The 57197-nt window shown below is 52.1% G+C and carries 55 protein-coding genes and 1 tRNA gene (1 of these 56 running past the window's edge); 36 read left to right on the plus strand and 20 right to left on the minus strand.

Translation table 11 applies throughout. The annotated features are described in order from the left end of the window. The 7 genes from ACR0J0_RS20970 to ACR0J0_RS21000 form a co-directional block, all read left to right on the plus strand. A partial coding sequence (locus ACR0J0_RS20970; RefSeq protein WP_480665950.1) for a hypothetical protein occupies nucleotides 1–472 on the plus strand: 472 nt, incomplete at its 5' end. Between the two features lie 55 nt (nucleotides 473–527). Continuing rightward, nucleotides 528–1142, plus strand: coding sequence for a hypothetical protein (locus ACR0J0_RS20975; RefSeq protein ID WP_170408626.1), 615 nt, complete (start codon nucleotides 528–530; stop codon nucleotides 1140–1142). Nucleotides 1143–1194: 52 nt separating this feature from the next. Beyond that, a complete protein-coding gene (locus ACR0J0_RS20980; RefSeq protein ID WP_170418736.1) occupies nucleotides 1195–1500 on the plus strand; it encodes a hypothetical protein in 306 nt (101 codons plus the stop codon). Between the two features lie 42 nt (nucleotides 1501–1542). Continuing rightward, nucleotides 1543–1716, plus strand: a complete 174-nt coding sequence (locus tag ACR0J0_RS20985) for a hypothetical protein (protein ID WP_157054209.1) — start codon at nucleotides 1543–1545, stop codon at nucleotides 1714–1716. A 120-nt stretch (nucleotides 1717–1836) separates the two neighbouring features. Next, on the plus strand, nucleotides 1837–2481 hold the full coding sequence (locus ACR0J0_RS20990; protein ID WP_170418739.1) for a protein-tyrosine phosphatase family protein: 645 nt from the start codon (nucleotides 1837–1839) through the stop codon (nucleotides 2479–2481). A 19-nt stretch (nucleotides 2482–2500) separates the two neighbouring features. After that, a complete protein-coding gene (locus tag ACR0J0_RS20995; RefSeq protein WP_480665951.1) occupies nucleotides 2501–3934 on the plus strand; it encodes a hypothetical protein in 1434 nt (477 codons plus the stop codon). Further along, nucleotides 3924–4865 carry a metallophosphoesterase family protein gene (locus tag ACR0J0_RS21000; protein ID WP_480665952.1) on the plus strand — a complete coding sequence of 314 codons (942 nt, stop codon included), beginning with the start codon at nucleotides 3924–3926 and terminating at the stop codon, nucleotides 4863–4865. Before ACR0J0_RS20995 ends, ACR0J0_RS21000 begins: the two co-directional genes overlap by 11 nt. On the opposite strand, the gene ACR0J0_RS21005 is transcribed toward ACR0J0_RS21000, so the two are convergent. Then, entirely contained in the window at nucleotides 4866–5624 is a 759-nt protein-coding gene (locus ACR0J0_RS21005) for a DUF4956 domain-containing protein (RefSeq protein ID WP_117870884.1), read from the minus strand. It abuts the gene before it with no gap. A 182-nt stretch (nucleotides 5625–5806) separates the two neighbouring features. Here ACR0J0_RS21005 and ACR0J0_RS21010 point away from each other — a divergent pair, with 182 nt between their 5' ends. After that, nucleotides 5807–6730 carry an SdiA-regulated domain-containing protein gene (locus ACR0J0_RS21010; protein WP_170617079.1) on the plus strand — a complete coding sequence of 308 codons (924 nt, stop codon included), beginning with the start codon at nucleotides 5807–5809 and terminating at the stop codon, nucleotides 6728–6730. Between the two features lie 94 nt (nucleotides 6731–6824). Here the strand turns inward: ACR0J0_RS21010 and ACR0J0_RS21015 are convergent, their stop codons facing one another. Both ACR0J0_RS21015 and ACR0J0_RS21020 read right to left on the minus strand, forming a co-directional pair. Continuing rightward, nucleotides 6825–8903, minus strand: a complete 2079-nt coding sequence (locus ACR0J0_RS21015) for an autotransporter family protein (protein ID WP_480665953.1) — start codon at nucleotides 8901–8903, stop codon at nucleotides 6825–6827. 1007 nt (nucleotides 8904–9910) lie between these two features. Further along, nucleotides 9911–10108, minus strand: a complete 198-nt coding sequence (locus ACR0J0_RS21020) for a DUF3955 domain-containing protein (protein ID WP_170617081.1) — start codon at nucleotides 10106–10108, stop codon at nucleotides 9911–9913. 123 nt (nucleotides 10109–10231) lie between these two features. Between ACR0J0_RS21020 and ACR0J0_RS21025 the strand changes: the two genes are divergently transcribed. The 3 genes from ACR0J0_RS21025 to ACR0J0_RS21035 all read left to right on the plus strand — a co-directional run bounded on the left by ACR0J0_RS21025 (nucleotide 10232) and on the right by ACR0J0_RS21035 (nucleotide 13937). Beyond that, on the plus strand, nucleotides 10232–11008 hold the full coding sequence (locus tag ACR0J0_RS21025; protein ID WP_480665954.1) for a 2-keto-4-pentenoate hydratase: 777 nt from the start codon (nucleotides 10232–10234) through the stop codon (nucleotides 11006–11008). A 129-nt stretch (nucleotides 11009–11137) separates the two neighbouring features. Continuing rightward, nucleotides 11138–12310 (plus strand): DUF2779 domain-containing protein, encoded by a 1173-nt coding sequence (locus ACR0J0_RS21030; RefSeq protein WP_480665955.1) that lies wholly within the window; start codon nucleotides 11138–11140, stop codon nucleotides 12308–12310. 275 nt (nucleotides 12311–12585) lie between these two features. Further along, nucleotides 12586–13937 (plus strand): IS3 family transposase gene (locus ACR0J0_RS21035; protein WP_480665956.1). Its coding sequence is split into 2 segments (ribosomal slippage): nucleotides 12586–12922 and nucleotides 12922–13937, totalling 1353 coding nucleotides; the frame shifts between segments, so codons are not numbered across the junction. Nucleotides 13938–14183: 246 nt separating this feature from the next. On the opposite strand, the gene ACR0J0_RS21040 is transcribed toward ACR0J0_RS21035, so the two are convergent. Continuing rightward, on the minus strand, nucleotides 14184–15491 hold the full coding sequence (locus ACR0J0_RS21040; RefSeq protein ID WP_170798960.1) for a tetratricopeptide repeat protein: 1308 nt from the start codon (nucleotides 15489–15491) through the stop codon (nucleotides 14184–14186). Between the two features lie 169 nt (nucleotides 15492–15660). On the opposite strand from ACR0J0_RS21040, the gene ACR0J0_RS21045 reads away from it, so the two are divergent. The 4 genes from ACR0J0_RS21045 to ACR0J0_RS21060 all read left to right on the plus strand — a co-directional run bounded on the left by ACR0J0_RS21045 (nucleotide 15661) and on the right by ACR0J0_RS21060 (nucleotide 19222). Beyond that, on the plus strand, nucleotides 15661–15903 hold the full coding sequence (locus tag ACR0J0_RS21045) for a hypothetical protein (protein ID WP_029622278.1): 243 nt from the start codon (nucleotides 15661–15663) through the stop codon (nucleotides 15901–15903). 33 nt (nucleotides 15904–15936) lie between these two features. Then, nucleotides 15937–17565 carry a sulfatase-like hydrolase/transferase gene (locus ACR0J0_RS21050; protein ID WP_480665957.1) on the plus strand — a complete coding sequence of 543 codons (1629 nt, stop codon included), beginning with the start codon at nucleotides 15937–15939 and terminating at the stop codon, nucleotides 17563–17565. Nucleotides 17566–17632: 67 nt separating this feature from the next. Next, nucleotides 17633–18379, plus strand: coding sequence for a hypothetical protein (locus tag ACR0J0_RS21055; RefSeq protein WP_170757215.1), 747 nt, complete (start codon nucleotides 17633–17635; stop codon nucleotides 18377–18379). Nucleotides 18380–18577: 198 nt separating this feature from the next. After that, nucleotides 18578–19222 (plus strand): hypothetical protein, encoded by a 645-nt coding sequence (locus ACR0J0_RS21060; protein ID WP_170798961.1) that lies wholly within the window; start codon nucleotides 18578–18580, stop codon nucleotides 19220–19222. Nucleotides 19223–19523: 301 nt separating this feature from the next. Here ACR0J0_RS21060 and ACR0J0_RS21065 read toward each other — a convergent pair whose 3' ends face one another. Continuing rightward, entirely contained in the window at nucleotides 19524–19940 is a 417-nt protein-coding gene (locus ACR0J0_RS21065) for a MerR family transcriptional regulator (RefSeq protein WP_170520077.1), read from the minus strand. 74 nt (nucleotides 19941–20014) lie between these two features. Here ACR0J0_RS21065 and ACR0J0_RS21070 point away from each other — a divergent pair, with 74 nt between their 5' ends. Next, nucleotides 20015–20659 (plus strand): cation diffusion facilitator family transporter, encoded by a 645-nt coding sequence (locus ACR0J0_RS21070; RefSeq protein ID WP_480665958.1) that lies wholly within the window; start codon nucleotides 20015–20017, stop codon nucleotides 20657–20659. 237 nt (nucleotides 20660–20896) lie between these two features. Here ACR0J0_RS21070 and ACR0J0_RS21075 read toward each other — a convergent pair whose 3' ends face one another. Next, nucleotides 20897–21742 (minus strand): 2-keto-4-pentenoate hydratase, encoded by an 846-nt coding sequence (locus ACR0J0_RS21075; RefSeq protein WP_480665959.1) that lies wholly within the window; start codon nucleotides 21740–21742, stop codon nucleotides 20897–20899. A 140-nt stretch (nucleotides 21743–21882) separates the two neighbouring features. Beyond that, nucleotides 21883–22503 carry a cysteine hydrolase family protein gene (locus ACR0J0_RS21080; RefSeq protein WP_480665960.1) on the minus strand — a complete coding sequence of 207 codons (621 nt, stop codon included), beginning with the start codon at nucleotides 22501–22503 and terminating at the stop codon, nucleotides 21883–21885. A 285-nt stretch (nucleotides 22504–22788) separates the two neighbouring features. On the opposite strand from ACR0J0_RS21080, the gene ACR0J0_RS21085 reads away from it, so the two are divergent. Next, nucleotides 22789–23274 (plus strand): GNAT family N-acetyltransferase, encoded by a 486-nt coding sequence (locus ACR0J0_RS21085; RefSeq protein ID WP_480665961.1) that lies wholly within the window; start codon nucleotides 22789–22791, stop codon nucleotides 23272–23274. Between the two features lie 600 nt (nucleotides 23275–23874). On the opposite strand, the gene ACR0J0_RS21090 is transcribed toward ACR0J0_RS21085, so the two are convergent. Further along, nucleotides 23875–25443 (minus strand): tannase/feruloyl esterase family alpha/beta hydrolase, encoded by a 1569-nt coding sequence (locus ACR0J0_RS21090; protein ID WP_480665962.1) that lies wholly within the window; start codon nucleotides 25441–25443, stop codon nucleotides 23875–23877. Between the two features lie 118 nt (nucleotides 25444–25561). Here ACR0J0_RS21090 and ACR0J0_RS21095 point away from each other — a divergent pair, with 118 nt between their 5' ends. From ACR0J0_RS21095 to ACR0J0_RS21110, 4 genes are all read left to right on the plus strand, one after another. After that, the gene (locus ACR0J0_RS21095; protein ID WP_480665963.1) at nucleotides 25562–25993 is read left to right on the plus strand and encodes an efflux RND transporter periplasmic adaptor subunit; all 432 of its coding nucleotides are present in this window, start codon (nucleotides 25562–25564) and stop codon (nucleotides 25991–25993) included. After that, nucleotides 25963–26394 (plus strand): efflux RND transporter periplasmic adaptor subunit, encoded by a 432-nt coding sequence (locus tag ACR0J0_RS21100; RefSeq protein WP_480665964.1) that lies wholly within the window; start codon nucleotides 25963–25965, stop codon nucleotides 26392–26394. Before ACR0J0_RS21095 ends, ACR0J0_RS21100 begins: the two co-directional genes overlap by 31 nt. 330 nt (nucleotides 26395–26724) lie before the next feature. After that, nucleotides 26725–28485 (plus strand): adenylate/guanylate cyclase domain-containing protein, encoded by a 1761-nt coding sequence (locus ACR0J0_RS21105; RefSeq protein WP_480665965.1) that lies wholly within the window; start codon nucleotides 26725–26727, stop codon nucleotides 28483–28485. A 476-nt stretch (nucleotides 28486–28961) separates the two neighbouring features. Further along, nucleotides 28962–29900, plus strand: coding sequence for a hypothetical protein (locus tag ACR0J0_RS21110; protein WP_480665966.1), 939 nt, complete (start codon nucleotides 28962–28964; stop codon nucleotides 29898–29900). Between the two features lie 112 nt (nucleotides 29901–30012). Here the strand turns inward: ACR0J0_RS21110 and ACR0J0_RS21115 are convergent, their stop codons facing one another. The 3 genes from ACR0J0_RS21115 to ACR0J0_RS21125 form a co-directional block, all read right to left on the minus strand. Beyond that, on the minus strand, nucleotides 30013–30387 hold the full coding sequence (locus ACR0J0_RS21115) for a hypothetical protein (RefSeq protein ID WP_480665967.1): 375 nt from the start codon (nucleotides 30385–30387) through the stop codon (nucleotides 30013–30015). Beyond that, a complete protein-coding gene (locus tag ACR0J0_RS21120) occupies nucleotides 30380–30541 on the minus strand; it encodes a hypothetical protein (protein ID WP_170517544.1) in 162 nt (53 codons plus the stop codon). The genes ACR0J0_RS21115 and ACR0J0_RS21120 overlap by 8 nt, the downstream gene beginning before the upstream one ends. A 19-nt stretch (nucleotides 30542–30560) precedes the next feature. Further along, nucleotides 30561–30654: transfer RNA gene (locus ACR0J0_RS21125), tRNA-OTHER, on the minus strand. A 465-nt stretch (nucleotides 30655–31119) separates the two neighbouring features. Here ACR0J0_RS21125 and ACR0J0_RS21130 point away from each other — a divergent pair. The 3 genes from ACR0J0_RS21130 (at nucleotide 31120) to ACR0J0_RS21140 (ending at nucleotide 34482) form a co-directional block, all read left to right on the plus strand. After that, nucleotides 31120–32094, plus strand: coding sequence for an adenylate/guanylate cyclase domain-containing protein (locus ACR0J0_RS21130; RefSeq protein ID WP_480665968.1), 975 nt, complete (start codon nucleotides 31120–31122; stop codon nucleotides 32092–32094). 265 nt (nucleotides 32095–32359) lie between these two features. Then, nucleotides 32360–33595, plus strand: a complete 1236-nt coding sequence (locus ACR0J0_RS21135) for an adenylate/guanylate cyclase domain-containing protein (RefSeq protein ID WP_480665969.1) — start codon at nucleotides 32360–32362, stop codon at nucleotides 33593–33595. A gap of 437 nt (nucleotides 33596–34032) precedes the next feature. Then, nucleotides 34033–34482, plus strand: a complete 450-nt coding sequence (locus ACR0J0_RS21140) for a DUF411 domain-containing protein (RefSeq protein ID WP_170660810.1) — start codon at nucleotides 34033–34035, stop codon at nucleotides 34480–34482. Nucleotides 34483–34554: 72 nt separating this feature from the next. Here ACR0J0_RS21140 and ACR0J0_RS21145 read toward each other — a convergent pair whose 3' ends face one another. The 3 genes from ACR0J0_RS21145 to ACR0J0_RS21155 all read right to left on the minus strand — a co-directional run bounded on the left by ACR0J0_RS21145 (nucleotide 34555) and on the right by ACR0J0_RS21155 (nucleotide 36860). Further along, on the minus strand, nucleotides 34555–35202 hold the full coding sequence (locus ACR0J0_RS21145; RefSeq protein ID WP_480665970.1) for a Spy/CpxP family protein refolding chaperone: 648 nt from the start codon (nucleotides 35200–35202) through the stop codon (nucleotides 34555–34557). A 75-nt stretch (nucleotides 35203–35277) separates the two neighbouring features. Beyond that, nucleotides 35278–35766, minus strand: a complete 489-nt coding sequence (locus ACR0J0_RS21150; RefSeq protein WP_170389686.1) for a RidA family protein — start codon at nucleotides 35764–35766, stop codon at nucleotides 35278–35280. 266 nt (nucleotides 35767–36032) lie between these two features. Further along, nucleotides 36033–36860, minus strand: a complete 828-nt coding sequence (locus tag ACR0J0_RS21155) for a sulfotransferase domain-containing protein (protein ID WP_480665971.1) — start codon at nucleotides 36858–36860, stop codon at nucleotides 36033–36035. A 458-nt stretch (nucleotides 36861–37318) separates the two neighbouring features. Between ACR0J0_RS21155 and ACR0J0_RS21160 the strand changes: the two genes are divergently transcribed. Beyond that, entirely contained in the window at nucleotides 37319–39043 is a 1725-nt protein-coding gene (locus tag ACR0J0_RS21160; protein WP_480665972.1) for an adenylate/guanylate cyclase domain-containing protein, read from the plus strand. 227 nt (nucleotides 39044–39270) lie between these two features. Here ACR0J0_RS21160 and ACR0J0_RS21165 read toward each other — a convergent pair whose 3' ends face one another. Further along, nucleotides 39271–40230: an alpha/beta fold hydrolase gene (locus ACR0J0_RS21165; RefSeq protein WP_480665973.1), complete on the minus strand. Its 960-nt coding sequence runs from the start codon at nucleotides 40228–40230 to the stop codon at nucleotides 39271–39273. 208 nt (nucleotides 40231–40438) lie between these two features. Between ACR0J0_RS21165 and ACR0J0_RS21170 the strand changes: the two genes are divergently transcribed. Then, a complete protein-coding gene (locus tag ACR0J0_RS21170) occupies nucleotides 40439–41302 on the plus strand; it encodes an alpha/beta fold hydrolase (protein WP_480665974.1) in 864 nt (287 codons plus the stop codon). A 172-nt stretch (nucleotides 41303–41474) separates the two neighbouring features. Here ACR0J0_RS21170 and ACR0J0_RS21175 read toward each other — a convergent pair whose 3' ends face one another. From ACR0J0_RS21175 to ACR0J0_RS21185, 3 genes are all read right to left on the minus strand, one after another. Next, nucleotides 41475–42524 (minus strand): GFA family protein, encoded by a 1050-nt coding sequence (locus ACR0J0_RS21175; RefSeq protein WP_170389671.1) that lies wholly within the window; start codon nucleotides 42522–42524, stop codon nucleotides 41475–41477. A gap of 182 nt (nucleotides 42525–42706) precedes the next feature. Continuing rightward, nucleotides 42707–43660 carry an ornithine cyclodeaminase family protein gene (locus ACR0J0_RS21180; RefSeq protein ID WP_480665975.1) on the minus strand — a complete coding sequence of 318 codons (954 nt, stop codon included), beginning with the start codon at nucleotides 43658–43660 and terminating at the stop codon, nucleotides 42707–42709. A gap of 143 nt (nucleotides 43661–43803) precedes the next feature. Then, on the minus strand, nucleotides 43804–44784 hold the full coding sequence (locus ACR0J0_RS21185; RefSeq protein WP_480665976.1) for a nuclear transport factor 2 family protein: 981 nt from the start codon (nucleotides 44782–44784) through the stop codon (nucleotides 43804–43806). Nucleotides 44785–45149: 365 nt separating this feature from the next. On the opposite strand from ACR0J0_RS21185, the gene ACR0J0_RS21190 reads away from it, so the two are divergent. Genes ACR0J0_RS21190 through ACR0J0_RS21200 form a run of 3 tightly spaced genes read left to right on the plus strand, consistent with a single transcriptional unit; the run spans nucleotide 45150 to nucleotide 49966 of the window. Continuing rightward, a complete protein-coding gene (locus tag ACR0J0_RS21190) occupies nucleotides 45150–46145 on the plus strand; it encodes an HlyD family secretion protein (RefSeq protein ID WP_170575335.1) in 996 nt (331 codons plus the stop codon). Beyond that, a complete protein-coding gene (gene rbbA, locus ACR0J0_RS21195) occupies nucleotides 46142–48841 on the plus strand; it encodes a ribosome-associated ATPase/putative transporter RbbA (RefSeq protein ID WP_480665977.1) in 2700 nt (899 codons plus the stop codon). The genes ACR0J0_RS21190 and rbbA overlap by 4 nt, the downstream gene beginning before the upstream one ends. After that, entirely contained in the window at nucleotides 48842–49966 is a 1125-nt protein-coding gene (locus ACR0J0_RS21200) for an ABC transporter permease (RefSeq protein WP_480665978.1), read from the plus strand. A gap of 826 nt (nucleotides 49967–50792) precedes the next feature. On the opposite strand, the gene ACR0J0_RS21205 is transcribed toward ACR0J0_RS21200, so the two are convergent. Beyond that, nucleotides 50793–52133, minus strand: coding sequence for a tetratricopeptide repeat protein (locus ACR0J0_RS21205; protein ID WP_480665979.1), 1341 nt, complete (start codon nucleotides 52131–52133; stop codon nucleotides 50793–50795). Nucleotides 52134–52226: 93 nt separating this feature from the next. Here ACR0J0_RS21205 and ACR0J0_RS21210 point away from each other — a divergent pair, with 93 nt between their 5' ends. From ACR0J0_RS21210 to ACR0J0_RS21225, 4 genes are all read left to right on the plus strand, one after another. Then, nucleotides 52227–52445: a hypothetical protein gene (locus ACR0J0_RS21210; RefSeq protein ID WP_480665980.1), complete on the plus strand. Its 219-nt coding sequence runs from the start codon at nucleotides 52227–52229 to the stop codon at nucleotides 52443–52445. A 25-nt stretch (nucleotides 52446–52470) separates the two neighbouring features. Beyond that, entirely contained in the window at nucleotides 52471–53937 is a 1467-nt protein-coding gene (gntH, locus tag ACR0J0_RS21215) for a guanitoxin biosynthesis MBL fold metallo-hydrolase GntH (protein ID WP_480665981.1), read from the plus strand. Between the two features lie 14 nt (nucleotides 53938–53951). Continuing rightward, complete coding sequence (locus ACR0J0_RS21220) at nucleotides 53952–54932, plus strand: CobW family GTP-binding protein (protein WP_480665982.1); 981 nt, start codon at nucleotides 53952–53954, stop codon at nucleotides 54930–54932. A gap of 165 nt (nucleotides 54933–55097) precedes the next feature. After that, a complete protein-coding gene (locus tag ACR0J0_RS21225; RefSeq protein WP_480665983.1) occupies nucleotides 55098–55895 on the plus strand; it encodes a transporter family protein in 798 nt (265 codons plus the stop codon). Nucleotides 55896–55993: 98 nt separating this feature from the next. On the opposite strand, the gene ACR0J0_RS21230 is transcribed toward ACR0J0_RS21225, so the two are convergent. Further along, on the minus strand, nucleotides 55994–56182 hold the full coding sequence (locus tag ACR0J0_RS21230; RefSeq protein WP_480665991.1) for a hypothetical protein: 189 nt from the start codon (nucleotides 56180–56182) through the stop codon (nucleotides 55994–55996). On the opposite strand from ACR0J0_RS21230, the gene ACR0J0_RS21235 reads away from it, so the two are divergent. From ACR0J0_RS21235 to ACR0J0_RS21245, 3 genes are all read left to right on the plus strand, one after another. After that, complete coding sequence (locus ACR0J0_RS21235) at nucleotides 56114–56344, plus strand: zinc-binding dehydrogenase (RefSeq protein ID WP_480665984.1); 231 nt, start codon at nucleotides 56114–56116, stop codon at nucleotides 56342–56344. The two genes, ACR0J0_RS21230 and ACR0J0_RS21235, sit on opposite strands and share 69 nt — an antisense overlap. Further along, nucleotides 56345–56725 carry a VOC family protein gene (locus tag ACR0J0_RS21240; RefSeq protein ID WP_480665985.1) on the plus strand — a complete coding sequence of 127 codons (381 nt, stop codon included), beginning with the start codon at nucleotides 56345–56347 and terminating at the stop codon, nucleotides 56723–56725. 144 nt (nucleotides 56726–56869) lie between these two features. Further along, nucleotides 56870–57197 carry the 5' portion of a nuclear transport factor 2 family protein gene (locus ACR0J0_RS21245; RefSeq protein WP_480665990.1) on the plus strand. 56 nt of this gene lie beyond the right edge of the window, so 328 of the gene's 384 nt are visible here — the first part of the coding sequence; it begins with the start codon at nucleotides 56870–56872; its stop codon lies beyond the right edge, outside the window.

Here is a 57197-nt window from a genome sequence, read left to right on the forward strand (position 1 = left end):
TGGGACTACCTTGGATACTTGTAACGGACTTGATCTCGGAGTCGGCCAAACCGTGGTTCGCGGCGATTGCACCGGTTCTCAACCTGTTAGCGCTGGTTTTGATTTGCAGATGGGCACGCAGATTGCGCCAGTAGTGGTGGCTGAACTCTTTCTCACCAAAAGGGAGGAAAACATGGGAAAAGTAATCTTGGGAATTGTGATCGGGCTCGTCCTCGGCGTGGTTGGGGCGATGACCTTGGGTGGCGGGGCCGCGGTGGGTGTCGGCGTTGCGACAGGCTTGTCCGCCGGTGTCTGCACCACATTGAAAGGAGCACAAGCTGAGAACCTTATCACCGCCGAGCAAGCGGATCAGATCCTCAACCGCGTAAATTCCGAAATGGCGTCACTGCAAGGAATTGAAACGACGGACGAGATCGTCGGCAGCGCGCAGGCATGCGATGAATTTCTGTCAAAGTTACGAGACGCGAAGTGAGGTTCCGCTTTGTACGGAACAAAACTCTAAGGATCAGCCAGCAAGGGACCATCTGATGAAATTCGCTGTACTCAAATTCCTCGCACCGATGTTCGCAATCGCAGGCACGGCTTCTTTTGCAATGTCTGAAGCAGACGACGCGTGTATCGATCATTTGCGACAGGTTGGAGGACCAGACGGTCAATCAGGTACGATTGAAAGCTCAGAGTTCTCAGAAGCGGGCACGCTCGTCATGCTACGAGACGCAGGCGGAACACTTTGGCGCTGCATCGCGTACAAGGATGGTAGCATCGGCGAGATGTCGGTTGTCGAAGCGATGGATGATGGCGGTGGAGCCATGGCAGGCGCCGCCGGGTCTACTGGTAGCCAACGTGTCAAATTCGATGCTGGTTCCACCGGCGCCGAACTCGTTGGTGAACTCGCGCCCGGAGCGTCACAGCAATATGTTCTCGGGGCAAAAAACGAACAGTTTCTTTACGTCCGCGTTGCTCCGCGAAATGGCTCCTTAGACTACGTTATTCGTAACCCCGATGGTTCTGAACTGTTGGGATTAATGTCGGCGGACAAGGAGTATCGAGGGCAGCTTTGGCAATCTGGTGATCATGTTGTGGAGGTTATCAATCGCAGCAACTCTTCCGTCGGCTACAACGTAATTTTCGGAATTGAATAGGTGATCGACCAGAAGCCCTTGAACACGTTCCCAAAACAGCCAGGAAAAACACATGAGAACCAATGTCCTAATGGTGATCGGCGCGGTATGTATTTCTGCACTTGCAGCATGCGAAGAGAGTGGCGGATCGGTGGATGCAAGTGCACCAACTGTGGGCAGCTCTAGCGATCTTTCGCCATTTGAAGGGGCAAGAGCGGGCCAAGCTGAAATGGGCATCCAAAGTCTCGGATTTGAACTCATCCGAAGCGAAGGGCTGACCTCGTACTGGTTTAACAAGGATACAGGTGCATGTGCTCAGATCACGACGTCTGAGGGAAGGTACTCAGATGTAGCTATGCTGCCATCAGGTGACTGCTGACAAATTTCCATCAATCCCAAATCCAAGAGAAGGAGCCCAAACTTGCAATTCGACCTGGCACACGCGGCGGTCATCGTTGTCGCCTTAATCATCACTAACCTGGCATTGAAATCGGCTGGCGTGATCAACGAAGAAAACAAGCACCAATGGAACTGGAAAGTTGTTCTAGCCTACTTCGTAGTCGTCGTTATCATCAATCTCGTGTGGCCCATCTAAAGTTTCACAGCGGAAAGCTATTTGCCCACTTGATATGGTTGTCATGAACTAGCCTTTCCGAGAGACTATCAGGTCGCAAGAGTTTGAGCATTAAAGGTTCAAGAATATAAAGGATTTGGCATGCGGTTTTTGGCGTCCCTCATATTCATTGGTGTTCTCGCAACCGCTGCGAATTCTGACGTGACCAGTCGAAATGGCGGTCCAAGCAACAGTCAAATGCTTTCAAAGGGTGGTGACGGAGGCATTGATGGTGTCGCTTTCTTTCGCCCAGTCTTAAGCGGAGTGTTGTATCGATCCGGTTTCAAGGGCGGCGACAAGGATCGAACTGGCCTAAGTGAAGGTCAACGCGAAACTCTGTGCGGCGAAGGGTTTTCAACCGGGTTTTATGCCGACTTCGGCAAAAACACTGAATACGGTCGCACCAGCTGCGGAAACGGATCCTTTGACTATCAGAGCGCCAGATCCTCTCGACCCGATGCTGTCATGGCGTCCATACACGAGGTGATTAAAAACCCTGGAAAGGGCCCTGTTCTGGTGCACTGCATGTGGGGCGTTCATTCCTCAGGTGCATTGTCGGCGATGGCGCTCGTTCAGTTTTGCGGTTGGACAGAAGAAAGGGCCAAGGAATATTGGAATGATGCCCGAAACGGAGCCCCTTGTTCAGGCGGGTGCGACCAGTGGATTGACTCAAAATTTTCCAACTTCAGTGTCGACCCAAAATTGAAGATCTCCAACGAGCAACAGGCAGCGATTTGCCCCAAATGATATTGGGAGGACTATCAAAATGAAGTTCAATCTTCTGGGGTCATTTGCTTTAATTGCACCCACTGTCTTGTGGGCGAACGACGATGTTCTCGGTGAAGCCACGACATTTGATAGTCCCAACGGCGTTACTGAACGCTGTATTCGGATCGAAAAAGTTCCAACGGGCGAGTATAAGAAAAGCGATCTTGAGGAAGAAACGGCCTATTGCGAGATTGATTTCTATGCCTCCGAAATTGCTATTTGCCCAAAAACCTGGAGCACCAGCCCGGGAATGGCAGTCTACGATATTTCGGAAGGACCTTACGTGGGGAACCGTTCTGAATTCGAGAGAAACGCTTGCAAAGAGGGGAAGGCGGCAAAAGATCTGGCTAAGGACAGGGTGGCTAAATTCAAGTCCACCATGAACCAAAAAGGCACCAGTGGAACCTTTTCCACGTCTTCACTGCTTTACTATCATTTCTCCAGATATTTCGACGCGACTGTAAAAGTTCCAGTCGCCGTTTGGCGTAGCATGGACGCCCAGGCGCATTTTTCCGAGGTCGCCGAGCCTGGCCTTGCGATTTCTGGTGGCTCTCATGGCGGGCGCATGAACCACGAAGGCTGGCGGGTCTTCGCAGCTGCGGATGCTGACCCGAACTCATACCAGCCAACCGACGATCTGTTCACCGCAGATCGAACGCAAATATTCGGTGTGCTGCTTGATAGCCCTGGGCATCGATACGGCTCGGAAATCAACGGCACCCGTAAATCTGGTTGGGGAAAAGGTCAGAACCGCGATTTTCAGGAAACTCCTGCTTTCTTGGCTTTGCGTTCTTCAAAACCCTTGCCAGAGGCCATTGTAGAGGGCGTCGGAGAAGGTCGAAGAGACCGGATGATCAACAAGGATCTCGGTCCCGATGTCAGCGACCAACAGATGGCATTTTGGATGCAAGAACTTACCGAGATTGTACTCCTCGATTTCATCTTTAGCCAGCAGGACCGCGTAGGAAACATAGACTTCACACCCTATTGGTATTGGGTCGAAGACGGAAAGCTGAAGCATAAGAAAGCCAAGCACCATGAGCCAAACGATGGAGACGTTCCCGCCGACGCGTTATTGATCCGTCGCAGCAATCTAAACGACAACGATGCTGGCGGGCGTGTCGAGTATGCCAACTTCGCGAAATCCACTCAAATGCTGGAGAAAATGCGGCACTTCTCTCCAAGCGTGTATCGGCGCTTGGTCGCTTTGAATAGTGATCTTCAATCTCAAGGTCCCGTCTACGGCTGGCTATCGCAAAGCCTTGGGTTGTCAGATAGGCAGATTGCACAAGTTGTAAAAAACACCGAGCTGGCAACGTCCATTCTCCAGGACAATTGTTCTAATGGTGATTTGATGTTCGACTTGGATCCTGTCGCATTCTTTTTGAGAAACAACACCGAGGTAGAGACAGTGGATTGTAATGACCCGTAGGCTTTCTACGCTTTTCGCGGCGTTCATTTGGACCACTCTGATCGCCTGCAAAGCGGCGGCATTGGATGTTATCGTCATATCGGATCTGAACGGCAGCTATGGTTCGGTGAAATACGATGCCCGCGTCGACAAGGCGATTAAGCGGATAGTCGAGATTGATCCCGATTTGGTGATTTCGACGGGCGATATGGTCGCGGGACAGCGCATTCCCAACTTGTCCGACAAACAGGTGAGGGAGATGTGGAAGGCGTTTCACGAGGCGGTATCAGATCCCTTAGAGGCTGCCGGCATTCCATTTGCGGCCACGCCTGGAAACCATGATGCCTCCGCCTACCGTGGGTTCGAGCGTGAAAGAAAAATATACGCAGAGGAATGGACTCCGAGAAAACCAGACGTTGATTTCCTGGTTTCAGATGACTACCCGTTCTTCTACGCATTTGAGATGCAGGGCATTACGTTTGCGTCTCTGGATGCAACGACCCTGGGCCCGCTATCCGGTGATCAGCAGGACCGGCTACAGGAACTGGGTGCAGACGGGGACCCGATTGTCACTTTCAGTCACCTCCCACTTTGGCCCTTCGCGATCCAGCGCGAGCGCGAAATCATCGGTGATCCGACACTTGAAAAAATCTATTTGGAAAGCGGTGTCGTTCTGCATCTGTCAGGCCACCATCATGCCTTCTATCCCGGTTGGAAAGACGGTGTAGCTTACGTCTCCCAAGCTTGTTTGGGAGGTGGTCCGCGGCGGCTTATTGGCGATAGCGCCAGATCACCTCACAGCTTCACTCATGTTACGTTCCAGCCGAACGGAGAGTTTGGGATAGCAGTATATCGAGGACCCGATTTCGAAAGGTCGGTAAACTTTAAGTCGCTTCCGAAAGAGATCAGATCCCCGAACGCGGTGTTGAAACGTTTGGACCTTGTTAAATGACTAAAGGTTGAGTTTCAGTTCGACTTTTTCTGGGACCAGATCGTTTACCATCTCTTCGATCCGGGCTTCTGAAAGCCCTCCCGAGGTGATGAAAAGCAATGAGACGCGAGACTTTCCGGGGACGTGGTGTTTTCTGACCAGCTTCCAGCCAGCGTCTGCGGCCATAGCTTCAATGGCGCCGCTGACGTTCAATGAGTGTTCTTCGTCTGAAGCTTTGAGCGAAATTTCTACACCCTTGTTTCGTCCACCGAGCCAAATGAAACACCAACATACAACCGCCACCAGTGTGGCCATCAGCGGCAAGCCCAAACCGACCGCAAGACCAAGAACGGTCACGATTATCATTTCGACAGTGTCCACCGGATCATCGAGATTGGAGCGGAACCTGAGCAACGCGCCGATGCCAAAGATAACGAAACCGATCATTGAACCGTGCTGAACTACCAGAAAACCAACCGCCATACCGATAAGCGCATACAGGAAGAAAAGCCTTGGCATAACTATGTCGCGGACGCTTCTACGGGCTTTACGTCTCACCGGATGATAGACGATCAAGCCAGCCAGAATGATCGTGACGATCACATCGAGCGTGAAGAAATACAGTTCCTGTTTGCCACGAAACTGCGTCCACCGGCGTTCGATAACGATTTCCGACCCCGAAGCCCCGGCCAGCATCGTCGCAGGATCGACTTGTGACACCGCAGCACCTGGCAACAGCAACATCAACAACACGGTCACAAATGTGAGGGTCGTATTCAACTTGTCTTCCTTCCTGCTCACGCCAAAGGCTTACGCTTAACCAAAGGCACATCATGCCCTATTCAATTCAATCGCAACAGGCGGGATCAGGTAAAGAGATTACAGTGCATTCTTCGGACATCGTATCCGGACTGTGATACGAACGCTGATACAGGGATGTGGTCCAAACGCGAGAGAATCCAATGACAGAACACAAGCTGCTTCGGTCGAAACTTGGGTTTTCACGGTGCTTCCCCAAGCTTGGAACACTAGCTTCTTATGCAAGCACGACTGTTACATTTCTGGCATGGATCGAGCTCGCCCACGCCGAGAGTCCCGGTTTGACTCTCATCGACTCCTTCAAGGTGGCGGATAAATCGGAAGGCTTCTCGGAGCCTTCCGGATTGTCTCTGTCCAACGCGGAAGGCTTCTTATGGTCAGTAAGCGACGCTGAACCTAAACTGCACCTACTTGGAATCGACGGGGCATTAGGAAACTCATTCAAGCTGCCTTCATTGGCGGGATCAGATCTGGAGGGCGTCGCATCACGAAAAGATGGGTCTGTTTTAGTACTTCAGGAAACTGATCGATCAATTCTAGTCGTTCACCCGACTGACCCCATTCAACTAACTACAATCCCTCTCACATCTCTCAAAGGCTACTCGGACGCCGCTGAATTGCTCGTCGGTAACCCTTTGAACAAGGGACCTGAGGGCATCGCCGTCGACCCGGAATCCGGGCGGGTCTTCATTGGCATTGAGGGACAACCAAGGTTGTTAATGGTCGTATCACCAGAGCTAGATGAAATTGTTGAGATGATTCCTTTAGCCCGCGATGCAGGTTTTATCTCCGAGCGTGTAGATGATGATGAACTGGATTTGAGCGGCCTAGCATGGTCCCCGTCCTCACGTTCTCTTTGGATTGTAAGTGACAAAGGCCGTCAAATCTTCGTCTACAATCCAGAGTCCAAGTCCATAAAGTCTATCAGTTTGACGTTCACAGAAGATGGCAAACAAAAGGAAGTTAAACATCCCGAAGGGATCGCTCTCGATGAGACCAGAGGGCTTCTCTATATTCTGACAGACGATGCCAAGAAATCGCGGCTTTATGTTTTTAATATTCCCTAATTTTGATCGCTAGAGAATGACGCTCACACCGCCATGTTAGCTTCCGCAAGTTGTTGCAGCTAGCTTACCATTCCTCTTCTTTGGTCCGACCTAATCAGAACCGAACGCTTAAGTTTGCACCGAGACCATGCTCTTGGCCGTTGGAACGAACTGAGTAACCATACCCTGCCGTCAGTCTGGCCAGATCAGAAATCTGATACCCTAGCCCCAGACCAAGAACGAAACCATTTGCTCCTCGGTTTTGTCCGACTTGTGTGAACGTGCCAAATATCGGGCTCGTTACAGTGATTTCGTGCTCACTATCCTTGTTGGCAAAGAAGTCATACTCATAACGAGCAAAGGCAACTGGGGTTAGCACACCATTCTCTGTCAAGAAGTCCCGTTGGTAGTCAACTCCAATGGAAGCGACCAGAGACTCTGCATCCGCTTTTTCAATTGAGTAGTTGAAGTCACCACCGCCGGTCTCTGTGCCTGAACCTTGTTGAATACGCCCGTAGTTCAATCCAAAAACCGTAGAAACCCTTGCACCGCTGTCCAGGTTAAACAACTTCCGTGCCTGGATACCGGCGTGGATCCCCTCTTGGTCCAAATCCGATTTAGCCTCGCCTCCCGTAAAGCCATCAACAGAAGGGTTATTTCGCTTGGCATCAGTTTCACCGAACATGTAACCGATCAGTCCGGAGAACTCCCAAGTTCCGGTTGTTGTACGCCCATAGACGCCCACATGATAGCTGTCGGTCGAAAAGTCCTGATCGACTTGATCGTGTTCATCCATGGAGGATGTCCCAAAACCTGCGTACACGCCGACCACACCTCTATCGGTGCTTGCGACATCCGCTCCGACCAAAATGGTGCCCAGCGAATAGTCGAATGTCCCAAGGCCATTGCTTCCATCAACGTCCCCGCTCACATAGGCCGTGTCGATCCACCAGCGCCGATCAGAGCAGTCTATTGCGCCGCTCGGGCTCTGGGCCGAGTCGATGTCGCCTGCTGCAACGGGCTGATCCGCATTGCTGAAGCCAACTGCTTGATACTTGCGGCAGTCAGCGTGGCTCAGCACGGTGTTGGTTATCAGGTCAAGTTGCTCAAGCCCAACGGTCAAATTGGAGGAATAGGGTTCTGCGTGCACACGATTAAACCCAGCCAAACCTGAATTGGTAAGCGTGTTAACGGTATTGCCCAAGGTTGAGCCATTGGTCAGATTAGTTCCAGGTGACGTGTTTGTGGTGTTGGCCACCGCACCAGCAAGGTTGCTTGCATTGGGAGATCCAACAACTGATGGATGTTGTGGTAAACTCGAGACGGGGAGGGTCGAAAACGCAATATCAATTCTACCGTCCGCGGTTGGCGTGTTTGAGATACTCGGACTGGATAGGGCGGGCAGAGATCCTCCGGCAACAAGAGTTGGGGAGTTTCCATCGAAACTCGAGGCTTGAAAAACCGTGTAGTCGTTGCCAGCAGCATAGTCCTGCGCAGTCAGGCCGGGACGAGCGGCTTCGACTTGTATGGTGGCGCGGTTAATCCCTGTCACGGGCCCGCTGGATGACACCAAGTCGGCTTTCTGACCGGCCGTCGGATCGACTTCGCTTAAAAGTCTTGACCCAGCTTCAAAGGCGATTCCGCCACTATTGTTAAGCGTACCAATTGAAAAGCCCGGCGAAAGCACCCCTCCGTTCTTAACTGTGAAGTTGAATGCGTTCACGGTTCCCGTTCCGGCCAGCGTGCCAAAATTCTCAAAATTTACGGTGTTCAAACTGCTTGTGGTATCGAGGCGAACAGTCGTGCCTGCGGCTATCGCCATATCACTGGTTGAGGAAATCGAACTATTCGTCAGTGTGAAATCGGAAGCCTCAGCAATCCGGGTCTGGATATAGTACGCCCCGAAAACCACTTCGGTGGCTCCCATAACGGTAAGGTTGTCATAGGTTAGCGGGCGGTCGGACTGGAAGTAGACTTCAGTGGGGTCGATATTCGCGCCGTTGAAGGGAGCGAACGTCATTGATCTGCCGGAACCAATCGAAGTTCCAATGAGGTTCACTCTGAGCTTCCCGTTGATGTTTGTTGCCAACGCTTCCCGGGAGACAAAGTCTCCGCTACCCGCCGCGACATCGACATTCAAAAGTGTTAAAACTGAAGCATTGCTTGGAACGGTATTTTGGCCCGGAACATACAACTCAATTTCACCTGAGGACGTAATTGAGGAGTTTCCAATTGTAAGTCCTGTAATGGGTCCGTTTGGGATCGGGAGACACGTGCGTTCCGTCGTTGAGATTGTTTGATTAACGCGAGTGCTTTCAGATCCAGAAGCATACTCTATTCGAGGAGACCCCAATTCTACGCAGGCCTGTGAGCTTTGGGCTTGTACTTTGGTTGGCGACATCAAATAAGCTAAAATTACGAATGCGATATTCGCCAGAGTGATGAGCTGAGCAATTCGACTTAGTGGGAACGGCCTATTGTTTGTCACCAACTTTCTCCTCTCGCAGCACAAGCGAAGCTACCTTAACTTAGGACTTGATAAACAAAGTTTATCCTTTTGGATTTTTTGTTGTGGCATATGAGCAAACTCACAACACGGGAAGGTCTGCCCAATGCAGACCTGCTCGTGCAATTACTGCGAGGCAAGACAAGCCGGGTTTTGCATTCCGACCATACGCACCTTTGCGTAGAAGCCGTGGCAAAAGGTCAAGCCTTGAAACGATTTTCCCGAGCTTGACGGGCGCTGAACAGCGCCATTGAGTATAGGCATGGATCATTGGATTTCGGAGTCGATAGCTAAGATCAATGCAGATGCTCACCGCTCTGCCGATACGCACCTTTTCAAGCTAGTAGGCCAAAACTTCTGGACCGAGATTGATCTTATCGAGGGCGCGTCCCTTATTCAGAAACTCGACGAAACCAATTTGAATTTTGAGTTTCAGAGTTTGCCAATTTTCGACAAGATCTGAAAGCTGGTTGACTGAAACCAAGAGAATGAAACAATAAACTGAGCAATGACACGGAGTACGAAGATACTGTTGGCGCTCACCGTATTGACGGTCGGGTTATGCATGTTCCTAGCGGGACGTGCGGTCGAACGTTACCAATATGAGGAGGCCTGCCTAGACTTGGGCGGAGGTCGCCATCCTGGAGATTACCCGATTTGCGTTTTGGAACAGCGTTCTAACTGACGGACGCGTCTCAGTCACGCGGTGATTGGAACAACGAAACTACGAGCACAACGACGCCAATTGCTGCGAGAATGAAAGTCAGCGGCAAAAAGAAGCTTTCTTGCAGAACGCCGTCTGGGTCGACACCGCCATAAAACAGGTGCTCTGAAAGCCCACTTAGTGCTGCAAGGAAAAGGATGACGATACCAAAAAGGCGAAGTTTGGTCATGTCAGGTCTCCAAGGGAATGGGCCAATAGTTAGCATCGTTTTTCATACCTGTGAATTGAGGAGCCTAGTTCTTCAATACCTTGATTGCATCGCAATCCAGCCGTAGGCGCGTATAATGCGAATATGACAAGAGATATTGAAGCTAACGCTAAGACAATCGCTGATGCCCTGACCTCTGCCCAGCAGATACCTAAACTGTCTTCAGAGGCAGGACAGCTATCGCTGGATGACGCATATTCGATTGCTAGTCGTGTCCGCGAGATTTTGGGCAAAGAAAGAGTTGGCAGAAAAGTCGGCTTCACGAACCGCACGATTTGGCCTGTTTATGGTGTGGATCAACCCATTTGGGGAGAGGTTCACGCAGATGGGCTGTTTTCCACTGATCAGTCGGTAAACTTGGCAAGGTATTCAGAACCGAGAATCGAGCCAGAAATCGTACTGGGCCTTAAACATGCACCAACAGCTGAAATGAACAATGAACAGCTGGCAGGTTGCGTGGAGTGGGTTGCCCCGGGATTTGAAATTGTTCAATCGATTTATCCCAACTGGAAATTCTCGGTCGAAGACTCAATCGCAGCACAAGGATTGCACGGCTGCCTTGTTCTTGGCGACAAAATCGAGGCGACACATGATGTCTTGACCGGCTTGGCCGAAGTGCCACTAGCATTGTTCAAGGGCACCGAGGCTATCGAGTCCGGCAAGGGTGAAAACGCGCTCGGTGGCCCAATTGAAGTCCTGGCTCATCTTGTTTCTCTGCTCTCAGACGCCGACCAGCTTCAAGGAGGCGAGCTAGTCACAACTGGTACTTTGACAGACGCATGGCCAGTGTTTCCGGGCGAACAATGGTCAGCGGGCTTTGGTGGTGTCATGGACACCGAGCTGTCGGTGCGATTTACATGAGGCTGTAATAGAGTTGTGACGCCTACTTCACCAAAGAAAAGTTACTCTCAATAGCTGGGCGCGATAGTCTTCCACTGATTTCATCAATTCTGGAATACAAATTATACGATGCTATCCAAATCAGATTACATGATGTTTCTCAGGCACCCCGCCTGGCTATGGATCAAGAAACACGCCAGGCATCTGCTGCCGCCGATTGACCCTTCATTGCAAGCGCGTTTTGACGAGGGGCACGCGTTTGAGCCATATGCTGAGGAGCTATTTGGTGATCTCATTCGCCTCGGTTTTTCAGATTTCTCAGAATACCAGGCTCTGCCCGCGCGTACTTTGGAGGCTTGGAGAAACGGTGCAAACGCAGTGGCGCAGGGACGCTATGAAGATGGAACCATAACTTGCATCTCCGACATCGTGAGCCGCAGTGGCGATGGGTACGTTCTGACAGAGATCAAGAGCGGGACATCTGCAAAGCCCGAACACACTTTTGATCTCGCATTCCAGCGTGTCGTGCTTGAGGCAGCGGGGTTCCCCATTGCGCGCTGCGAAGTGGCACATGTGAACCGTGATTACGTCAGAAACGGCGAAATCAATCCGCAAGAGCTTGTCAGCATCACTGACATCACGGATGCGGTGACTGAGCAGCTCGAAAAAACACGCACGCGTATTGATCAGGCATTGAGCGTCGTTGCCAGCGATACGATGCCTGATCCGTCCCCCGAACGTGCGCGCCTTAAATCCTATGGTGAATGGCTGGAGATCCGCGAAAAACTCGACCCACCTCTCGCGCATGACAGTATCCACCGCCTTCCGTTCATGAATGCGGAAAAAGCCTCGGAACTCATCGCAAATGGGATCACAAAGATTGACGAGATCAGTGATCCATCTGTGTTAGGCAAGTCGACGCAACGCTACTTGAGAGCTACGGCGAATGGTGGGCGCACAATCGATCATCAGGAGTTGAGCAGGTTTTTGAGCGAGATTGTCTATCCGGTTTATTATTTTGACTACGAGACATCTCAGAGTTTGCTGCCACCCTGGGACGGAACGCGTCCCTATCAGCAAGTCGCTTTCCAGTATTCCTTGCATATCCAGCATGAGCCTGGCGGAGAAATTGAGCACAGGGAGTATCTCCACCGAGACGCCAGTAACCCAATGCCAGCCTTGCTGAAAAGGCTTCGTGAGGACATAGGAAACGTTGGCTCTGTAGTGGTTTGGTATGCTCCGTTCGAGAAATCGCGCAATACGGAAATGGCGGAAACTTATCCAGAGCATGCAGAGTTCCTGGAAGGCCTAAACCTAATGTAGGGACGCGCATAACACTGCATTCCTTCCCTTGATTTCATTCAGGAAATTCGTGTGTGCTCACCTATAATTTTGCGCGGTATTTGCGCATAAGATTGCACGAATTGCCCATAACTTTGCACTGTTGAAAGAGCTCGTTCAATTTTTGGTAGTTGTCGTGCAAACCAGTCAACTAAAAGGGATATTTCTCAATTGTCTGACGTCAGCACCAATGGGACAGTTTAGGTCGATTTGATAAGAGAGGGTTTCTGGCTCATCGTAACCGCCAAGGAGTGGAGATGAGAAAGAACCCCGGAACCAAGCGGAGCCACGGTGAGAAGGTCGTAAAGGACATCCGTCGTGCAACACGCAAACAGTACTCATCCGAAGAGAAGATCCGGATCGTGCTGGATGGCCTCAAGGGCGAGGACAGCATTGCAGAGCTGTGTCGCCGCGAGGGCATAGCGCAGAGCTTGTATTACAGCTGGTCGAAGGAGTTTCTGGAAGCTGGGAAGAAACGCCTTGCTGGCGACACGGCTCGTGCGGCGACCTCGACGGAGGTCAAGGATCTGCGCCGTGAGGCTCGCGACCTGAAGGAGGTGGTTGCCGAACAGGCTCTTGAACTGCGGCTGCTCAAAAAAAGCATGATCGGGGATGGGGGCGACGACGAATGAGGTATCCCGCATCTGAGAAGCTGGAGTTCATCCGCCTCGTCGAAGGATCGCATCTTCCGACCAGGCGTACGCTGGACAAACTCGGCATCCCCAGAACCACTTTCTATCGCTGGTATGACCGATATCTGGCTGGCGGACCCGAGGCGCTTGAGGATCGCAGCCCCAAGCCATCACGGGTCTGGAACCGCATTCCGCAGCCGATGCGTGAGAAGATCAAGGACCTGGCTCTGAAGGAAAGCGATCTGTCGCCGCGTGAGTTGGCCGTGCAGTTCACCGACACAGAAAAGTACTTTGTCTCAGAGGCTTCGGTCTATCGCATCCTCAAATCCTACGACCTCATCACCAGCCCGGCCTATGTGGTTCTATCGGCGGCCGACGAGTTCCACGACAAAACCTCTCGGCCAAACCAGCTTTGGCAGACCGACTTTACCTATCTGAAGGTGATTGGCTGGGGCTGGTTCTACCTGTCGACCATCCTCGATGATTACAGCCGCTATATCATCGCTTGGAAGCTTTGCACGACGATGAAGTCGGGCGATGTGACCGACACGCTAAACCTGGCGCTGCAAGCCTCAGGTTGTGATCGGGCGACGGTTCTGCACAAACCACGGCTGCTCAGCGACAACGGGTCCAGTTACATCTCCAGCGAGTTGGCCGATTGGCTAGAGGATCGGCAGATGGATCATGTCCGGGGTGCCCCATATCACCCGCAAACTCAGGGGAAGATCGAGCGATGGCACCAGACCTTGAAGAACCGCATCTTGCTGGAAAACTACTACCTGCCCGGTAATCTCAGACAACAGATCGATGCCTTTGTCGATCATTACAACCACCGGCGCTATCACGAGAGCCTGCAAAACCTAACTCCGGCCGATGTCTACTTCGGGCGCGGCCAGGCCATTCTGAAACAACGAGAGAGGATCAAACGAAAGACCTTCGAAACCCGGCGCTTGCTTCACCGCAAATCCGCCGCATAATCACAACAACCAGATGAGCCAGACCCTCTCTTAGCTCACGCCGCCATCTGTCCCAAAATCCCTGACGACGGACAGTCCGAACTGCCGGATTTGTGACGCTCGAATTTCAATGTCCGTTTTGGGCTGTCTGCGGCCCTTTGGAGCAATAATGCCAATGGCGGCAAAGTCCGCAAATTAGACGTTCAAGCAAGTTGTAGCGAACGACCGCATTGCGAGAAATAGCGGCCGCAATTCGAATTCAAACTCCTAACTTGGTGGCTTCCAATTGGCCTGTCTCATTGCGTTACCAAGGTCTTCCCCGTATTGCGGATTTGCAAAAAGCTTCTCAAACAGCGCACCCACGCGACTGTCAGGCCACTCGCGTGACAGTTGTTCAGATAGAGTCTGAGCTTCAGCCTTATTCCCCAACATCTGATGTGACGCCATTAGGTAAGCAACGGTTACAGGTCCGACAGGGCCGCCTTTTTCCGTTACTCGTTCAAAGGCTGACACAGCGCCTTCATAGTCCTTCATATGGAACTTTGCTGACCCCATCGCGTTCTGAAACACATAACCCCGCTCTAGTTTGATTTTTGAAAGTGCGTCCTCGCTAATTTCTACGACTTGTTCAAATGAACCGGAATAGAGAAGAACCAGCGAGACGAACTCCAAAACATGTACGTCGTGCGGTGCCAAACGCCGTGCTCTTTGCGCAAATTCTATGGCCTCAGGCCAGTTTCCCTTGGCAAACTTGACCCAGGCCATTGCGGACTGACTCCACCCCGTTTCCGGGGCCAACTCGATGGCCCTGTTTGCCTGAGCGTCGGCGTAGTTCAACATTTCCTTAGCTAGGTCGGCATCTGATGTAAGCACAGCAATTGTCGCAGCGACCTGCGCAGCGCCTGCATGACCGCCGAAGTAGCTTTCGTCGTTTTCAATTGCCCCCTTGAATATGGTTAAGGCCGCGTCAAGACGCGCAGGTTCCAAGGCCGGAAAGATTAGATCACGACCAGTATTGGCCAGATTTACAGCCTGAAGGCGCATAGGGGATGCATCAAATATGGCGCTGCGCTCGTCACGACTCAGTCCGTCGGCTGGCGAACCGACTGGATCCGCCAGTTTTTTCGATAGCACCACAACAGCAACGACAAAACAGGCTAGAACGAAGAGGCCGGCAACTCCAACGAACGGGCGACGCCAAGTGTTTGCTCTGATTTCCGACCCAGCCGGAGGAGGCTGAAACGTCTCGGGCGACCTGACCAGAATCTCAGGTGCATAGCCGCCCTTTGGCAGGTCGAATATCGTGCCTTCTTCGAGACCGTCTTTGGCATAGTATTCGGCAAGCTTGCGACGCAGTCGACCAGCATCGACCCGAACCACGTTTTCACGGCGCGACATCTCTGACGGGGTCCCACCATAAACATCCATGGCGATGGTCTTGGCACGAATATCATCGGCCCGACCGTTGAGCGATTCTTCGACCACATACACCAAAAAGTCCTGCAATCGCTGCGAACCCGCGAAGGTCGAAGATTTGACAAGCCGCTGAAGTGCCGCCCGAACATCTTTGGGCACAGGTGACCCGCCCTCATTCAGTGCAGTAGATGTGTCTTTGGTTAAATCCATATTTTCAGTAAGTTACGCATTAGATTACACCGTATTATGCCCCGATAAACCTTTTGTGAGAAGTGAATTCGGCGAAAACTCAGGGCAGTCTGCTGATCCATCGAATGAGTCATCGCAATTGGAACGTTACGCCTTTGATACCCTGTTTCCCGATCACCAAACCGCAATTGCGGATTTACGGCGCGCGGATACGGAATTCGATGAGATCTGCCGCGACTATCAGCTTCTATGTGACGAGTTTCTGTCAATGAACTCGGAGCCGGGAAGCCACTCGTACCAATTCGCCTGCGATATCCGCGATACCCTGGATGGTCTTCGGGATGAAATCCTCCAATCGCTGCGGCGCGCAGGAAAGATGTAATCCATAGGGGAAGGGATACCGATGAGATCATTATTGAAACATGCCTCAGCCATGGTGCTGATGGCTGGCGCGGGTTTTGCCCAGGATGCGCCCATCATCCATGATGGAGAGTTTGAGTTCTTGCGCGCACAGTTTGGAGAGCAATGGGATGCGCAGGACACCGAGATTGAGGCGAAACTTGCCGAGATCCGCGACGCCAATGGCGGCCAGCCGCCCAATATCCTGTATATCCTGATCGACGATGTCAGCTTCGGTCAAATGGGTAACCGGACGATGAACTACGTCACCGGTTTCGATACGCCCAACATCAACGACTTTGCCACCGAAGGTATGTCCTTGATGAGGATGTATACTGAGCCATCCTGCACACCGACACGAACGGCCATGTTGACCGGTCGTCATCCGGTGCGCGCCGGCGTTGAAGAGGTCAAAGTTGCGCTGGTTGGCGAAGGTCTTGCAGCTGAAGAAGTCACGATTGCCGAGATCCTGAAGGAAGAAGGATACAACACTGCGCATGTTGGGAAATGGCACCAGGGCGATATTGAGCAGGCCTATCCGCACAACCAAGGGTTTGATTGGGCCGCATTCCCCTTGCATCAGCAGGTTCAACTCAGCCTGATGACCCGGGATGCTATGGTTGCCAACAACATGCTTGGCTTCCATCCATCCGGTCAGTCCAACCAATTCCAGCTGGATGAGCGATTCAAGCCCTACGGTCTGGTAACCGGCGTTGAAGGGGAAGTAGGCGGCTTGGCTCGCGAAGTCGACATGGCGCCGGGCGAAGAATGGACACAGGCCAAATACGAAGAAATGAACCTGCGCTATCAGCGACAGGCACTGGAACAGCTAGACCGCCTCGCCTCGCAGGACGACCCATTCTTTATGCAATACTGGCCACTCTATCCGCTGAATTTTGCTTATCCGGATCAAGCCGTTTCCCGCAATGGTGGCTTTCATGCCGACAAGTTGCAGGTTCTGGACGGCTGGATCGGTGAGGTTCTGGCTAAGCTGGATGAAACTGGCAAGGCGAACAACACCGTCGTCATGATCATGGCTGACAATGGCTTGATGTATCACTACGAAGGAACGTCCGGTCTGAACCAGTTGATTTATCGCGGCGGCAAGACGCAGCACCTTGAAGGCGGTGTGCGAACTGACGCGTTCATCCGCTGGCCCGGCGCTATTGAGCCAGGTAGTGCAGCAGGTGACATCGTGCATGTATCTGACCTGTTCACCACCTTCGCGCGGATCGCAGGCGCAACTGACCGCATCCCGCGCGACCGCGTGATCGACGGCATTGACCAGACTGCGCTGCTACTTGAAGGTGAAGGCAACTCGCGTCGCGACTACGTCTATGTGTACGAAGGGCCCGTGTTGCGTTCAGTCGTGAAGCAAGAGTTCAAAATGCATTTGCCGGCCCCCGGTCAGCCCGGAGCTGCGGCCCCCGTGTTCAATGTCTATCGCGACCCACGTGAAGAACATCCGCTTGTCGGGTATTCATTATGGTCCGGTGCATCATTCCAAGACATGGTGAAGCGGCATGAGAAAACCATTGCAAAACACCCGCATCTGCCGCTGGGCAAGGGTGTGCCGTATGAAGGTATTGAGAACCTTCGTCCCGAAAGCGAGTTGACCCGAGAAGTCTTCTCCAGCTGGCAATGATGAAGGTAGACGGCGGCGAGAACCTGTCGCCGTCTAACCTGACCATCCAACTTCTCCCAGGTGTATGATGTTACGCAACTTCCATTGTCTTGTTCCTCTGATCTATGCACTGGTCGTGGTAGGCTCTGCTTCCGAAGCTGAGGAAAACGCGTCAAATCCATTGGCTGCGGTTAACAACACCGACATTCGATATCAGTACTTCGATTTGGCACGAGGTGCAGACCGTCAGGATGCCTTTGTCGATGGTGCATACATGTTACGCCCCGATCTAAAACTAAAATACGAGCTCCACTACAATTCAACGAATGCTACTGGCGAAAGGTTCAACGGGTTCGAAAAGACAAGCTTCAAGCTGATCTACTTTCCCTCACAGAAACCCTTGAATGACACCTGGAGCGTGAAGTCCGCACTTGGTTTGGAGTGGATCCTCGATTTTGGTGACCCTGACGAAGGCATCGGCACCGGGTCGGATCAGATAGCCCCATTTGGTGGGTTCGCATTTGCAAACACTAATACTGGGCTGACTCTGATCCCTCTGGTCCAGCACTTTGCTTCATATAACGGTTCGACCGACGTCAGCCAGACTGCGATGCGCCTTATTGCGCTTCAGCCATTTGGTGACGGGTATTGGGTCAAAGCAGATATCAAAGCTCCATACGATTGGGAAAATGATGCGTGGCCCGCGACCGCAGAATTCCAGATCGGTAAGAACCTCAGCCCTGGAATTGCCCTCTACGCAGATGTGTTGGTCGGTATTGGTGCTGACAGACCCTACGACCAAGGTGCCGGGATAGGTCTCAGATTCAACTACTAACCGCCGCCAATATGCAAGGAAACTCCGATGCTCCATCTCAGATTAATTAGCGCACTCGTATTTCTGTCCGTCGTATTATCTATGCCCGGGCATTCCCGCGCTCAGTCTCTACCTGCGCCAGGTCAAAACGAAACAGGCTGGCGGCATGAAGCCTCATTCTATCTGTTCACACCCCTAAGAACCACAGGTACGTCAACCGTGGCTGGACAATCCGCGGAATTGGATCTGGACCTTGGTGACGTCCTGGATGTGCTCGATTTCGCGGCAGCCGGCCGGTACGAGGCTTGGAACGGGGATCTTGGGATCATCGTTGATGCGAATTATGTGGGGATCGAACAGGATACCACATTGCCTGGCCCTCTCGGTGCCGGGATTAACGTCGACGTTCGTCAAAAATGGTTTGGTGTGCTGGGGGCTTACCGTGTTGCAAATGGCGTGTACGGTAGCAGGAGCCAGCGATATGCAATCGATCTCCAAGGCGGTCTGAGGTACAACTCCATTCGTCAGGAAATTGACCTAACTACCCCGGGACCGAGAAATCCACCTACATTGGGCGGAGATCAGGGCTGGATCGAACCAGTAGTCGGAATACGCGGAATGTGGCGGGTAAACCAGAAATGGACTGGGATTGCGTCTTTGGAACTTGGCGGGTTCGGTGCCGGTGGAAATGATCTCCAGGTTGGCGCAAACGTTGGTTTCGACTATCAGCCGTGGGAGAAAGCTGCGCTCACATTCGGATATCGTTACTTTAGCGTAGACTATAGTGACACTTTGAGTTCCGGTGAATTCGCCTATGATGTCGACCAGCATGGTCCATACATTGGAATCAAGTACTTTTTCTAACGAATGGGCGTGAAACAAGTTCCATAAGAAACGAACAGGGCCGGAAACTCGCGCTGCGTCAACTCTGTCGCTAGTCTGACCACGGCTCGGGGACATTTGCTTGATCGCACTAAGGTCGATCTACGCCGGCATCAAGTGCAACTGCAAAGCGCGGTTACCTCCAGCATTTGGTTAGCGAAAAAACTCGGTTTTGATTGTCTCCTCTGGGCTGCAAATAGTCCTTGATTGTTCAGCCTTCGATGGCGACTTTGTCCGCCAAGCGGCCGTTCAAAATCAGTGAAAAGATGTCTGCTTTTGTGGGTCAGTGATCTCGACCACAAAGGTCATGGTCTGCAAGCGAAGCCAGGACGTAACAGTCTTCTGCCACACCCCGTCCGTCACATCCCTGTGCGATACGCTTCAATTCATATTCGAGAGCTTTGAGGCGTTTGATCTTTGCGCGTACTTCGGACAACTGACCTTCTGCGATTTCGGTGGCCGCTTCGCACGACCGATCCGGATGGTTCTGTAACTCAATCAAAGAAGAAATTGCTTCGATGGAGAAGCCGAGATCACGCGCGTGCCGTATAAAGCTCAGGCGCTCCAAACCCTCATTTGTGTAGCGCCGCTGGTTGCCTGCCGTCCGTTCCGGTGCGGCCAGTAGACCCATTTCTTCGTAATAGCGGATGGTGGGCACTTTGACCTTCGTCCGCTTCGAAAGCTCGCCAATCGAGAACATGTGAAAAACCTCTTGAACCTCTAGTCACTAGAGACACTACATTGGATCTGACGCGATTCTGAAGAGGTTTTGAGATGGCAGGGTGCTGCGGCAACGAGGTGAAATTCGACGGAATGTCCAACGAATACAAACGTCGGCTTTGGATCGTCATCGCGTTGAATGCGACGATGTTCGTGGTCGAGATGACCGCGGGACACTACGCGAAGTCTCAGGCACTTCAGGCCGACGCGCTCGACTTCCTTGGTGACGCACTGACCTACGGCATTTCCCTCGCTGTGATCGGCGCGTCTATCCGCGCTCGAACGAATGCCGCCTTGGCAAAGGGGATCAGCCTCTTTTTTATGGGTGCGTGGGTGTTTGGGTCTACCGTCTACCGTGTTTTTCACGCGGGCGTTCCAGAGGCCGAAATTATGGGCATCATCGGCGCGTTGGCTCTCGCAACAAACCTTGCGAGCGTATTCTTGCTTGTTAGCTACAAGGACGGAGACGCCAACGTGCGATCAGTCTGGCTATGCTCGCGGAACGACGCCATCGGTAACGTAGCTGTGATGATTGCCGCGTTGGGCGTCTGGGGCACGGCAACAGGTTGGCCTGACCTAATAGTTGCTGCGATCATGGCAAGCCTGTTCTTGTCATCTTCGTACCAGATCATTCGTCAGGCTCTTGAGGAACGGCACGAGGAAGCAGCACACGAGCATAGAACAGCTCGGACAAGCTGACATTCGCTGCGGAGGGCAAACTACACAGGTATGGGCTCCACGCGGTCATTCGCTCAGTCGCGATGCATGTCCGCTTTCCGGACATTCGCCGCGACTGAGCGAACGACGACACCGAGCCTAAACCGGACCTGGTTAAATTGCGTCCCAGATTTGATGAAACCAGTGGAAGACCATCATGGTCAGCTATTGAGAGTAACTTTTCTTTGGTGCAGTCGGCGTCACCACTCTACCAAGGCCTCATGTAAATCGTACTGATAGCTCGGTGTCCATCACGCCACCAAAACCAGCTGACCATTCTTCACCCGGAGACACTGGCCATGCGTCTGTCAAAGTACCGGTTGTAACCAGCTCGCCTGCCTGAAGCTGGTCGGCTTGTGAGAGTAGAGACACAAGATGAGCCAGGACTTCAATTGGGCCTCCAAGCGCGTTTTCACCTTTGCCGGACTCGATGGCCTCGGCGCCCTTGAACAATGCTAGTGGCACTTCGGCTAAGCCGGTCAAGACATCATGCGTAGCCGCGATTTTGTCGCCAAGAACAAGGCAGCCGTGCAATCCTTGTGCTGCGATTGAGTCTTCGACCGAGAATTTCCAGTTGGGATAAATCGATTGAACAATTTCAAATCCCGGGGCCACCCATTCCACGCAACCTGCCAACTGCTCATTGTTCATTTCAGCTGTTGGTGCATGTTTAAGGCCCAGTACGATTTCTGGCTCGATTCTCGGTTCTGAATAACTTGCCAAGTTTACCGGCTGATCAGTCGAAAACAGCCCATCTGCGTGGACCTCTCCCCAAATGGGTTGATCCACACCGTAAACAGGCCAAATCGTGCGGTTCGTGAAGCCGACTTTTCGGCCGACTCTTTCTTTGCCCAGAATCTCGCGGACACGACTAGCAATCGAATATGCGTCATCCAGCGATAGCTGTTCTGCCTCTGAAGACAGTTTAGGTATCTGCCGGGCAGAGGTCAGGGCATCAGCAATTATCTGAGCGTTAGATTCAATATCTCTTGTCATATTCGCATTATACGCGCCGACGGCTGGATTGCGATGCAAGCGAGGTTTTGAAGGGCCATCGTCGCGCACTCAAAGGCTTGCACTGAAAGTGTCGGTATCTTCTGCTTCAAGTGGGCAAGTCCAAGGCGATCAAGCAACAAAAATCTCCACCCGTTTGTGCACCCTAAATAATTGTGCGCCCCAACTGCTACTAACAGTTCGATTGCAATTTAGAGCGAGGTGATCGCGTTGATCACTGCTTCTCGGCTCTGAACAGCGCCGGTTTGTAGATACTCCATAGCTTTGAGAGCAGCTTCATGGGCTTGGACAGATGACCCTCCAACGCAGTCCTCTACAACGCGGCAGAAGTAGTCTGATTGGTGGCCATCGACGAATGTGTAGTGCACACAAACATCCGTCAAACCGCCGCACAATAAAAGTGTGTCTACTTTTAAACCGCGCAGCAGGATTTCGAAATCGGTTCCAAAAAATGCAGAATACCGTCGCTTCGGTACGATGTAGTCACCTTTGCGATATCCCATCTCATCTTTTGCAACTTCCGTCCGTGGATCACCTTCGAGACAGTGTATGTCTTCGTCACCATCCAGTTCCCTGCCGAAGTCGATCTGATCGGGACGATGGACTTCCTGAACGAAGATGACGGGCACATTGTTGTCATGCGCAGCGTCAACCAAATCGCGCGCAGCAATCATGCGCTCTTTGTAGCCCGGCATGTTGTCGATGGAGCGTACTTCGCTGTCATCAATAAACGTGCTCTTTTGAATGTCGATTACGATTAGGGCAGGTCTACCCTCGATCAGTTTCCTGGCTTGTTTGGTTTTAGTTGCCATGTTCGACCTCTAATTTGCCAGGTCGTCCTGAAAAAAACGCCCTTGCTTGGCCGGGTCGTCCCAGCGGGCAGATCAAACTTGACTAAATGTGCAAGTGATTACGGTCAAGGGTGTGCTGCGTTGTTGTGGAATGAAAAGCATGTGTGCGCCTGGGGCAACATTGCCCGCAAAGCTGCCGCTAGATGTGAGCGCAGAGAGAGTCTGCGCCGCGCGCAGATTGAGCAATGGTGCGAGCAAGACCGACGGCGGCTATACAACTTGACCCATCGTTCATAGTGTAAATGCATGAACAGATTTCGAAATGCCCAAACCTATGATGCAATTCGATGCTTTGAGATCGAGACTGATGCCTATGAAGGCGACGAAGCGGCTACCCTCGAAAAGATAGCAAAGAGAATCGAGGTCTATCCCGATGGTTTCCTCATTCTTGAAATCGAAGGCGAGATTGTTGGCTTTGTGAATTGCGGATGTGCGTACAACGTTGAAATGTCTGACGAGGAATTCAAAGAACTTGTAGGGCATGACCCCGGCGCGCCAAATTTCGTTATTATGTCTGTCGTCGTGGATCCGGCGCATCAAGGAAAAGGCCTATCGCGGGCATTGATGACTGAATTCGTCGGCCGCATGAGAAAAATGGGCAAATCCGCGATCTACCTTATGTGCAAAGAGCATCACGTCCCGCTTTATCAGAGATTTGGGTACAACTATCTTCGTCCATCAACCTCTGATCATGGAGGAATGACTTGGCACGAAATGTCTATGGAAATATGAACCGTTGGTTGAGCCACGGTGAGTGGACATTCAAGGCCGACCAAGCCGCGCTACATTGAAAGGGATTTGCCGCGACCTCGCGATTGAGTTGTGTTGTTCGGTTTGGGTTGAATTATACCAGTCAGAATGCACTTTTGATTGAGTTTTGATGCGTTAAAGTTGATCGTATTACGCTACGACAATCGAATTTTGAACGTGTATAGTGAACCGTGCAAACTTATGGGCAAATCGTGCAAACTTATGCGCAAATGCTGCGCAAAATTATGGGCGAAGCCCCCCAGATTTTCTGAATAAAATCAGTGTTAGGAATGCAGCGTTATGCGCGCACCTACAGCTCTTTTGTAGGTGCGCCCTTAGCTTTGCATTTCGCCCAAAGATTTGCATTTTTGGCCCAAAACTCTGGGCGCATTAATCTTCAACTTTCTTAGTTCGAGGTTCTATATCTTCGGGTCTCATTCTTTGCTTGTTTAGCGCCATCGCCGTATTGCCGGGGAAGGTTTTCGGATGGCCGCGTCCAGCCCAAACCGGACATTCAAAACAAGACTGTGCAACTGCCGAGATACGGGACTAAGCCGACTTTCGGTGTTTACCTGTATCAACTCAGTTGCCTGCGTCACAGTTGAAACTCGCAGGGTCCCGGGGGTCGCCACGACCGTCATATTGGGCAACACTTGGATAGGCGCAAACGGGTCGGCCACCGGCTGGCTGAGCGCTGTCATCCAGCCAAAGGGCCGTAATGTGATCAGGCGCTTCTCCGGTTTCCGCCCACTTGTCGATCTCAACCAGAAAATTGACCCAGGAGGGCCCGGGACCGCCAAAGCAGTGCTCTACGCCGGGCATCATGAACAGGCGAATATCGTCGGCTGCACTTGGATCATGAGCCAGAACGTCTTCGTAATACCCGACCATTGCAAGGCCCGATTGCGCGTTGTCTGACCAACCGGAATACAGAAGCATCTTGCCACCACGAGCGCGGTAGGCGGACAAATCCGGGTTTGTCGCATTCAGAGTCTCCGCAGCCGCGGCAGAATCCTGTGCATAGGTGCCGAAATCGAAGTTCACATAGGTCCAATTGGGATCGTGATAGACGAAATTCTGCATAATGCCGTTGCCAAAGCTGAAAAAAGCGCTCGGCGATACAGGTTCTTCAAATCCACCTGATCCGACGCCCTCCTGGAAGCTCCCATCGTCGTCCTGATACTTCATGCCACCTGTCAACCAGCGGCTCCAACCTCCCTCGGCTGTTTCGCCGCCAAATGGGAAACCGTAATACATGCTGTCGCCATCGGAGTTCTTGGGGCCGTCATAGACCGCCTTGAACGCAGCAACTTCTCTGGCGCTCAGACAGTCTTCGGAATTGTCGCCTTCGCATTGCAGGCTGGCCACGTCAAACCCGCACTTCCGGGGGTCATTGAGGATGCCATCCTCGAGCCCATCCAGCCCATCGCAGACCGCCAGATATGAACTCTCGACCAGCGCCTGAGCTTCTGGCCCAATGACAGCCTCTTCGATATTGTTTGGGTCTGGGTACATCGCCTGGTTGATCTGAGTTGCCTGCACGGCAATTCCCGTCCAGTCAACCGCATAGGCGCCAGCCGCAACCGCGTCAAAATCTTCTGGGTAACGCATAGCGGACATTATTGCCTGTCCACCGCCCCGGGAGCACCCGGTAAAGTAGCTGCGAGCAATTGGTTTTTCATAAAAAGCCTTGGTCAGGGCCTTGGCTGTGACTGCTGTTCGATGAACTGCCAGATGTCCGAAATTGACCAGCGCCTCGAGGTCGTTGAGGGCCCAACTGGCGTCGGCTGGATGCCCCTGATGTCCTGTGTCAGTGCCGACAGTGGCGTAACCCAATTGAAGTGAGCCATCGATAAGGGAGGTATTCATCACGGAACCGACGAATCCGCCTCCACCGCCCATGACAAATTTGCCGTTCCAATTTTCCGGTAGCAGGAGTTCGAAATTGATCTTGCCACCAATCACACCGGAAACTTTGCAATGTGGCGCAGGAGCGGACACTTCTGTGACCGAAGCAATTGAAACATCGGGGAGCTCAGGCAGGGTCTGGTTCGCACATATTGGCCGGGCATGGGACGGGCATCCAATTGCCGACGCGCCCAATACAGCGCAAGCCACAAGTTGGTATGCTTTAGTAACCTTTGTGTTCATTACGCTTCCCCCTCAACGGAATAACGAGTTTTGCCCCAAAGCTTTTGGCTAACTTCCGATTTATGGTAGGTCATAGACTGGTTACCGGATACCCACCTTTGTCAGGAGACTTAGAATTTTGAACGCCCGTATTTTGCTCGCCTTATTTGTGATTTTCCCCGCGTCGGTTCTCGCTCAAAGCGTGGACAAACTTGGTGACAAGTTGGCCGACCTGCGATTTGAGGGGCGTATTGAAGCCAGCATGCGATCTCAGGTTGCCAATTCTGTGAATGGCTTTCTGACCGATATCCATTTCACAAAGGGAGACCGCGTCGAGGCTGGCCAATTGCTCTTCTCGTTGAGCAGTGTGGTATATGAACATCAGGTGAATGCCGCCCAGGCTCTCTTGGACAGGCGGCAGATTGAATTGGTCCAAGCCGAGGCAAATATCGAGCGTGTCAGTAGGCTCGAAGACAGGGGAACCGCGACGCAAGTGCAGCTGGAGGATGCGTCGGCGGGCTCGCGCTGGCAAAAGTCGCTTTGGACGAGGCGCGGATTGGGCTGGATCTGAGAAACCTCGAGTTGGCCAGCACAACGATTACCGCACCTATTGCGGGGTTCATCGACTCGCCGCGACTGAGCCGTGGTGCGTATCTCAAGACCGAGACTGGAAAGCCGCTGGCAGAAATTGTTCAGGTTGACCCGGCTCTGGTTTCGTTTGCGCAACCATATGACTCTTTGCTGGAGTTGCACCATGTCGCCCCGGAGCGCATCGAAGAGTATCTGGATCGTTTCGCTGTTCACGTGACGTTGCCGACAGGAGAACGCTATGAGCAGGTCGGAAGAATAGCCTTCACTGGAACAGAGTTGAATTCCGATGGCGGGTTGCAGGTCTGGGCGGAATTCCCGAATCCTGAGGTCATACTTATCCCGGGATTGCAGGTAAGTGTCAGCGTCGAGCTAAAAAAATAGATCGTGTATCGTTTCCCACTGTGGTTTTACCGACCAATTTTAATTCGAAACATCAGGAGATGCCGACCCTGCGTGGCTGAAACTGCGGCCCGTGCAAATGTCGAAGATGGGCTTTCAACAGTCAATCGCTGCTTCCCGCGCCTATGACTGTTCGCAGCCCAAACCGGACATTCACGACCAGACTTTGCAATACCAGCTTCGTGGACTTTGCCGCCATTGGCCCGCTTTCACCGAAGGACCGTAGATAGCCCAAACCGGACATTTTCGAAAGTTGGCACACTACTACCGAACTTGATAGATTCGAAAAAAGGTTGCTATTGGGGAATGCGCATGAGACGCCGACTTGCCGCCATACTTGCCGCCGATATGGTCGGCTACTCACGGCTTATGGCGGCTAACGAGGCGGGAACACTTGCTCGTCTCAAAGACCTACGCCGGGACATCATCAATCCAGGTATCGAAAGTGCTGGAGGTGAGATTATCAAGCTTACCGGTGATGGCCTGTTTGCACTTTTTAGCTCGGTCGTTTCTGCCGTTGAGGCCGCAGCGACGCTCCAGAGGACGCTGCACGCCGCCGAAGCCGAGAGCCCCACCGAAAGCCGGATCAGCTTCCGAATAGGCTTGCACATTGGAGACGTAATCTTGGACGAGGGCGACATTTATGGCGAGGGTGTTAATCTTGCCGCCAGACTCGAAGGCGTCGCTGACCCAGGCGGTGTCATTCTGTCTGACGACGCATGCCGGCAGGTTCGAGGCAAAATTGAACACGACATCATAGACCTTGGCGAAGTAGCGCTCAAAAACATCTCCAAGCCAGTTCGCGCCTACAAATTGGCGATGGAGGGCGAATCTGATTCCACGCAATACCAATCGCAACCCACTGACAAACCCTCCGTCGCTGTCTTGCCTTTCCAAAACATGTCCAATGATCCAGAACAGGAATACTTCTGTGATGGCGTTTCCGAAGACATCATCACAGAGCTCTCGCGCTTTCCCGAGCTTTTCGTCATCGCTCGCAATTCCTCGTTTTCGTTCAGAGGTCGCCCCGTCACCCATATAGATGTCGCTCGTGAACTCGGTGTTCGCTACATGCTAGAGGGTAGCCTCCGTCGAGCCCAAAACCGCGTACGCATTACTGCCCAACTCATCGACTGCACAAATGGAGCCCATGTTTGGGCTGAGCGCTACGACCGCACGCTAGACGACATCTTCGCGTTACAGGATGAGATTACACGCAGCGTGGTCGGCGCCATCGCCCCCCAGATATCCATTGCCGAAATAGATCGCGCGTCTGTGGCTCGAGATATCGACTTCAACTCCTACGACCTCTCGCTACGTGCAATGGCGATCTTCTACGCAGGAGGCTTCTACTCTCAGGATAAGTTCGATGAGGTCATAACAGCCTCTGATCGCGCCATTGATCTCGACCCGCGCAATGTCCAGGCGCATTGGATCAAAGCGTTTGCCTACCTGATGCGTTATCTATACCAGTTCGATGAGGACCCCACCGAAAACCTGGGCCTAGCTGAGAAAAGCGTTGAACCTCTGTTTCTTGGTGGTCAACTCGACCCTCGCGCCTTATGCGTTCGCGGTGTGGTTCGTCATTTCCGCGGAGATTTTGACGGGGCCAACGCCGACTTCAGTTTGGGCTTCACACTGAACCCGAACTTTGCCCGGAACATCTTCTTCATGGCCTGGCATGAGTCTTTGGTCGGGCGAACCACAGAGGCGCGCGAACATGCCCACCTTGCCCTCCAGCTTTCCCCACGCGACACTGATCTCTGGGTAGGAGACGCCTATCTGGCGCTCGCCCAAGCTGCCTTCGCCGACGCTGATTTTGAAGACGCAATGCGTTGGGGTGAGCGCGCGATTCAGATGACGCCGCGTGCGCCGATCCGCCGGGCTCTTATGATCGCCAGTGCCGCCCACCTCGGGCGTGCCGAAGCAGGCCTGCCACATGAGCAGGCGCTGGCGGATTTTGCCCCAGCGTTCCTAGACAGCATTGTCTCCGGCGCTTTGGTCCTCTTCCGTCTACCCGAACACAATGCGCTTTTGGTCGAAGGCCTGAAGAAAGCTGGTGTTAAGCCGTAGAGTTGGTCCAAATGCCAAAGCTCGCAAACTACCGCAGACAAAAAGTGCCAAAGGTAGATCCAATTTTGGCGCACTGTTCTCGAAAGGTTCTAAGCAATCGCTCATTGCTTCAATCGACAACGACTGTTTCAGCCCAAAGCGGCCACTCACAGCTACTCTACTCTATAGTTTGCCCAGTCATTCGCTGCGCGAGCGATTTGCGTGATTGCTGTTTCCTTAGGGGAGCACTGCGCTGTGTCGCGATTGCAGACTGCGATAGTCAACACGCGCTTGTCAGGCAATCAAACTCAAATTGCATCATTGACTGAAGCATGCCCATTCTCCGTATTCTGACGCAATAATGTGTCCGGCGGAGAAACATCGTTCAACCAGCCAGCGCTAGTTCGCGTCGGTTAATAAACTGCGCAATTCCGAAAGAGTCTGCTTCGAACGCGCTAAATTGAACTCACGACAAAGAGCCGTTAGGTGGAGGAACAATGTTGCCAGCTAAGTTCGATGGAGGATTGCTCGCTTGGAGTACAGCTTTGGCAATATGTACAACAGCCGTGCTCGTCGTACTTCTTGGAGATCAGGTCGATGCGTTTGGTGGTATTGCGGCAGTCGCGGGTTTTTCAGCCGGTTTTTTAGGGTCTGTCTTTTCTAGTCTTGTTTCTAACGCCAGAACGTTTGCGATGGTGCTGGTGAGCATACTGGTATGCACACTCTTCCCGCTTCAGTGGATCGCCTTTCTGTGTGGTTTTGTCTTGATTAGTTGGGCTGCATTTGAAGGGTACAAAAACGGTGGTTTTGCGACAGTTCCTGCATTGAACGGATTGCTCTTGTACTTACTGATCCCACCCGACGAGCGTATTGCCGTTCATGTTTTGATTTTTCTGGCCGCGGCAACAGTCGGTAGTTTGCTCAGCGTTCGGCTTAACTTGGCGGGCTCAGCAATACGACCTCCCATGTCTTTCAAGGAAGCAATTTCTGTCTGGCTATTCTTAATTGTCGGCATGAGTTTGACGTCGTTTCTCGCTCACATAATCGGAAACCAAAAGTCCTACTGGCTTTCGTTGTTGTTCGTATTCCGCGTCTTGGCTCCAATTCAAAAAGTTCCTGATGCTGCATTGCGGTTTGGTGTTGGCGTGGCGCTCGGGTCTTTGGCAGCCCTATGTTCCGAGTTCAGCGGATTGTCTCACCAAGTCTTATTGATCCTCGGGTTTGCTTCCGCGGTCATAGGCGTGCACAGAATAGGTGGTAACACGCTATGGACAGCGATGTTCTTTACGATTGCCACTCTTTTGGTGACAGCCCCAACGATTGAGTTTGCGGTCTTCCGAATAGAAGCGGCGGCGATGATAGTCTTCTTAGTCGGAGGGCTATCTTTCCTGATCAGTTGGTGCTGGGAACAGATAGAAAGCCGTTCCGGAAACTGAATCTGCATGGCGGCAGAGAGAAAAGCTTCAGTCCAAATCTTCCTGGAGACCGCGCTCGGCAGCAGTTGTGTCGCGCCTCTGGACGCATTTGATTTTGCAGCCCAAAATACGGTCAATCAGAAGACCCCCACCCGGCACGATGCTCACCAAGCTGCTTGAAGACGCTTCCATGAATATCGTTCCAGTCGACAACACTGCTCATCACTGACCTCCGGGCCCGCGCCTCTTTGAGATCGTGTGAAACCTCCGCCATAGCAATCATCATACGGTCGACCACTTCGAGGTCATTACACTCGACATGCAAACCCTCGGTCGACCATGTGACGTCAGAGACGTGCGGAGCTGGGTAGTTGTGCGCCATCACCAAACGCATCTCTTCGGCGTACCAGGCGTCAAATGAGCGGAGATCATCTGGCGCTCCATGGTCCTCGATCACTCCTCGGACCTTTCCCCGGAATTCCTTCCAGCTCTTTTCGACATCATCCATCAGTCACATTCTCCAGAACTTGGTCTTGTTGAGATGGAAGACCCCTCTCGAGATCTGGCAAGCCGGACCAGCCTTCGGGTGTGCGTCCGAGGCTCTCCTCGACCGATTGCTTGATGTCTTTGAAATCAATTGCGTTCGTGACGTCGCCCGCCATGTCGGACACCTCCTGAGGATGGTAGGAGGCGTCGGAATCGAACCGACTCGTGCACTCTAATCTGGAGCAATTACAAGGATATAAGCCTCGCCCGCATACCAATGCTGCCTCCCACGGATTTCGCGTGGGTTATCGACCTCAGGCCGATATTCGATGGCAGTGGATGCGTGTGTACGTCATGACCGCAAGCTGAACCAGTTCGCATAGCCATGTCAAGACGGCGCTTGCTGCACTTCGAGTTTCACCGCGTAGTTCTGGGAACCTTCTAGCTTAGCGTGTGCCCGATACACTCATGCATCTTATTTTGCGGGTCAGTACAGCGTCGAGTAGCTCTCCGACAGCGAAACGATTCGATACCCTGTGATCCGGACTCGAACTCAGAAACTCCGTCGATAGTTCGCTCTGAACCGACGTGCGTCTTTTGATCTGCGTCTTATGCGCTCCGTTCTGGAGAAATACAAAAGTCTTGATCTGACCAAACCTCAGCGGCAGCATTGACCTGCATCTTTCGAAAAATGGAGATCCCGGTTGCAAGACCTTGTAAGCCTCATTCCATTTAGCGTCTCGAGTCATTTGTGATGATACGTTCCTCACCTGAGCTGCTGGCGGTTTCGAGGCGTTGGTATGAAATACTCAGAACCAAGAAGAATACTGACGAGTTGCAGGATTTTCTGTCGAAGGCAGATGAACTACGGTTCGTTGGGACAGGAGAAGGTGAGTTTTGGAGCGGGCAAGCAGTTCGCGATGGGGTTAGCGGCTTTTTCGCGGAGATCCCGGCACCAGTCGTTTTCGAAGAAGTTGAAGCTGAGGCCTTCGAAAACGGAGAGACGGGATGGTCATCCTTCGTCCACAAGATTCAGTTTGTCGGCTTTGATGAAGCCGTCTTTTACCGCACCGTTCTGATTTTTGTCCTGGAGGGAGCAGCCTGGAAGATCATCAATCGCCACGCTTCAGTGCCAACTCCAAATATTGAACTCGTGGGTAAAGAGCAGCTGGCCATCCAAAAACTGGTTGATGCTGCGCGCGAAGATGGACCCGAGCTGATCCAAACCGAAGGTTTGGCTTCAGTACTTTTCACTGATGTGGAGGGCAGCACAACGTTGGCGGAGGCGTTGGGCGATCAGCGTTGGTCGGTGCTGATCGAAAACCACTTCCAAGTCTTGGCGGCGATCATTGAAAAGCATCATGGCCAGTTCGTGAAATCTCTAGGAGACGGAACGTTGTCCGTCTTTCCGTCCGCGAAAGAAGCACTGACGGCCGCTGTCAAGATTCAGAAGGCCATTGTATCGGTATCCGCGGAGCCATCTTTCGGTGTTCGGATTGGAATTCACACAGGTGATGTCGTGCAATCTCGTGGAGATTTTTTCGGTACTGTGGTCAACAAAGCGTCACGCATAACGACCGTTGGTGCGGCAGGCGAGATACTCGTTTCAGATGCGACTCGCGCCATGGTCGGAGGACGAACCGATTTCTCATTTTCTGAAATTGAACCCAGACTTCTGAAAGGTTTACGCGGTCACCACGTCTTGTTTCGGTTGGAGTGGCAAGATTAAGTCTTGGGGGCGCCGTAACTCCGGCAAATCGCCTAGTCTCGTAGGGGAGCAGCACCGCCAGTTGTTTTGAGGTTCGCGGCACAGCTCACATCGCCAACAATTCCCGATGAATTGCGACCATCGCCCGGGTGTCGTGCGTGCGATACGCCACAAGATCAGCATATACCTTAGGGCTGCAAGCGCAGAGGGAGAATTGAATTTGATGTGTCCTTGAAGTGAATTAGACTAAGAGCCAACTGTTCAGATAGCTCATTAAGAGGACATCATGGCAGCTCCTTTAGTCCAAAACTGGGAACTGACTGCCGCCATCCAGGACATAGCAGATTGGCTGGTTCAACAGGGCTTGGAGAATGCGCCTGTGGAGCTCTGGCTTGAAGCATTCTGCAACCGTCTTGTTTCGGCAGGAATTCCGCTTCAAAGAGCAAACATCACTGTTCGCGCTCATCATCCCGAGATTGGGACTGTCGCTTTTCGCTGGCACAGGGATGGCGGTCATGAGCGAGAGAACTTTGTCCGAAGATCGGATGCACCTGAGGAATACGTTCTAAGCCCAATTTATTATCTTTTGGCAAACAACGTTGAAGAGATCAGACAAGATCTGACAGTCGAAGAACCCGCGCTCAACTTTCCGATCTTCGACGAACTTCGCGCGCGCGGTGCAACTGACTACTTCGCTGTTAAACGGTTTTTCCTTATTCAGGACAATACTACGCCAGTCGATCCAATGCAGGCCTATGAAGGTGCCATAATCTCATTGACAACCGACGCGAACGGGGGCTTCACAAGCGAGCAACTTGATGGTTTGCGTCAACTGATATCTCCACTTTGCCTGACGCTGAAATGTGGGGCGAACCGATTGATGGCTGAAGACATTACAGCCGCGTATCTGGGCAAAGATGCCAGTAGGCGCGTTCTTTCCGGGGACATCACCCGAGGTTCATCGGAAACTATTTCAGCGGTGATTTGGTATTTTGACCTGCAAGGATTTACCAAATTGTCAGAGGCGCTTCCGGGGGACTCAATCATAGAATTGCTAAACGACTACCTCGCGGAAGCTGTTGACGTAGTCGAACGCAAAGGCGGTAACGTTCTGAAATTCATGGGAGATGGAATGCTTGCCATCTTCGATATCAATCAAGTTCCGGACGCTCGCCGCGTCGCAATTCACGCGGCCGCGGAGTTGCGAAATACCTTTGAGGAACTCAACCAACGACGGCAAGCTGATGGTTTGCCAACGACCGGCTTCACTCTCTCGTTGCACGCAGGCGATGTTCTTTACGGCAATATTGGCGGTAGGTCTCGCTTGGATTTCACAGTGGTCGGCCCAGCGGTAAATACAACTTCGCGCATTTTAGGCATGTGCAGCGCGCTTGATCAGAACATTGTGGTTTCCGATAAGGTGGCGGGCGACTTAGTGGGCTCCATTCCAAGTCTTGTTTCCCTGGGGCAATACAGATTGCGCGGTGTTGCTGAAAGACAGGAGCTGTTCACGATAGACTAACTGCCGCTATTTGGAAGCTGCCGCAATGGGGTGTTGACCTGCGTCAAAGCAAAGGTAGCCGGATTGCTACTAGGTTGGTTTGCACATGTAACAGAACTGTTGGATCAAGCACCCGCGAAGAGCGGCATTCTTGGCCATAGTGATTGCATTGTCAGGGTGCACGGGCAGGCACCACCAAGGCAATTGGCATGGCCACGGCTTAGAAGGTTGCTATGGACCTCACCACGACGTTGATCGCCAGGTCCATTGCAGAACGCTCGAGTGAACGTGCGCCATACGCGATGCAACTCGCAAAACATTTGGCGACCAATGTTATTTGGATTGAGATTCAGATCTTGTATCGAAACTGCCCGTTTGATGCTTAGTCCGGTAACATTGAAAAGTTTGGCCTTGGCACAATATCTTTGTAGTCCCATGAGGAAACGGAGAAGAGACCAATGAAACGACGCGAATTTTTACTAGCGGGTACAGCAGCTGTGTTGGCTACTCCTTCCGTCGGACAAGAAGCCCCACTCATCAAGGTCTACAAGACGCCAACCTGCGGCTGTTGTGCCGCTTGGGTAGATCACCTGATTTCCGCAGGATTTCGCGCCGATACGCTAGACGTTGAACAGGAGCAGCTGTGGTCGCTTAAAGAACAAATGAAAATCTCAGATGAGCTTTCCAGTTGCCACACTGCAATTATTGGGGACTATTTTGTCGAAGGTCATGTCCCGGCAGAAGACATCTATCGACTTTTGTCCGAACATCCTGAAGGCCTCGGCCTAACAGTTCCAGGCATGCCGATGGGTTCACCCGGCATGGATTTTTCAGACGAACGAGAACCTTATGAAACCTTGCTCGTTGGTCTGGATGGGACGACGAGTGTGTTTGCTCGACACAGCTGAGAGATTGGATGAAGGGCAATCAGATTTCCCAGCTCCATGTCCAACATTAGTTTGCTCTGATTTCAAAATGATTCAGCTGCAACCGTTGTGTTTTTTCCACATGGCTGGGTCGTGGCCTTCAGGCACACTAGAACACGGGTCGTTCGCATACCCTCTTAGAATGTTGTATTGCTGGATTTGATCAGCGCTCAACAGCGGTGTTGTTTGCAGGTGCCGGGACAGATGAACCAGTCGTAATTCGGCCCTGGCAGCTTCGGCCGCTTCAACAAGTTTGTTTAGCTCGGCTAAGTCAAGCTGGTCACCGGCAAACGCTTCACTTAGCGCCGCTTCGGCCTCAATAAACCGTTCGCCTGCGACGATTGCCTGTTCGCGCATTGCTGAATAGATTGCTTCAATTTTTTTCACCTGATCTTTCGAAAGTCCAAGTTCATCTTGCAATTCGAGCAAGTGTGCTGGGCCTGGTTTGCCATTCAGCTCCGCAGGTAAGGCAAAACCCCAACCTCCGCCGCGCCGCAGCTCTTCTAAATCGGTCTCAGATAAGCTCTTGATGGCCCTGGATTGAAGACCGGCGTAGGGCGTGGCTTCAGCGTCGTGAGTGTGACTTTGCGCGAGGGCTACTTGAGAGTAATGGATCGTACAAAGCGCCGTTACAATCAGAAACTTAGGCATAAACTTAATCATGAAGTCTCCTTTCTGGCTCACCCAAATGCCATCTTCCATACAGTACTTCCGGCTGGCGCAGCGACATTGCTGCTTGTTTTTTTCCTAGTATGTCGTTCCGGATCCACGTGTATTCTAGGCCCTTGAGACAATAACCTCTGCTTCGATTTCAATTGGGAAGTTGATTGGTAGACCTGCTACCCCGACCGCGGTACGTGAATGGCGGCCAATCTCTTCTCCAAAGACGTCAATGATCAAATCCGTGAACCCGTTGAGAACCGCAGGCGTATCGCTGAAGCCAGATTTGCAATTGATCATCCCATGAACTCGGCACCACCCCGTTATTCGGTTTAGACTGCCAAGTTCGCGCTTTAGACTGCCGAGAATAGAAAGCCCGACTTTGCGTGCTGAGGCGTAGCCCTCTTCCACAGACACATTATCTCCGACTGCTCCAAATGGCCCGGCCGGAGTACCGTCTGTTTCTTGTGGTCCATGACCAGATATGAACGCCCGGTCGCCCCGAACGTTTATCCACGGAAATGGCAACACCATACCAACAGGCAATTTCAGCGGCGCTGGTAAAATGATGTTGTGGTCTATCAATCGCTGTTCTGCGTCGATCATGGTACTCTCCCTCGCAGGACATGCATGGATCTTACCACAAACCATGCCCAAGGTTGGCCTCGACCACCAAACTTTGAAGTGTCCGCTTCGTCCGCATTCGAGTCATCTGGCGAAACCGCGGCGAACGGCTGTTATTGGTTAGGGCAAACCCTGGCCGCGTTCGCGGGCATGAATGACCGCTCATCGTGGTTACGGGTCATCCGGCAAAAAGTCTCAGACGGCCGAGACGGTCCCGAAGCGGCAATCTTTACTAAGAAAGCGAGGTCCTAAACAGGAAGCTCTCCGCCAGACTGAAGCCATCGCGCGTCGGCTTCCGGAAGCAACTCTGCAAGACGTTTGTGAAACGCAAGAAGGTCTTCGTCTGACAGCTTGCCCTCCCACTTGCGACTACTTGCGCTATCGAAGAAGGCTGACGGGTCTTTGAAGGTCGTGGACCGTTGTGTTTTTTCTTTGGCACTCGCGCGCGCATTAGCTTGCATGTTCTCGAACTGCATACTTTCCGCAATTGCGGCCAACATTTCATCGTCAATTTTGAGGTCGAGTACGGAAGCTAGCTTTCTGGTATGAGAGAGTAAATCGCGCCGCATATCGGCGTAGTGGAAAATGTGTATGTTGGGATATTGGATGTTTGACTTGAAGGACTTGAAGTGATGAACGATGGCTTCAAGGGTGATTCCATCGGCCATCGCCTCTCGAACGGTCTCACCAAGAAAAAGGGCGAATGAAGCTGTCGGCTCATCCGGGAACCTGTCTTGGATCAGGTCTTCCTTCAGGTTTGCCACATGTCGGCGCATCGAAAAATGTGCGTCGATTGGGTGTCTGTACACCGCGATGTAGGTACAATTTGGATCGAAAGGGATGCCGTCAAATGGCGTATGGGTCTTGATGCATCTTCTGTGGCTTTGAGCTTCGAACATTCGAGCTATGGGGAGTTGATCTCGAAACGCAGGGTCGAGCCAAACCGACAGGTCATCCATGACCTTGTCCATACCAGGCTTTTCAAACAAGAGCGACAGCACAAGGGCCTGCGTCCATGTTGTTCCGCACTTTGGCGGTGTTGCAACAATCACGTCTCCTTGGCGCAGCGCGAACATGTCCCAAATCCGATTGTCGGTGAGACGTGTTCTGTACTCGAATGCCTTTCTTGAAGACGCCCTTATCGTCATTCTGATTTCCGCCAATGGACCCTTAATGAAACGATAGCAAGCGTGCGGTGCCGAACCTAGAATTTTAATGGCACCCGAGTAGGAAGGCTTTTCAAAGTGCCAAGCCAAAACCTTGCATTCGCGGCTAGAAGCTCGTTTTGCCTTTAAGGCAGTCATTCGCGGCAACTTGCTCCAGTGTGTGTGCTGCGGTGCAAAGTCGAAATTACAAAGTTCGGTTTTTCGAGGTCCGCTTCCGCCTAATTTACCCAAAAGCAAAAAGCTTGTGTGTCGTTATTAGGTCACTGATGTTCATTGATTAATGATCGCGATTTATGCGCGAAACCCCTAATATCCCTTTGACTCTCCTTCACAATGGATACGCGGGAGGATTTGGTTTGGAGCGGTACTTGGCTGCCATACTCGTGGCTGATGTTGTTGGCTATAGCGCGCTTGTCAGTGCTAACGAGGAAGCCGCATTGCACACATATAGGGGCCACTTTAGGGCGCTGGAGCCGCATGTCGGTTTGAATGGCGGACGCCTATTCAAAAGAACCGGTGATGGTTTTCTTGCAGAGTTTTCCTCGGTTGTAGATGCGCTGGCATGTGCGGAAACGATGCAACGACAGATGGCTGAGCGGAACGGGGCGCGCGGGCAAAGTCCGGAAATGCAATTCCGTATGGGAATTCACGCGGGCGATGTTTTTGACGACGACGGTGATGTTCTTGGTGACGGCGTCAACATCGCGGCCCGGCTGGAAGGTCTTGCTCCTCCCGGAGGGATCATCGTTTCAGGTCGGGTTTACGAAGACCTTGTGGGTAAGGTGGATGTATCGTTCACCGAATTGGGGCCGCAATATCTGAAGAATATCACACGCCCAGTAACTGCTTACTCAGTACAAACAGCATTTGCTACTGAATCCCCGTTAACTCAATCCCGTCCTGACAGGCCTTCAGTGGCGGTGTTGGCTTTTGACAATCTGTCGCCTGACGCTGAACGGGATTACTTTGCAGAAGGTATTACCGAAGACATCATCACCAGCTTATCCAGAGTGCCCTGGATATTCGTGGTCGCCCGAAACTCTTCTTTTTCTTACAAAGGGCTTTCGGTTGATGTGCGTCGTATCGGCCGTGAGCTTGGTGTCCGCTATATATTGGAAGGGTCCGTTCGCGGCGCTGGTGACCGGTTGCGTGTCACGGGTCAGCTGATTGATGCTGAAACCGGCTCTCATGTTTGGGCGGATCGATACGATGGCAAGCTCGATGATGTTTTTGCGCTTCAGGACCAGATTACCGAGGCTGTCGTTGCTTCGATTGCGCCAGGTATCCGACAAGCTGAAATAGACCGTGCTGCTCACAAGCGCCCTGACACCCTTGGAGCCTATGATCACTTCCTACGTGCGCAGTCCTTGATCTACAGGTTCAATTTCACTGAAGCAGACGACCATTTGTCAAAAGCTCTTTCACTCTCAAGTGAGTACCCATTGGCAAGCGCTCTTCGAGGCTGGATCCGCACTTTGCTATGGAACCCGGATACGCGTCCAAACGAGGCCCGATTTGATTGCGCAATTCAGCTGGCACATGAGGCTCTGGCGGCATCACATCTTGACCTAGAGGCGCAAGCATATGCCGGTTACGTACTCGCGTTTCTTTCGGAGGATACAGAGTACGGTTTGTCACTTGTGGATCAAGTCGTCGAGAGAAGCCCAAATTGCGTTTCAGCCTGGGGATCCAGTTGCGTACTGCATGGCCTGATGGGCCAAGCACAAACGGCACAGGCACATGCAAGGGAGGCGCTCCGACTTAACCCGAATGACCCACTAAACTACCGGGTCCACATGGGTATCAGCCTGTCGCAAATCGCGGAAGGGAACTGGCGCGATCTAAGAGAAACTGCCCAAAAAATGCGTGCATTTCATAATACTGTGACTGTCTTTCGCCTGAACGAACTTGTGGCGGAAATGGCTCTCGGCAATGGGAGCCGAGCTAGAGAGCTCGCAGGTATTCACATGTCGCGGGAACCCGATTTTAGCGTTTCAATGTTCCGGCATATGCGCGCTCGTATCTCTATCGCAAAACCAGAAATCTATGACGCTTACTATAAAATGCTGGCAGCCGCAGGCATTCCTGATTGACGACACCAGTTGTAGACCAGCGGCAAGTCATAGCAAGCATGCAACATGTGGAAACATATTTTTGCCGCTGGAAGAATACCCAATTTGGTCTGCGAACAGTTGTTGAAGTGAATAGCGGCGAGCGGCAATCGAACCTTCGCGGCGCTCGGTGTGAACGATTGCTCTGCGGACAGAGCTACCATTGCCACGTTAGATCAGATTAATAGGTTTGCAGTATCATGCTCTGATCAGAACAGATGCCCATACGTGCGAATTGCATGCTGTCTGTTTTGCAGTTCAAGTTTGGCGTAGATTTTACTTGTGTGGTTTCGAACGGTTTTTTCACTCATTTGAAGACTTCTAGCAATTTCTTTACCACTCATTGCTTGGCAGATGAGTCTCAGCACGTCCTGCTCGCGCTTTGTCAAATCGTTAAAGTCCATCGTTTGACCGGAAGATGTAAATTCAAGCAAGCTCTTGGAAAAAGCGCGCCAGGCAGGTTCATCGCGTTGGATAATGTGATTTTTTCCCTCTAAAGCAGACATTGTCGCTCCGGGAATTTTCTGAGCGAGACGTTGCCCTTCTTCAAACGGAATAACCTGATCATCCCTTGAATGGATCACCAGTGTTGGAACTGAAACCTTTGGCAATAGACTTTCAACATTAACGTCAGCGCGCGCCATAAGCAGGTCGGCCCCTGTCTCAGGCAAAACGGTTTTTTGGCAAAGATTTGTAAACCAAGAGCGCTGTTCGACTGGCGCACCAGGTAGAAATCTTGATGTAAATACATCTTGAAACGCCGGGTTATCAGTCTCCCAACCCAGGCGAAATACATCGATAACAGTCCTGTAGTTTTTGGCGGCAACCGATCCGCGGTGGTTACTGCCCCTTGCATAGCCGCCAACAAGTATCATCCCAGCGACCCTGTCGGGATACATGAGCGAATACGCGATAGAAGTCGCGGCACCCTGAGAAATACCCAGAAGATAAAATGGTTCACCTATTTCGGAGGCGTCGATTACAGCTTCGAGATCATCAACCCAGTAATCAATACCCAGATTCTCAACTCGCTTGACAGATAATCCGCAGCCTCGCTCATCATATCGAACAAGGGTGAATTGACTTTCTAACATTTCGATCCAGTGAGACCAAATTGGACTGTCGAGATCATAACTGAGATGCGTAAGCCAATTAGCCGCCTTTACCATGGGCAGGCCGTTTCCGGATTTGCTCCACGCCAGCGACGTACCATCGCTTGAGGAAGTGTATCTAACGGTTCGCATGTCCTTTTTTAGTCAATTTGGGGCAAATGTCCCAACAATTTCCCGTCGTTTTGAGTCTAGCCGGGACATGTGTCCGATAGGTTGAAGGACAGATGAGTGACACCATTGTGAAATTCAGATTGGAGGTCATCACATGAATAAACAATTTGACGCATCACTACACGCTTCGCCGTCCCGGTCCCAAATTTCGCCCGCTCCCTGCGTGGGGCTACATTGTTCCGGTGCTGACGGAAGCCAGTGGCGCACTCTGTTTGCCCGGATGAGCGATGAAACCAAAACAATAGCGCCCGACCTAATTGGAACCCTGTCTCGGGGTCATAAAATCCCCGACGGGCCGTTCACATTGGAACACGAAGCTGCTTCGATCATCACTGAGATTGAGAAGCTTGGCAGACCCGCTCACTTGATTGGACACTCGTATGGAGGAGCGCTGGCGTTGCATATCGCCAGAGCTCGACCCGACCTTGTTCGATCACTTTGTCTCTATGAACCAACTTTGTTCAGCCTACTGAAAGCCGGAAACGCGGCTGACGGTTCATTGTGTTCCGAGATTGTAAGCCTCACAAACGCAATACGAACTGGCATAGAAGAGGGATGCGAAGAGTTTAGCGCACAGGTTTTTACCGATTTTTGGGGAGGACTTGGCTCTTGGCAAGCCCTGAGCCGTGAACGCAGGTGCGCTATGATTAATTGGGTTCACAAAGCCCCAAGCGATTTCGATGCGCTTCTGAATGAACCTGATCCAGAAAATATTTTTCATGAAGGAATTCCCTCTACGATCATGCTCGGATCGGAGACTCATGCGCACACGAAGCGCATCGCAGAAATTCTGGCAACCCAAGGTAAGCTTGCTGAGCTAAAGGTTCTGAAAGGTGCCGGCCATTTGGGGCCCTTTACCTTCAAGGAAAGTTTCGAGGTGGAGGTGCTGTCGCATATTAGAACTGTTGACCGCCGCGACATGGCTTCAATGGACATCAAGCCGATCAGTAGATCATGAGCCGGGGACACTGGAAATCTAGAAAAAGCGACCGACCGATCTGGACTCCGAGCGGTCGGTCGCTGTGCAGCCTCGCTAACGTCTTATGGGCGCCCGCATTGGGCTCGATGTTGTCATTTTCTCAAACGCTAGGAATGTTCTCTTTGCGGATAAAGCAGAAATCGCTCGATCACTAAAACACTACAGGCGGCTTAGCCAAAGGTCCCCAAGTTTCAGGGTCTGGTAGACCGACACTTGACCATGCTTCTTGCAAAACTCTAGAGTCCGAAGACCTTGTGCGAGGTAAGTCATCCAAAATATCAAACCATGGCATTTTGCTTTCTATTCCAGAGTGGACCGAAGGAGCAAAGTTTTCTGGTTGGTCGAGGCTCGAAGTATGCAGGACCAGATAGGCCGTTTCTCGTGGCTTCACGAGCTTATAAGTTAGACTTGCCCCGCATCTGGCACAAAAGCCACGATTTGCTATCGGCGTAGTTGCGAAGTATCGAGGTTCCTCGGTGAGAAATCGAACAGCAGAAGCGGGAAAGGCTGCCCATGCATTCACTGCTGAACCAGAAAATTTTCTGCAACAACTACAATGGCAATACCCTGTGCTTATGGCGGGTGCGTTTATTTCATACCGGACCAACCCACAGATGCAGCCACCTGTCACTAAGGTTTTGGCCAATTCATCTTCATCAAAATCCAGAAAACCCCCTTCCTCTCCAGGTTCTGAAACGGTCATGTAGACATGTATTGGAGTATCAGTGCTCTTGAGTCTTTTGTGACCGCAATCCGCCAGCGGAAGATCTATCTTGCCCGCTATTTGCGCCATTACTTCTCCTGAAACCGCGATTCCACCTGGTTCCGCTATTGCCTCAAGCCGTGCGGCAGTATTTACGCCGTCTCCGAGAATATCGTCGCCGTGTACAACGACATCACCGAGCGAAACTCCGACGCGTAAAATGAGTGGGTCGTCACTGTTCGATTGGCGTACTTCGCGCGCACACGCTCTTTGAATGTTGATTGCACAATTGACCGCTTCAAAGACACTCGAAAACTCAGCCAAAAACCCATCGCCAGTAGACTTGAAAACACGACCCCGGTTTGCTTCCACCTGCATGCCGATGATTTCACGTTCTAGTCGAACCAACTTAGCTAGTGTTCCGCTCTCATCGCGTGATACCAATCCCGCGAAACCGACTATATCGGTGGCCAAAATGGCCGCTAATTTGCGTTCCATCTCCGTCGCTCCGAGCTAATGATCTCCAATTGGTGCCTGCTTACTTTAGCATAAAACCGGTCAGAGCGAGCCACGGTGGCTGAGGTGTTAACTTCCAGCTTTCAAAGACCGTTCGGGGCTGCGAGCGGTCAATCATGCTCATCGCAGAAAATGGCAGCGCCGAGCCCAAAGCCGAAAGATTCCTACTTTTGCCGAGCTCGTACCTCGGCGGCCCGACGAACTGCGAGTACCGCTGTTGCGTAATCTCCCAAAGAAATCCCTCTGAAAGCGAATGCAGCCGGTTTCTCGCTTAAAGTGGTATCGACTGCTCCCGAGACAATTTCCGTCAAGTCCCCTGTTACTTTCTGATAGGGCAGCATTGGTTTGTCGCTTTCAGATTCCTGTTTTCGGTCGTCAACAATAACAGTTTTGAAAGCGGTCATACCCTCTGGAAGCCACGGAATGCAGGCATCTGTAATGGCGGCGAAGGCAGTCGGCTTTAGCCATCGGGCATCCAGAAAAGGTTCGATGGAATAGTCCAAAGTTATTGATGTCACTACCAGATCGGCATCACGCAAGGCGTCCTTGGCATTGGCGGCTGTTTGGGCCTCGAGGCCCATGTCCCGAGCCCGGCGACAAAGCTTGTCGACATTCGCTTTGCCGCGTCCGAACACACGAATGCTTTTCAAGGGGAAAACCTCGGAAAACGCAACCAAATGGGAGTGAGCTTGCACGCCGGCCCCAACAAAAGCCACTGTCTCAGCATTTGGATCAGCAAGTCGACGCGCGGCGACGACTGACAGTGCCGCTGTTCTAACAGCCGTTACCCAATTTGCCCCTAAGACTGCCCGGAGAACCCCGGTTTGCCCGTCCATTACCATGATAGCGCCGTTAATCGCAGGGAGTCCCTTTGCCGGATTGTTCGGACACACCGTTACCTGTTTGGTCACGATGAACCCATCATCTCCTACTGCCAAGGTCGACATTGCGTACCGTCCATCCCCGGGCAAAATGGCTGTCTTGGGGGACGTATGAAGCTGCTTACTTGCCTTGGCTATCAGCGCAGATTCAATCGCGTCGGCAACTTCCGAAGGTTGGATACCTAAACCTTCCAAGTCTTTGTCAGAAAGATAAGTTATTTTGCTTTCAGAAGTCATGTTGGCGCCGCTCCGCTTTGCAACCCGGCTTCCCGATTAGGCTTTTAAATTGCGTGTTAACATAAGCTTTGGGTGTCTAGATTGGGACTTCACTCGAGTACATTATTCGTTGCATTGGGATTTCTGTTTTCATGCTTACGGTCTCAAGTTATCTCAAGCCAGTTGAGTTTGAAAATTGTATGCTCTCCTTCGAGACCTTTAAGCGGAACAGTCATTTGCTCGGCAAACTGAAAATCCTGTGATCCGCCCACCATGATCCGTGTGGCATCCGAGACGCGGATATCACTTGGTGCAGCGAGAGCGGCTATTCGTGCGGCCTTGTTGACAACGGTCCCGAAGTGATCGGCATCAGAAGTAATCACTTCGCCGGTATGCAAGCCGATGCGAACCCGCAACTTTGGCTCGTTTGTTTCCGCCGCGTTCGCCTGTTGAATATTTTGAGCTGCCAGCAATGCTGCCCTTGCGGAAGCAAAAGACGACATCACCCCGTCTCCCAGTGATTTCACCGTACGTCCACCACTCCCGACGATCTGCGTTTCGACAAGTCGCAGATGTCTTCCGAGGGCGTCGCTCCAAAGCGTATCGCCTATAGCCTCAGCGATTTTTGTGCTGTCCGCGATATCGGTGAACATGATGGTCGCTATACCACTTTGGCCGAGTTCGTGGGGTGTAGAGAGGGCGGCATCAAGCAGTTCCTCAAAGCCTCTGGCCTCATACCCAAATCCCTCTACGTTGTTGACCGGTAGAGAATTGTGAACGTGCACAATCTTCCAGGATCCTTTGTCGAGTTTCAGAATGACCGTAGAACGTAGGTGCGCGATCTGTCCTGTTTCAATACCCTCAATGCTTGCTTCCCATTCGACCCAACCGAGTGATCCGCATTCAAATCCTCTCAGGTCTTTTGGGTGCCACTTGAACCGTGGAACCTCACCGATGTATTGCTCCATACCGCGACGCAGCGCATCGCCTTTCCAAGCCTCGCCGTGTGCTGAGCCAAAGTATGACAGGGCGGCGTCGTCAGAAAATAGATGTGCCACCGTCTCTCCATCGCCCCGACCGTAGGCGTTGATCCATCGTGCCACTATAGCGGCGAGTTCCGAAGAGGGGCTGATCGTATCTCTCATGCCAAAACCGTCGCGTCGATAGCCAGAAAACTACCTCGAAAAACATGACCTTCGCACGTCCAGTTTCTATAGAAGCGTATCATGGCAGAACCTTTCTCGAAATCTCGATTTCTGAGGTCCTGTCAGTGTAGGCCAAGCCGGGGCGGCCATAAAGACAACCCGTTTCAATACCAAACTGATAACAAAAGCGCTTCACGTCTACTTCTTCCAACCCACCGCGAAAGAACCTGCAACACCCAAACCAGTGTTCATACAAACAACTGCTTGGAACTGAGGTGCCCGGATCGGTTTTGATCCAAAACAAGGCTTTGAGTCTTTTGAGACACTAAACTCTGCGCCAGAAACCCCGTTTCAGGTGAAACGCTATGACCAAAAACCTATCGGTTTTTCTTATTTTGGCTGGTTTAGTAATTGCTGGTGCGTTGCTGTATGTCGTTGTTGCCGAGGATGGCGATGAATTGCCGGTCGGATTTGTGCAAGGAAACGGGCGGGTTGAAGCGGAACAAGTCGAAATAGCACCAACTAATGCAGGTCGGGTTGCGAAGGTAACGGCAACAGAGGGCAGTATGGTTGCAGCCGGTCAAATCCTGGCCGAAATGGACATAGATGAGCTATCTGCCGCCCTGGACCGGGCTAGAGCCGAGGTAGCCTTGGCAAATCAGACAAGGGCCGAAGCAGAAGCGCTCGTTGTGCAACGCGAAAGCGAACAGCGCAGGGCCGAGCAAGAGCTTGATCGTGCCACGGCGTTGCTGGCAGGACAAAACATCTCCAAAACTATTTTTGAAGATCGCGATACCACTCATAAGGTTGCTACAGCAGTATTGGGCGCCGCCAAAGCCCGAGTTGCAACCGCGGAAAGCCGTATTGCTGCCGCTGAGGCGGAAGCTCGCAGGATTGAGGCACAGATTGAAGACAGCGCTCTAGTGGCACCTTTGCCCGGACGCGTGCTTTACCGGCTTGCAGAACCCGGAGAGGTGGTTGGCGCGGGCGAACCAATCCTGACTATTCTTGGCCTTGAGAATGTTTACATGGAAGTTTTTCTTCCGGCGCGTGAAGCCGGACTTTTGCCCATTGGAGCTGAGGCTCGCATCGTGCTCGACGCTTTGCCGGAATATGCGATACCTGCATACGTGAGCTTTGTTTCTCCCGAGGCACAATTCACCCCCAAACAGGTCGAAACCCTGGATGAGCGAGAGCAACTGGTTTTTCGCGTTCGCGTCCGTATCCCAATAGACTTGGTTGAAAGTCGGATTGAGCACGTCAAAACCGGTCTGCGCGGTGTCGCGGTGATCCGGCTAAACCCAGCCGCTGCTTGGCCTGAGGCGCTTGAACAACGCATCCCAGAAGAGTTGTTCGAATGAGAGTAGAGGATGACGCCTGCGATATTCACATTTCAGGTGTTACGCACCATTATCGCAAGCATGTCGCATTGGATTCTGTTTCGTTAGAACTGCCAGGCGGCCAGCTTGTTGGCTTTATCGGGCCGGATGGGGTGGGAAAGTCTACACTGCTTGGTTTGATCACCGGCGCAAAGAAACTGCAATCCGGCAATATCGACGTTTTAGGCGGCCCGATTGGCGATTCTGGTCATCGACACAGCATTTGCCCAGCCATCGCGTTCATGCCGCAAGGGCTGGGTCGAAACCTGTATCCGGAGCTGTCTGTACGCGAGAACCTTGAGTTCTTCTCAGGTCTCTTTGCTCAAGGGCATTCAGAGCGGGATGATCGTATCGCAGCGCTATTGGCTGCGACAGGGCTTGCGCAGTTTGAAGACCGTCTGATGGGCAAGCTCTCGGGTGGGATGAAACAAAAACTAGGTCTTTGCTGTGCGTTAATCCATGACCCCAAACTTTTGGTTTTGGATGAGCCAACGACCGGGGTCGACCCGTTGTCGCGTCGGCAGTTCTGGGCTTTGATTGATGCAATCCGAGCAAAAAGCCCCGAACTGTCGGTATTGGTTTCAACGGCGTATATGGAAGAAGCCGACGGTTTTGAACGAATTGTCGCGATGGACGCGGGTCAAGTCATCTTTCATGGGAAGCCCGCCGAATTGAAAGGGAGTGATGTCGACCTCGAAATTGCATATCGGCGTCTGAGAGCACGGGAGTTGCCTGTCGAACCGGCGGGGAAGAACAAAACGAATGGGAAGATCGAAGCAAGCCCAGTGATAGTTGCGCGTGGACTGACACGACGCTTTGGTGATTTCACGGCCGTAGACAACGTCGACTTCACAATCAATCGCGGAGAGATATTCGGGTTTCTAGGATCAAACGGTTGCGGCAAGTCCACGACAATGAAGATGTTGACTGGCTTGTTACCATCCAGCTCAGGTGAAGCACTGCTGTTTGGCAACCCTGTCGATGCATATGACCGAAAAATGAGGCGTGAAATAGGCTACATGAGCCAGGCCTTTTCCTTGTATGGCGAGTTGTCGGTCCATCAGAACCTACAATTGCACGCGCGGATATTTGCAATTGCCGACCGAGAACAACGTGTTTCGGAACTCACTGAGCGCTTTGGGCTCGAGGAGCACCGTCATACCTTGGCGACGGCACTGCCCCTGGGGATCAAACAGCGACTGTCGCTAGCCGTAGCTGTGATCCACCGTCCGCGAGTGCTAATACTCGACGAACCAACATCCGGTGTGGATCCAGAGGCGCGCGATTCCTTCTGGGACTTGCTGATTGAGCTCTCTCGAACCGAGTCGGTTACGATCTTTGTGTCCACTCATTTCATGGGTGAGGCGGAACGCTGTGATCGCGTTTCTTTTATGCATGCTGGTAGAGTTCTAGCCGAAGGTACTCCGGCTGAACTAATCGCTGTTGAAGGGGCGGAAAACCTTGAAGGCGCCTTCATTTCGATATTGGAAGCAGCAGAAAAACCGGTCTCTGTTGTCGCGCCAGAGGTGGGTTTTAGGACCAAATCCCACGCCGGGGGAGGAGCGTTTTCTCGTGTCTTGGCATATGCGCGGCGCGAAACCGTTGAAGTAGCTCGCGACCCGGTGCGTCTGGCTTTCGCGTTTCTGGGTTCTGCTATCCTAATGTTGGTTTTTTGCTTTGGAATTACGCTGGATGTCGATGAGCTTGAATTCGCGGTACTTGACCTGTCTCAGGGGCCGGAGAGTCGTGCTTATTCGGCTGAATTCGCCGGATCGTCCTATTTTAAAGCCACATCGCCGCTGCAAAGCGCCAGCGAAGGGCGCGACCGTCTAGTAGCAGGTGAGGTCTCTCTGGTTGTTGAGTTGCCACCTGACTTTGACCGAAAGATGAGTACGGGTGAACCGACCCAGATACTTGCGACTGTGGACGGTGCTATCCCATTTAAGGGTGAGACGGTTGAAGGCTATGTTTCCGGATTGCACCAATCATTTCTCGCGGAATATACCCTTAACAACGGCAAAAGCCAGATAGATATCGCCAGGATCGAACCCCGGTTTCGCTACAATCAGAGCTTTGAAAGCATCGCCGCGATGGCTCCGGCAATGCCTGCTATCTTACTGATTATGCTGCCAGCTGTTTTGACTGCCGTAAGCGTAGCAAGGGAACGAGAGCTGGGGTCAGTTGTCAATTTCTACGTGACACCAACCACGCGGCTTGAATTTCTAGTCGGAAAACAAATTCCGTACATATTGATCGCCTACGCAAATTTTCTGCTTTTGGCCGGAATGACCGTTTTTCTTTTTGGGGTGCCGTTAAAAGGAAATCCTTTCCCTTTGGCTGTTGGTGCCCTTCTTTACGTTTGGGCAACAACATCCTACGGGTTATTGATCGCTACAATGACATCCAGTCAGGTGGCCGCCACATTTGCAACTGCCATCGCCTCAGTTGTCCCAACAATCCAGTTCTCAGGCCTGTTGCAACCTGTTTCAACGCTTGAAGGAGGCGCACAAGTGGTGGGCTCACTTTGGCCTTCCTCATATTTCCTACACCTAAACGTCGGTGCCTTCACTAAAGGTTTGGGTTGGGAGGCCCTTGCGCCGGACATTCTGGCCCTCGCCTGCTTCGGACCAGTTCTGACGCTGATCGCAGCCCTATGTCTTCGAGCGCAGGAGAAGTGAATGCAGCGCTTGTACTGCATATTCTGGCTAGGCTTGAAGGAAGTGATGAGCCTGCGCCGTGATTGGGTGATGATGGCATTGTTGGTTTGGTCTTTCACGCTGGCCCCGATCATGGAAGCAACCGGAGTGGCAAGTTCTGTAAACAATGCCTCGATAGCGTTTGCGGATGAAGACGACTCGCCGCTTTCTCGAGCACTTGCCACAGCGTTTTTCCCACCAGAGTTCCAACCGGTCGTCCAAATCGAACCCGGAAAAGGACCTGCCTACATGGACGCTGGGCGCTTTATTTTCGTTGTGGCTGTGCCCCCTGGATTCGAGAAGGACCTGCGCGCGGGGCGCAGTCCGGAGATTCAAGTTCTTATTGACGCAACCGCTATGGAACAGGCCGGAATTGGTGCAAACTACATCACCAGTATCTTGAGCGCTGAAATACATCGCTATGCAATTGGTATCGATCTAGTAGATGCTCCCTCAATCAGTGTCATTCTTAGAAGCGCCTTCAACCCAAATAGAGATACTGTGCGTTTTGCTGGTATCGTTGCTTTGATCGGCCAGATCATGTGGCTCACAACTATATTGACCGGAGCGGCAATGATTAGAGAACGAGAGCACGGGACTATTGAACATCTCCTTGCCATGCCTCTTGCTCCATTTGACATTGCCATTGCCAAAATTTGGGCGAATGCAGCAGTGGTTTTGGTCGCGGCTGGTCTTTCACTAACCTTTGTGATGCAGGGTTCTCTGGGTATTAGTATCGCTGGATCCAAGATGTTGTTTTTGGTTGGCACGGCGTTGTTTCTTTTTACTGCGACGGCGCTTGGGGTGTTTCTAGCAACCATTGCACGCTCAATGGCGCAGTTCGCGCTTCTGGTCATGTTGATTGTGCTGCCAATGCTAATGCTTTCAGGTGGAGAGACCCCAATTGAAGGGCAGCCGGCGTGGTTGCAGGCAGGTACTTTGGTTCTGCCGTCACGCCACTACATGTCAGCAAGTCAGGCTATTGTTTTCAAAGGCGCTGGTATTGAGATTGTCTGGCCGGAATTCGTTTGGATGACGTTGTTGGGAATTGCTTTGTTACTAATGAGCCTACGGCTTTTTCGGCGTTCTCTTGCTCAGATCAGCTAGCAATCCAACTTGTTGGCTGTGACAGATTGGAGCGCTAGCTGATCTGCCTCTGAAGAAAGTTTGGAAATGCGCGTCCCTACAATCTTTTTGTGTCGCCAAAGTACTAGTTGGCTGCCTGCGAGAAGGCCGACCTGGCCGCACTACGTTGAAAGGCATCTACCACAACCTTGCAATTGAGGTGCGTTGTTCGGCCTTGGGTTGAATTATTCCAGCCAAAAATGCACTTTAGATTGAGTTTTGATGCGTTCAAGTTGATCGAGCTACGCTAAGTCAATCGACAATGGAGCGCGTATGGTGAACAGTGCAAACTTATGAGCAAATCGTGCAAACTTATGCGCAATTGCTGTGCAAAATTATGGGCGACGACACCCAGATATTTCTGAATAAACTCAATGATAGGAATGCAGCGTTATGCGCGTACCTACATCTTTGTAGGATTCCCCATAGCACTGCGGATACCCCATAGTTTTGCGGTATCCGCCCATAGTTCTGCGGTCTGCGTTTTGAGTCCTTGTTGGTTTTCGGTCATGATGCCCCGCCGGCAGTTGCGGGGCATTTTCTTGTAGGCAGTCTATTCAGCAAGCCCGGTCGCGCCCGGAATCAGTAAACCTGCCAGGCAGAAAGCGTGGGAAGCTTCATAAAACGTTTGCCATGGCAGCCCGGCTCCCAGGGTACGGGGCCAGCGTTGATTGGTTTCATATCTGGGACATCGAAACTGGCGACGGCATTCTGGATTCTCGCGCTACTTTTGGTATCAGTTCCGATTTTCGCAAGTCTGGTGGCAAATGTCTGAACTTAAAATAGGCAATAGCCGCAATAGGTTTCGTCAGTATCTACTCAGCGTCTCCAGAATTATTTTCCGCGTATCGACGTCGTTGCGAAAAATCCTGTCGGCGAGAAACTCGGACGGAAACTCGGGCCATGTCTTTTTCATTTCAGTAACAAGACGTTGTGCTTCTTCTGAATTTCTCAACTGATCGTGCGCAACGGCCTGGAATAAAAGCGAAGGAGCACTGACAGGCGCTCCGGCAGCTGGTGCGCCCTGAAAGGCTTCAACAACATTTTCGTAGTTCCCGAGCATGAGTTGAGAAACACCCCAGATGTTTCTCGCACCAAACCTACCAGATCCTGATTTGGGTCTCTCCGGGTTGCTAACCTCGGCAGCAAGTTCCGGGGCGTTAGCCAAGATGGCGGTGATACCTGCAAGGTCGAGAATATGGCCATCATTCGGCGCTAGTTCGACCGACATCCTTGCGTATTTCAATGCCTCGTTTGGCTGGTCTTTGACAGCCAGCACCCAACCATTTGCGCCATTTGCCCACGCATTAGCAGGGGACAACTCTAGCGCTTTTCCAGACATTTCTGAGGCTTGGCTGAAAAAATCATCCCTTTGTGCTTCATCCGGCGACAACACCGCCAGGATCGCCAGGACCTGCGCTGATCCGGCATAACCGTCAGACAGGGCCGGGTCGAGTTCCATCGCGTGCTGGAACATTCCCAGTGCTATTTTCTGACGTTTGACATCAAAAACGGGAAAAAACATGCCTCGGGCTTGGTCCGCAAGGTTGGCCGCCTGGAGTCTTGTCAACGAATGCTCTCCCAGTGCTGCACGTTCTGCTTTCTCGATGGATTGAGTCGTTGGCACAACCTCCCTGTTATCCTGGCTCATCCAGATGCCAAGCGCAGCGACTAATGCAAGAACAACCAGTCCAGCAGGCAGCAGTTGCCGCGAACGCCAACGGCCAACTGGATTGTCGACCTTCAGTGCACTTGATGTGCGGTCTTCGATTGTAGGTTCGTATGAAAACCGCGGCTTGTATCCGCCGGGGTCAACAAAAATGCGAACTCCATTGCCGTCCCAGTGATCTTCGTAGAACCGATGCAAAAGACGACGCAGTCGCCTAGCCTCAACGCGAACCAGGTTTTGACCACCAGTACCGTCTATGCGCCGCCCATAGACCTCAACAGCGATAGCTTTGCCTCGAATCTGAGCGCTTCGACCAGACAGAGATTCTTCGACGATATAGGTGAGAAATTGCGTGAGTCGGGGTGAAGCTTTAAACCCGTCGCTTGATACAATTCGACTCAGAGCCTCCCGGATGAGCTCCGGAGAAGGCCGTTCAACATGTTGATTTATTAGCAAATCGTTGGATTTGTTCAATGTCAACTCACCCCCAACTCACGGTGACTCACTTGGCCTTTGCGGTCAACCGCACTCATCTTGATTTGAGAATAGATAGTGGGCGTCGGGATTTTTCCATTGACGGTGGACCTGATTGAAGAAATTCGAGAACTTTCCGATGTGCTGTCGAGGCGCATCGAAACGGACGCGCTACTCGGCGAGGTCATCGAAGACCTGAAGAAAGCATCTACGTTTTCGAAAGACGCATCGATCACGGCCTCAGAGCGCGCCGAATGGGCCCACATCAAATCTGAACTCATCAACGAGCTTCGCCGGATGTTGAAGCGCAACCTGTGAGATACTTCTAACTGAGGGCCAATCCATGACCAAGGAAGACAATAGAAAAGACCAGGACGACAAACAGGTTCAGACGAAAGACCAAATTGAAGACCCATCGCGGCGGAGTGTTCTAAAGGGCTTGGCCACTGGAGCGGCTGCAACGGGGGCAGCTGGGTTTGCGGCAGGAAGTGCCGAGGCGCACCAAGTTGACGGCCCACTCGGTGAATCTCTTAAGAATCCGTACGGTGGTCGGCCCGCAGGGGGCATCTCTCTGCCAGAGTATTTCCGCCCGACGAAGTACATGACCGGTTCTAACGCAAACTATTTTCCACTCAGTGAAGAGTTGGGGCCAGATGAGATGCGAATCTCATTCTGTGGCTCAACGCCATATCCGCCGCGCGAAGATCAGGCGGGCACCTGTATTATGGTCGAGCTGGGTAACGGAAAAAGGTTCTTCTTCGATTTTGGATCCGGTTGTGTACGCAATATCATTGCCATGCAAGTGCCGGGGCAGCTGATCAACGACATCTTCATCTCTCACCTGCATGTCGACCACTATGCCGATATTCCCTATATTTACCCATTCCGTGCCTGGTCGGGTGGTTACACGCCACTACGCATCCATGGTCCCTCTGGTCGGACACCCGAACTTGGCACAGCCGGAATGGTGAAAGGCATGCAACAGATGCTCAAATGGCATCTGGAGGCCTTTGATGTGTTTCCGATTGGGGACGGCTACGAGATCGAAGTCAATGAATTCGACTTCCGTCAGGAAGGCGGCATCGTTTATGACGAAGATGGCGTGACTGTTCGATCCTGGCCTCGTAGCCATGCCAAGGACGGGGCAGTTGGGTATCGGCTCGATTGGAATGGTCTGAGCTTTGTATGGACAGGCGATGGTCGCCCGGATGAACTATCACGGAAATACGGCGAAGGTGTTGATGTCTTTGTAACCGAAATGTCGGGACAGGATATTGGTCAGTTGATGACCTATAAATACGGTATCCCACAGGAATTGTTCAATTACACAATCGATACGCATCACACCTCTCACTATGCAGTGGGTAAGCTCTTTGCTGACGCAAGGCCGCGTTTGGGAATGGTGACACACTACACACAAGACGAAGACATCGACGCTGAAATGCTGGCGGGTATTCGCGCCCACTACGACGGTCTGTTCCAATGGGGTCTCGATGTGGCCGTCGTCAACGTAACTAAGGATGCGATTTGGTACAGGAAAGCCGCATTGCCCGGAAAGTCTGGCACTGTCCCGCCATTCCGTGAACTGGCTGCAGCAGCAGAGGCTGGGCGCATCGAGCTTCCAGAGGAAGTTACTTTGCCGAACCCAAGGCTCACCCGCGCAGATCAGCAAGACCAGAAGTATCGAGATATGGAGATCGATCCACGCGAGTATTACCCAACTGACGTTTTCCGAGCACCCGGCGGAGACTGGCCGCAGGACTTTACCATCAAAGTTTCGGATGTAATCGGCCCGCGTGATGAAGACTGAGAGGAGATCGAACAATGATTGAATTTGGTTCGACTTCTGCGATCCCCGTAACGATCCTTACCGGTTTTTTAGGCGCCGGTAAGACAACGCTTCTGAACCGCATCCTCACTGGCAATCACGGGTTGCGGGTTGCGGTTCTTGTAAATGACTTTGGATCCATAAACGTAGACGCCGACCTGGTGGTTGGCCTCGAAGATGACGTTATGAGCCTCGCGAATGGTTGCGTGTGCTGCTCGATACGAGATGACTTGATCGAAACGGTGGAAGCCGTTCTCGCCCGACCTGAGAAACCGGAATACATCGTCCTTGAAGCAAGTGGTGTGTCGGACCCATCGTCAATCGCGATGACGTTCACGGATCAACGGTTCCGGGACATGATCCGCTTAGACAGCCTCATGTGTCTTGTCGATGCGGAACAGTTATTTGCCGCGCCGGAACAAATGGAACTTAAGCTCCGTCAAATTGCATTTTCGGACATGGTAATTCTGAACAAGGTTGATCTTGTCGACAGGGCCACAATTCAGAAGGTGCACGATTGGCTCGGGTCTCGCTTCCGTCGATATCGTCTGGTCGAAGCTGTAAACGCAGACGTCCCACTCGACATACTTCTTTCTGTTGGTCGCTTTGCCGCCGAACAACTCGAAACGGAAATACCTGATCACCATGAACATGGACCAAATTGTGGTTGTCATCACTCTGATCACTCAGACAGCTTCTCAACAACTATGATGAAAGCTGAACGCCCAATAAGCCTGTCTTCCCTCCGGAGTGCAATTCGGAAGCTTCCGGGCGACGTTTATCGTCTCAAGGGTTTTGTTTTTAGCGAGGAGGATCCAGATCATCGCATTCTTGTTCAAGTGGTTGGAAAACGTATGGACATCGCACGGGATGGTGCTTGGGGTGACCGCAAACCCGAAACAAGGCTTGTCGCTATAGGCGCACCGGGGGCGCTCTCAGAGGATGTGCTTTCGGACACGCTTATGGAGACAGTCTGAAAGCCAGGTTCGATCAAGTATTTTGGCTATAAGTGAACCGTGCTGGATAATTTCATCCAGTTCGGCGGCGGCGGACTGTGAGTGAGCCATTGACGTCATTGCCAACCTGGCGATCTCAAGTGCAAGCTACCCATGAGAAAACGGCCGGCTGAAAGGAGACCGCCTATGAACCTAAGGTTGCTATGCTGCTCCATACTTGCCGGGATTGGTGCCCTTTCTTGTACTGCGTGGGCAGAGTCCCAGGAAGAAGAACTAGCAAAGCAACTTGCTAACCCAGTGGCCGCTCTCATTAGTGTGCCATTCCAGCTGAACTATGATCAGAATTTGGGTGCCGACAGAAATGGTTCGCGTTGGATATTAAACGTGCAACCGGTTGTTCCATTTGATCTTGCGGACGATTGGAACCTCATATCCCGAACAATTCTTCCAATTGCCTCCATAGATGGTGGCCTACCGGGTTCTGGATCTGAGACTGGGCTAGGAGATACTGTTCAAAGCTTATTTCTTTCGCCCAAAAAACCAAGTTCGGGCGGTTGGATCTGGGGGGCTGGACCCGTTTTTCTGCTGCCGACGTCGACAGATAACAGCTTAGGTCTCGGAGAGTGGGGTGCTGGAGTTACCGGCGTGGCACTCAAACAGCAGGGTCCGTGGACATATGGTGGCCTGACAAATCACATCTGGGACATTGATGGTGATACTGACATCAACCAGACGTTCTTACAGCCATTTATTTCCTACACAAATTCGAATGCGTGGACGTTTACATTAAACACCGAGTCCACCTACGACTGGGAAAACGATCAATGGTCTGTGCCAATCAACGGCGTTGTCGCCAGGGTTACCCAGATTGGAGATCAGCTTATCAGCGTAGGCGGAGGAATACGCTACTGGGCCGACGGCCCTGATACCGGGCCAAAAGGTTGGGGCGCGAGACTTGTGGCTACCTTTCTGTTTCCCAAATAGTTGAGCCATTCCTCGGAAAATATCGCTTACTGTGGTCTGCGTCAGAACTACTCCAAGAACCGCCGTTGCCTTTGAAATGATTTCTGACCCTCAACCTGTCACTCGGGCAGGCCGGCCAAGCGCAACCCCTCGAAATAGCGTTGCGTCTCTGGAGAATCTGCGTAGTTGGCCCGCTCGTGAATCCCGGTAATCGAGTCTTCGGGGACCAGGCACAGCAATTGAGCAATAGCAACGGTAGCGTCGTCTACACTCGGTCGCTTTTTGGAACTGGAGATATAAATCGCCAAAGCGAAATCCTGAATCAGGTCGCCGGGTTGATAGACGATGGAAAGATCATATCCACAGCGACCGATACACTTGGTACAATCAATGCTGCAAACTTAATGAAAGCGCATGCTATCCTTAAAAGTGGCAAGGCCAAAGGAAAGCTCGTGCTTGAGGGATTCTAGATGAGAATTGAGCGGCTGGATCATGTGAATATCGTGACGACTAGGTTGCCAGAGATGGTTACTTGGTACGAAGAGGTCCTGGGTTTGAAACCTGGGGCCCGCCCCGATTTTCCGTTCCCCGGAGCATGGTTGTATGCGGGTTATCACGCGGTGGTCCACCTTGTGGGTCATGAAGGAACGCCCAATGTCGGCTCTGAGGTGAAGCTCAAGCTCGAGCATTTTGCGCTCTCAGCCACTGGGTTGGGCGCATTCGAGGAAAAGCTGATCTCGAGTCAGATCCAGTATCGCAAAACTGACGTCCCAGGGGCTCGAATGGTCCAAATCCATGTGGCCGATCCTGATGGAAATCACATTCACATAGACTTTGAAGAAATCGAGTAAGGGACAAACACTCGAAATAGTCGGAACGCAAAACTAAGCTCGTAAATTCTTGCCGATTAGTGATCGAGATCACTACCGGGTTGCTTCCAAGAATTACGCGGACCGACATTTTTGGGCGGTACAAACGTCGAATTGGAGATCAGCATCCTGGACCTCGAAACCAACAAAAAAAATGTCATTGCTTTCTACGAAATGATGTTCAATGAGTGTCGGCCTGCGGAAGCCATAGCGACCTTTGTTGGTGAAACCTATACGCAGCACAACCCACATGTTGGCGACGGCAAGCAAGCCTTTGTCGAATATTTCGAACGGATGGCCGCCGAATATCCGGGAAAGCGTGTGGATATCAAACGTGCGTTTGCTGAATACGACCACGTTGTTCTGCATTGCCACCAAATCTGGCCCGATGGTCTCGAGTACGCAGGGATCGATATTTTTCGCCTGGATGTCGATGGGAAGATTGTCGAGCACT

This window comes from Ruegeria sp. BF12 (assembly GCF_056538705.1).

What these genes read in the sequence shown, in the direction of transcription:
- ACR0J0_RS21000 (WP_480665952.1), top strand. Translation starts at nt 3,924, where the DNA reads ATGACCCGTAGGCTTTCTACGCTTTTCGCGGCGTTCATTTGGACCACT.
- ACR0J0_RS21150 (WP_170389686.1), bottom strand. Translation starts at nt 35,766, where the DNA reads ATGATCGACGCAGAACAGCGATTGATAGACCACAACATCATTTTACCA.
- ACR0J0_RS21175 (WP_170389671.1), bottom strand. Translation starts at nt 42,524, where the DNA reads ATGGAACGCAAATTAGCGGCCATTTTGGCCACCGATATAGTCGGTTTC.
- ACR0J0_RS20990 (WP_170418739.1), top strand. Translation starts at nt 1,837, where the DNA reads ATGCGGTTTTTGGCGTCCCTCATATTCATTGGTGTTCTCGCAACCGCT.
- ACR0J0_RS21220 (WP_480665982.1), top strand. Translation starts at nt 53,952, where the DNA reads ATGATTGAATTTGGTTCGACTTCTGCGATCCCCGTAACGATCCTTACC.
- ACR0J0_RS21130 (WP_480665968.1), top strand. Translation starts at nt 31,120, where the DNA reads ATGATACGTTCCTCACCTGAGCTGCTGGCGGTTTCGAGGCGTTGGTAT.
- ACR0J0_RS21020 (WP_170617081.1), bottom strand. Translation starts at nt 10,108, where the DNA reads ATGACCAAACTTCGCCTTTTTGGTATCGTCATCCTTTTCCTTGCAGCA.
- ACR0J0_RS21140 (WP_170660810.1), top strand. Translation starts at nt 34,033, where the DNA reads ATGAAACGACGCGAATTTTTACTAGCGGGTACAGCAGCTGTGTTGGCT.
- ACR0J0_RS21090 (WP_480665962.1), bottom strand. Translation starts at nt 25,443, where the DNA reads ATGAACACAAAGGTTACTAAAGCATACCAACTTGTGGCTTGCGCTGTA.
- ACR0J0_RS20980 (WP_170418736.1), top strand. Translation starts at nt 1,195, where the DNA reads ATGAGAACCAATGTCCTAATGGTGATCGGCGCGGTATGTATTTCTGCA.
- ACR0J0_RS21185 (WP_480665976.1), bottom strand. Translation starts at nt 44,784, where the DNA reads ATGAGAGATACGATCAGCCCCTCTTCGGAACTCGCCGCTATAGTGGCA.
- ACR0J0_RS21055 (WP_170757215.1), top strand. Translation starts at nt 17,633, where the DNA reads ATGTTACGCAACTTCCATTGTCTTGTTCCTCTGATCTATGCACTGGTC.
- ACR0J0_RS21200 (WP_480665978.1), top strand. Translation starts at nt 48,842, where the DNA reads ATGCAGCGCTTGTACTGCATATTCTGGCTAGGCTTGAAGGAAGTGATG.
- ACR0J0_RS21165 (WP_480665973.1), bottom strand. Translation starts at nt 40,230, where the DNA reads ATGGTAAAGGCGGCTAATTGGCTTACGCATCTCAGTTATGATCTCGAC.
- gntH (WP_480665981.1), top strand. Translation starts at nt 52,471, where the DNA reads ATGACCAAGGAAGACAATAGAAAAGACCAGGACGACAAACAGGTTCAG.
- ACR0J0_RS21180 (WP_480665975.1), bottom strand. Translation starts at nt 43,660, where the DNA reads ATGACTTCTGAAAGCAAAATAACTTATCTTTCTGACAAAGACTTGGAA.
- ACR0J0_RS21010 (WP_170617079.1), top strand. Translation starts at nt 5,807, where the DNA reads ATGACAGAACACAAGCTGCTTCGGTCGAAACTTGGGTTTTCACGGTGC.
- ACR0J0_RS21155 (WP_480665971.1), bottom strand. Translation starts at nt 36,860, where the DNA reads ATGTTCGCGCTGCGCCAAGGAGACGTGATTGTTGCAACACCGCCAAAG.
- ACR0J0_RS21025 (WP_480665954.1), top strand. Translation starts at nt 10,232, where the DNA reads ATGACAAGAGATATTGAAGCTAACGCTAAGACAATCGCTGATGCCCTG.
- ACR0J0_RS21120 (WP_170517544.1), bottom strand. Translation starts at nt 30,541, where the DNA reads ATGGCGGGCGACGTCACGAACGCAATTGATTTCAAAGACATCAAGCAA.
- ACR0J0_RS21145 (WP_480665970.1), bottom strand. Translation starts at nt 35,202, where the DNA reads ATGGAAGATGGCATTTGGGTGAGCCAGAAAGGAGACTTCATGATTAAG.
- ACR0J0_RS21115 (WP_480665967.1), bottom strand. Translation starts at nt 30,387, where the DNA reads ATGGATGATGTCGAAAAGAGCTGGAAGGAATTCCGGGGAAAGGTCCGA.
- ACR0J0_RS21080 (WP_480665960.1), bottom strand. Translation starts at nt 22,503, where the DNA reads ATGGCAACTAAAACCAAACAAGCCAGGAAACTGATCGAGGGTAGACCT.
- ACR0J0_RS21190 (WP_170575335.1), top strand. Translation starts at nt 45,150, where the DNA reads ATGACCAAAAACCTATCGGTTTTTCTTATTTTGGCTGGTTTAGTAATT.
- ACR0J0_RS21225 (WP_480665983.1), top strand. Translation starts at nt 55,098, where the DNA reads ATGAACCTAAGGTTGCTATGCTGCTCCATACTTGCCGGGATTGGTGCC.
- ACR0J0_RS21030 (WP_480665955.1), top strand. Translation starts at nt 11,138, where the DNA reads ATGATGTTTCTCAGGCACCCCGCCTGGCTATGGATCAAGAAACACGCC.
- ACR0J0_RS20975 (WP_170408626.1), top strand. Translation starts at nt 528, where the DNA reads ATGAAATTCGCTGTACTCAAATTCCTCGCACCGATGTTCGCAATCGCA.
- ACR0J0_RS21065 (WP_170520077.1), bottom strand. Translation starts at nt 19,940, where the DNA reads ATGTTCTCGATTGGCGAGCTTTCGAAGCGGACGAAGGTCAAAGTGCCC.
- ACR0J0_RS21105 (WP_480665965.1), top strand. Translation starts at nt 26,725, where the DNA reads ATGAGACGCCGACTTGCCGCCATACTTGCCGCCGATATGGTCGGCTAC.
- ACR0J0_RS21135 (WP_480665969.1), top strand. Translation starts at nt 32,360, where the DNA reads ATGGCAGCTCCTTTAGTCCAAAACTGGGAACTGACTGCCGCCATCCAG.
- ACR0J0_RS20995 (WP_480665951.1), top strand. Translation starts at nt 2,501, where the DNA reads ATGAAGTTCAATCTTCTGGGGTCATTTGCTTTAATTGCACCCACTGTC.
- ACR0J0_RS21170 (WP_480665974.1), top strand. Translation starts at nt 40,439, where the DNA reads ATGAATAAACAATTTGACGCATCACTACACGCTTCGCCGTCCCGGTCC.
- ACR0J0_RS21085 (WP_480665961.1), top strand. Translation starts at nt 22,789, where the DNA reads ATGAACAGATTTCGAAATGCCCAAACCTATGATGCAATTCGATGCTTT.
- ACR0J0_RS21240 (WP_480665985.1), top strand. Translation starts at nt 56,345, where the DNA reads ATGAGAATTGAGCGGCTGGATCATGTGAATATCGTGACGACTAGGTTG.
- ACR0J0_RS21070 (WP_480665958.1), top strand. Translation starts at nt 20,015, where the DNA reads ATGGCAGGGTGCTGCGGCAACGAGGTGAAATTCGACGGAATGTCCAAC.
- ACR0J0_RS21110 (WP_480665966.1), top strand. Translation starts at nt 28,962, where the DNA reads ATGTTGCCAGCTAAGTTCGATGGAGGATTGCTCGCTTGGAGTACAGCT.
- rbbA (WP_480665977.1), top strand. Translation starts at nt 46,142, where the DNA reads ATGAGAGTAGAGGATGACGCCTGCGATATTCACATTTCAGGTGTTACG.